Genomic DNA, 56,960 nt, shown 5'->3' with positions numbered 1-56,960 from the left:
GGCGCGCGCGATCGGCGCGGAAGTTCATGAAAATCAGCGCGTCGCCATCCTGCAGCGCGGCAGGGGCTTCACCGGTGGCCTGGAGCACGGTCGGTTTCACGAATTCGTCGTTTTCGCCACGCTCATAAGCGGCTTGCAGAGCGGCAACGGCGTTATCGGCCACGTAATCGCCCTGAGCCTGAGTCAGCAGATCATAAGCCAGTTGAACACGATCCCAGCGGTTATCGCGGTCCATGGCGTAATAGCGGCCAATCAGCGAGGCGATGCGTCCGGTGCCCAGTTTGGCAAAGGTGTCGCTAAAGCGCCGCAGCGAGTTTTCTGCGCTGCGTGGCGGGGTGTCGCGGCCATCCAGAAAGGCGTGCAGGTACAGGGCTTTAGCGCCGCGTTGAGCGGCCAGTTCAATCATGGCCAAAATATGGTCTTCGTGGCTGTGCACGCCACCCGGCGACAGCAGGCCCATGATATGCACCGCTTTGCCTGCCCGCACTGCCTTGTCGACCGCCGCCGTCAGCGTTGGGTTAGCGAAAAAGTCGCCGTCGTTGATTTCTTTGTCCAGTCGGGTCAAATCCTGATAAACGATGCGCCCGGCGCCCAGGTTGACGTGGCCGACCTCCGAGTTGCCCATCTGGCCGTCAGGCAAGCCCACATCCAGGCCTGAAGCGGCGATCAGGGTATGCGGCTGCCGTTGCCACAGGCGATCCATCACCGGCGTTTTGGCGTTCAGAATGGCATTGTCCTGCTGCTCCTCCCGGTGGCCGTAGCCGTCCAGAATCACCAGCACCATCGGCTTTTTGTTACTCGACATTGCATTAACCTCGTTATGAACTTTTAAGATGTGAATAGCCATCGGCCCGCAACCGGAATGATGGCTATTCACCCTAAAACCGCCTGATTTTACAACGCGTACGATTAAAAAGAGCCCCGAGAGATCAAAGTTGCGGTGAACAAGGCCGGCTTTTATGCTCTGACGCCGGCAATTTCTCAGCGTACCCCGCAGTTTCTGCAATAGCGTTTGCTTATTGGCTGTATTTGCCGCACTCGGCAGGTATACTCTGGAGCCTTGACTTATTTTTCCCTTAACTGACGGGAGTTGTTACACCCCATGCTGCAAGAAATTATGCAATTCGTTAGCAAGCATCCCATACTGAGCCTGGCTTGGATTGGCTTGCTCGTTGCCGTGATCGTCATGACGTTCAAAAGCCGTTTCTCCAAGGTGAAAGAGATCGCTCGTGGTGAAGCCACCCGCCTGATTAATAAAGAAGATGCGGTGGTGGTTGATACCCGCAGCCGCGATGATTTCCGTAAAGGCCACCTGGCCAATGCCATCAACCTGACGGCGAGTGAAATCAAAAGCGGCAGCCTGGGCGAACTGGAAAAGCACAAGGCTCAGCCGATCATCGTGGTTTGCGCCAACGGCACCGCGTCCCGCGAGCCGGCGGAAAACCTGAGCAAGGCCGGTTTTGAAAACGTGGCCATGCTGAAAGACGGTATTGCCGGCTGGAGCGGGGAAAACCTGCCGTTAGTGCGCGGTAAGTAATTATTTAACGTATTTGAGGTGGTAATCCATGGCTAACATTGATATCTACACCAAAGCGACCTGCCCGTTCTGCCATCGCGCCAAAGCGCTGCTGAACGGTAAGGGCGCGGCGTTTAACGAAATCGCCATTGATGGCGATAATGAAAAACGCGAAGCGATGATTGCGCGCAGTGGGCGCACCACCGTGCCTCAGATTTTCATCGATGGCCAACACATCGGCGGCTGCGATGATTTATATGAACTCGATGCTCGTGGTGGTCTGGATCCGTTGCTTTAAACGGGCCGCTGCCGGTTACTGAGTGTCAATAAGGACGTTTAACCAAGGGTATTACACACATGTCAGAACAAAACAGCACAGAGATGGCTTTCCAGATTCAGCGCATTTACACCAAGGATATCTCCTTCGAAGCGCCAAACGCTCCACAGGTTTTCCAGCAGGAATGGCAGCCAGAAGTTAAACTGGATCTAGATACCGCTTCCAGCCAGTTGGCTGACGAAGTGTATGAAGTTGTACTGCGCGTAACCGTGACTGCGTCTCTGGGCGAAGAAACTGCGTTCCTGTGTGAAGTGCAGCAGGCGGGCATCTTCTCTGTTGCAGGCATCGACGGCACGCAGCTGGCGCATTGCCTGGGCGCATACTGCCCGAACATTCTGTTCCCGTATGCGCGTGAGTGCATCACCAGCCTGGTTTCTCGCGGCACATTCCCGCAACTGAACCTGGCACCGGTTAACTTCGACGCGTTGTTCATGAACTATCTGCAACAGCAGTCGGAAGGCGAAGGTGCCGCACCACATCAGGATGCCTGATGAACACCGTCAATGCTTCAATGACTGTTATCGGTGCCGGCTCGTACGGCACCGCATTAGCCATTACGCTGGCGCGTAACGGCCACCCCGTGGTGCTGTGGGGGCATAACCCCGAGCAAATTCAAAAATTGCAGCATGACCGCTGCAACCAGGCGTTTCTTCCCGACGTTGCCTTCCCCGACACGCTGTTGCTCGAAGCCGATCTGGCGCGTGCGCTGGCTGCCAGCCGCGATGTGCTGGTGGTGGTGCCAAGCCATGTGTTCGGTGACGTATTGCACCAGCTGAAACCGCATCTGCGTCCGGATGCCCGCATCGTGTGGGCGACCAAAGGGCTGGAAGCGGAAACCGGCCGGCTGCTGCAGGACGTGGCGCGAGAAGTGCTGGGCGATGATATCCCGCTGGCGGTGGTCTCGGGGCCCACGTTCGCCAAAGAGCTGGCCGCTGGGTTGCCGACCGCGATTGCGCTGGCTTCCACCGATACTCAGTTCGCTGAAGATCTGCAACAGTTGCTGCACTGCGGCAAAAGCTTCCGCGTTTACAGCAATCCGGATTTTATCGGCGTGCAGTTGGGCGGGGCGGTGAAGAACGTGATTGCCATCGGTGCCGGGATGTCGGACGGCATTGGCTTTGGCGCTAATGCGCGTACAGCATTGATTACCCGTGGCCTGGCGGAAATGAGCCGCCTCGGTTCCGCGCTGGGTGCCGATCCGTCGACCTTCATGGGTATGGCCGGTTTGGGCGATCTGGTGCTGACCTGCACCGATAATCAATCGCGCAACCGCCGCTTCGGTATTATGCTGGGGCAGGGAAAAGGCGTGCAAGAAGCGCAAGACAGCATCGGTCAGGTGGTCGAAGGCTATCGTAATACCAAAGAGGTTTTGGCGCTGGCGCAACGGCACGGTGTGGAAATGCCGATTACCGAGCAGATTTATCAGGTGCTGTACTGCCATAAAAATGCCCGCGAAGCCGCGTTGAGCCTGTTGGGGCGTACCAAAAAAGACGAAAAGCACAGCGTCTGATCTCCATATCCTGGGGATTTCAGACTACAGCCGACAACGGCTGGGGCCTGAAAGGCGACAAGTATAAAACCGATATGCAGGGCAGCATGCTGACCCGGCAATTGATGTGGGCTGCCTGACCCTGATGCGGTGAGGCAGCCTGTTTTGCAAGGCGGAGAGGAACCTGATGTCGTCAGAAGAGTTAGAGCAGGTCTGGAAAAGCATCAAATCAGAGGCGAGAGAGCTGGCTGAGTGTGAACCGATGCTGGCTAGCTTTTTCCATGCGACGTTGCTCAAGCATGAAAACCTGGGCAGTGCGCTCAGCTATATTCTGGCAAACAAGCTGGCAAACCCGATTATGCCGGCCATTGCGGTGCGTGAAGTGGTGGAAGACGCCTACCTTGCCGATAAGCAGATGATTGTCTCGGCTGCGCGCGATATCCTTGCGGTGCGTCTGCGCGACCCGGCGGTAGATAAATACTCGACGCCGCTGCTGTATCTGAAAGGTTTCCATGCGCTACAGGCCTACCGTATCGGCCACTGGTTGTGGCTGCAGGGGCGTCAGGCATTGGCGATTTACCTGCAAAATCAAATTTCGGTCGCCTTTGGCGTGGATATCCACCCAGCGGCTACCATCGGCTGCGGCATTATGCTCGACCATGCCACCGGTATCGTTATTGGTGAAACCGCAGTAGTTGAAAACGACGTGTCTATCCTGCAGTCGGTCACTCTTGGCGGTACCGGCAAAACCAGCGGCGATCGTCATCCGAAGATCCGAGAAGGCGTAATGATTGGCGCCGGGGCTAAAATTCTCGGCAATATCGAGGTGGGCAAAGGCGCAAAAATCGGTGCCGGTTCGGTAGTGTTGCAATCGATACCACCGCACACCACTGCCGCCGGGGTGCCGGCGCGTATCGTGGGCCGGCCGGAAAGCGATACGCCTTCGATGGATATGGATCAGTACTTCAACGGCACTAATCAGGGTTTTGAATACGGCGACGGCATTTAAACCGGTTTGCTGATGCATAAAATCGGGGGAGCTTTTGCTCCCCCGATGTTTTCCGGCAGAGAATTAACCCTGTTTCGGGAATTTCACGATATCGGTAACCATGTCATCGATCGCCGCTTTGACCTCGTTCGCCGTCACCGGCGCGGAGTCATTGCTGACGGTCTTGCCATAGCCCTTACGCACCACTTCCATCACCGTTTTGCCGGTATCCTGATCGATCAGTTGCGCTTCGAGGAACAGCGTGGTGTTTTGCGTGCGGTGCCCGCTGACGGCCATGGTGCTGGCTATCACTGCGGTAACCGGGGTCACTTCATAGAACTTCATATCTTCATTTTCAGCCGATACGGCGGTGATCGCCACCTTGGCGAGCAACACGCGCTGTCCTGAAGGGCTTTGCAGCACGGTCATTCGCTCGTTCAGGGCGGCGTTGATTCGCAGATTGGCGTAGTCTTTGATTTTGTTCAGCGTATCCTGGCTGACGCGTGCCGTCGGTTTGGCCGCCGGGTAATAGGTCACAGGAGAAAAATAGACGCCCCGATAATTGGATTCTTTAAAGGTAGGATCGATCCAACGCAGCGTTTTATGGCCGGTGGCCGATTCGGTTTCCTGCAGCTTGCTGTAATCGCTCAGAAAGCCTGAATATTGCTGCGTATTTGCTACTTTAGACGAACAGCCCGCCAACAACAGGCCTGCTGCCAGTACTGCCATGGCAACGCTCAAGCGTTTTTTTTTCATACGATTTCCTATGATGAATGTCTATTACCCTTACAAAACATAGCTCATTATCCTCTGTCGCAGTGAATGTTTTGGGGCCAGACGTGCACTGCCTTTACAAAGTTTGTCAGGATCGTGATGCGTCGCGGGTTTTAGGCGTTAAGCGTCCGCAAAAGCAACAGCAATGCCGTTTCCGCTCTCTCCAGCGTCGTTTCCTGAGCTTTTTGCCATTCTGGCAGCAGTGGCCAGAGATCTTGCTGATTTTCGGCTTGCCGGCACCAGACAAAACGATCGTGCCAGTCGCCCAATGCGCTTTGCGCCGTTTTCAGGCAGGCGGCGGATTCCGGTGTGATAAGCGCGAATTGGGGATAGGTGTCGGCAGCATAGCGCACCCGTTTTATCAGCAGGCGCAGCCGGTGGCGATCGTAGTGCGTGTCGGCCAACGCCAGACGCAATTGTTTAACCTGCCGGGACAGGCGATGGGCAACGCGGCGTTTTGCATGCCGGCGTTTGGCCCGCCGGAAGCTTTTCGGCCAGCCATGCAGCAATTTGGGAAAGCGAAACAGCAAGGGATGTGATGTCAGAGCGAGGTTGCGGCTTTGCAGTTCGGTTTTGCGGACGTTGGTTTGCCACTCTAGTTGATGTCGCGCCAGCTCGGCAATCAGCACTTCCAAATCGCGTATCGGCGTGGTGAGTTTACCCAGGCTGGCGGCAGCGTTGTCGCGCTGTGCGACGCCGGGCATACCACGCAATGGCCTCAGCAGGCTTCTGATACGCCGCAGGTTGATGCGTACATCATGCAGAGCCTCGGTATCCGTCGGGTCCTGTAAACGCGATAACGCCTGACTCAGCGCGTTTTCGAGCGTACGGAATTGGGCGATGATACTCTCTGTGAAAGCCATGTAATGTCCCCGGAGAGGCGATCCGTTCAGATTATCCTCCCCGTAGAGCCGATTGTCACCGCTTAAGGTTTAATCAGTGCCCCGGCATAGCCCAACTGCCGCCAGGCTTCGTATACCACCACTGCGACGGCATTCGACAGGTTCATGCTGCGGCTTTGCGCCTGCATCGGAATGCGGATTTTCCGCTGTGCAGGCAAGGCCTCGAGGATCTCGGCAGGCAAACCGCGAGTTTCTGGTCCGAACAGCAGGTAGTCGCCGGCCTGATAGGTGACCGCGCTGTGCGCTGGAGTCCCCTTGGTGGTCAGGGCAAACAGCCGCTGTGGGTTTTCGCTGGCGATAAAAGCGTCGTAATCGGCGTGGCGCCGGATATTGGCGAATTCATGATAATCCAGCCCGGCGCGGCGCAGCCGTTTGTCATCCCATGGGAACCCCATCGGCTCTATCAGATGCAACTGAAAGCCGGTATTGGCGCACAGGCGGATAATATTGCCGGTATTGGGTGGAATTTCAGGTTCAAATAAAACGATATTCAGCATGTAAAAGGCCCCTCATGAAGAGGGGCGCAGAATAGCAAAATCTTGCTGACCTGTCTTAGCGATCAACGCTGGTGCAGCGGTAGCCACAGTACCAGCCGCAGGCCGCCAAGCGGGCTGTCTTCCGCTTTCACCCAGCCGCGATGTTGATTGACTGCCGCCTCTACAATCGCCAGGCCCAGACCGGTGCCGCCCGAAGCGCGATCGCGTGCTTCGTCAGTGCGATAGAACGGCCGGAAAATCTGCTCGCGATCTTCCTCGCTGACGCCAGGGCCGTCGTCGTCGACCACAATAGTGATGCCCTGATTGTCTGCGCTGAATGCCACGGCAATGCGCGTGTGTGAATAGCGCAGAGCATTACGCACGATGTTTTCCAGCGCGCTGTCTAAAGCGCCCGGGTTGCCGAACAGTGTCCAGGGCCCTGGAGGGGAGGTGACTTCCAGATGTTTACCCATTTGCTCGGCTTCGAACCCGGCGTCGTCCAGTACGTCGGCCCAGAGTTCATTGGCCAGAAGCCGCTCACGCGCCAACTCGCTTTTTTGCTGCCCGCGCGACAGCACCAGCAGATCGTTGATCATCGAGTCCAGACGTTGAGCCTCGGTTTCGATGCGTGCCAGCTCATGCCCTTCACCGTGACGACGGCGCATCAGCGCGGTAGCCAGTTGCAGGCGGGTGAGCGGTGTGCGCAGCTCATGCGAAATGTCGGAGATTAGCCGCTGCTGGGCGGTCATCATGCGTTCCAGCGCACTAACCATCTGGTTGAAACTGGCGCCCGTGGCCAAAAACTCTTGTGGCCCGGCTTCCAGCTCCGGATGCTGTTTCAGGTTGCCGCGCGCGACGTCATCGGCGGCGTTTTTCAACTTACGCGCCGGTTTTGCCAGGCTCCAGGCCAGCCACAGCAGCAAGGGAGCGCTGATCAGCATGGTGACGATCAGCAGCAGCAGCGGCCGGTCGAACATCAGATTGATAAAATCGGATTGCGGGCTGTTGGCGGGACGAATGAGATACAGCTGGTAGTTGTCCTCTCCATCGCGTACGGAGAACGGGCCGACCAGTTCGACGCGGCCGTATTTTTTCTTCTTCGGGTGATCAGAATTATCAGACTGGCCGATAAAGTTACGTACCAACTGCATTTCGTTGCGTTGCATGTTGCCAATCACGCGGCCTTCGCTGGTGACCAGAAGCAGGCGCTGCCCCGGCGGGGCCCATTTTTCGATGGCGCGGAATAAACGCCGCCACCACATCAGGTCGTTGGCAGGATCGTTTTGCAACTCGGCCTCGACGTGCTGCTCTACCATTAATCCCTGCCGCTGCTCGCTGTCCAGCAGCGAGGTCATTTGGCGGGAGTCGAGCTTGGGCACCATCAACACCAGCATCAGCACCAGGGCTAATGTGAACCAAAAAATGGCGAAGATGCGTGCCGTCAAACTGTTGATCATGTTGCTGATACCATTAAATAACCCCGGCCGCGCAGGGTCTTGAACCACGGATGGCCGTCTTTGCGGTTCGGCAATTTACGCCGCAGATTGGAGATATGCATATCGATGGCGCGATCGAATGGCGTCAGGCGTTTACCCAGCACTTCCTGGCTCAGCAGCTCGCGCGACACGACCTGGCCGAGGTGCTGCGCCAGCAGATACAGCAGCGTAAATTCGGTGCCGGTGAGATCCAGCGTTTGGCCGTCAAAGCTGGCTTCCTGGCGACCTGGATTGAGCTGCAGGCCGTCAACGTCCAGCGTCGGTGCACCGGTATCGACATTCTGCTGCTGTTCGCTCCAGTTGGAACGGCGCAGGATAGCGCGGATACGCGCCACCAGCTCGCGATCGTTAAAGGGCTTCGGCAGGTAGTCATCGGCCCCCAGTTCCAGGCCCAGCACGCGATCCAGTTCGCTGCCGCGTGCGGTCAACATAATGACCGGCGTCTGGTGATGCTGGCGCAGCTCTTTCAAGGTATCGATACCGTTTTTCTTCGGCATCATGATATCGAGCAGCAGCAGATCGATGGAGCTGTCGAGCAGCGACAACGCCTGTTCGCCATCGTAAGCAACGACGATAGTAAAACCTTCCATTTCAAGCAGTTCTTTTAACAGCGAGGTCAGCTCGCGGTCGTCGTCAACTAACAGAATTTTATTCATTATGTTTTACCTCCTGACGCAAAATACGTCATCAACTGTTGGCATTCCATGACTTTACGTAGTTTTACATGCACTGACGCATGTTTGCAGGTGCAGCAGTACACTGCTCCTCGTTGATTCGCAAAGTGAGAAAGAACGAGGAGTTAAAATGCGTAAGGTGACCGCATTAGTTATGGCATCAATGCTGGCAATAGGTTCTACCGCTGCGTTCGCTGCCGAGACTACATCGGAAACTGCACCGACTCCCGGAAATGATGCGATAACCAGAGCCCCTGGCCAGCACCACATGTTTGACGGTGTCAGCCTGACTGAGCAGCAGCGCCAGCAAATGCGCGATTTAATGCGCCAGGCGCGCCACGATCTGCCTGGTGTCAATGTAGCTGAAATGGAAGCCATGCATAAACTGGTGACCGCAGACAAATTTGATGAAGCCGCCGTATATAGCCAGGCGGAAAAGATGGCTCAGCAACAGGTTAGGCGCCAGGTCGAAATGGCCCGGGTCCGCAATCAAATGTATAACCTGCTGACACCACAGCAAAAAAATGTTTTAGACCAGAAGCATCAGCAGCGCATGCAGCAGATGGAGCAACAAATTTCTGGTTTGCAGCAAACTTCTGCCCAGAAGTTGAGTATGACTGAGTAATCCCCTGTTTTTCCTTGCCATAGACACCATCCCTGTCTTCCCCGCCATGATGGCGGGGCTTTTTTTGCCTGTCATTCCGTTATACTGGCCCTCTCACGTTTTACCCAGGGTAGGTTATGGAACCGCAATATGCGCGTCTGGTGAAGTCTGCCGCGTTAGCTGCCACCGTGTTGGCCTCCACGCTGTTACTGATTAAGATTGTCGCCTGGTACCGCACTGGTTCGGTGAGCCTGCTGGCTGCGCTGGTGGATTCCCTGGTGGACATTGCCGCATCGCTGACTAACCTGCTGGTGGTGCGCTACTCGCTGCAACCGGCCGATGAGGAACACACTTTCGGGCACGGCAAGGCGGAATCGCTGGCTGCGTTGGCGCAAAGCATGTTTATTTCCGGCTCGGCGCTTTTTCTGTTTCTGACCGGTTTTCAGCATCTGTATTCGCCGGAAACCTTGCGCGATCCCGGCATCGGTATTGCCGTGACGATCGTTGCGCTGTTCAGCACCCTGATCCTGGTCACATATCAGCGTTGGGTGGTAAGAAAAACTCGCAGTCAGGCAGTACGCGCAGATATGCTTCATTATCAGTCAGATGTCATGATGAATGGTGCTATTCTTATTGCGCTTGGGCTAAGCTGGTACGGTTTTCAGCGTGCAGATGCGCTGTTTGCATTGGGGATTGGCGTCTACATTCTCTATAGCGCGCTGCGGATGGGCTATGAAGCGGTACAATCGCTGCTGGACAGGGCACTGCCGGATGACGAGCGTCAGGCGATTATCGACGTAATTTCTTCCTGGCCGGGGGTGAAAGGCGCACACGATCTGCGTACCCGCCAGTCCGGCCCGACACGTTTTATCCAGTTGCACCTGGAGATGGACGATGCGCTGCCGCTGATGCAGGCGCATATTCTGGCCGAGCAGGTGGAGCAGGCGCTGCTGCATCGTTTTCCGGGGGCGGATGTCCTCATTCACCAGGACCCTTGTTCCGTGGTGCCAACGGGCCGGCAGGGGCGTTGGGAGCTATAATTAATGCAGAGCGGTCAGGATAAGTACGGCGGGCGAATAACGAGTTAGCTCAGCGTGCCATGTCGCTTTTTTACCGTAATATTGCGTGACTTGAATCAATTCAGCTGGGTGTTTTTGTTATAATATCCAGCAATAAAGCCGTAACGCTGGTTTTCTGCAGCCGGAGAGGTTCCAAGGCAATCGGCGAATACAGAATTCTTAAGAAATTGCATCTACAGTTCAGAGGTAGTCATGATCAAGAAAATCGGTGTACTGACGAGTGGCGGTGATTCGCCGGGTATGAATGCTGCGATCCGTGGTGTTGTGCGTGCCGCACTTTCGGAAGGTCTGGAAGTTTTTGGTATTTACGATGGCTACCTCGGTTTGTACGAAGATCGCATGGAACAGTTGGACCGCTATAGCGTGTCCGATATGATCAACCGCGGCGGTACCTTTCTCGGTTCAGCGCGTTTCCCGGAGTTCAGAGACGACAGCGTACGCGCCAAGGCGATTGAAAACCTGCAAAACCGCGGTATCGATGCGCTGGTAGTGATTGGGGGCGACGGTTCCTATATGGGCGCCAAGCGCCTGACGGAAGAAGGTTTCCCTTGTATCGGCCTGCCGGGTACCATCGATAATGACGTGGCCGGTACCGACTACACCATCGGCTTTTTCACCGCGCTTGAAACTGTGGTCGAAGCGATTGACCGCCTGCGCGATACATCATCCTCACATCAGCGTATTTCCATCGTTGAAGTGATGGGGCGTTATTGCGGCGATCTGACGCTGGCGGCGGCCATCGCCGGCGGCTGTGAATTTATCGTATTGCCTGAAACCGAATTCAACCGCGAAGACCTGGTCTGTGAAATCAAGGCCGGTATCGCCAAAGGCAAAAAACACGCGATTGTGGCGATCACCGAGCACATCTGCGATATCGATGAACTGGCGCGTCATATCGAACAAGAAACCAAGCGCGAAACCCGTGCTACCGTGCTGGGACATATTCAGCGCGGCGGTTCGCCGGTGGCTTATGACCGTATTCTGGCTTCCCGCATGGGCGCTTACGCCATCGAACTGCTGTTGCAGGGCTACGGTGGCCGTTGCGTCGGTATCCAGAACGAGAAGATGGTGCATCACGACATCATCGATGCGATCGAAAACATGAAGCGTCCGTTTAAGGGCGACTGGCTGGATACGGCGAAAAAACTGTACTGATCTCATTTCAGTCCGGCAGTAACGAGCCTCCGCATGCGGGGGCTTTTTTTTGCTTGTTGTGGTTATATTCCAGAATCGTCTAGCCCAAAATTTTTTATTCTTTAATTGGCGAGAGAGTTTCTGGCAGGCTCTGACGTTAAATCAACCGATTGAGGTTGCGCTTAATTTTCTGGGAGAGCCTGTCGATGCGTAAATGGGGTGTAGGTCTGACAATAATGCTGCTGGCGTCCGGCGCCATGGCGAAAGATATCCAACTGCTGAACGTTTCGTACGACCCGACGCGTGAGTTCTATCAGGAATACAACACCGCATTCGGTAAGTACTGGCAGCAGCAAACCGGCGATAAAGTGACTGTGCGTCAGTCGCATGGCGGTTCCGGCAAGCAGGCCACCTCGGTGATTAACGGTATTGAGGCCGACGTGGTCACACTGGCGCTGGCCTATGATGTGGATGCCATCGCCGAGCGTGGGCGCATCGACAAAGACTGGATCAAACGTCTGCCGGACAACTCCGCGCCTTATACCTCGACCATTGTGTTCCTGGTGCGCAAAGGCAACCCAAAACAAATTCACGACTGGGCTGATTTGATTAAACCGGGCGTGTCGGTGATTACACCGAACCCGAAAACCTCCGGCGGCGCTCGCTGGAACTATCTGGCTGCCTGGGGCTATGCGCTGCACCATAACAATAACGATAAAGCCAAGGCGCAGGAGTTCGTGAAAAACCTGTATAAAAACGTTGAAGTGCTGGATTCCGGTGCGCGTGGCTCAACCAATACTTTCGTCGAACGCGGTATCGGCGATGTGCTGATCGCCTGGGAAAACGAAGCGTTGCTAGCGGAAAAAGAGCTGGGTAAAGACAAGTTTGAGATTATCACTCCGAGCGAATCGATCTTGGCTGAACCAACCGTGTCAGTGGTGGATAAAGTGGTCGATAAGCGCGGGACCCGCGATGTGGCTACGGCTTACCTGAAGTACCTGTATACGCCGGAAGGGCAGACCATCGCGGCGAAAAACTACTATCGCCCGCGTGATGCGGCAGTGGCGGCCAAGTTTGCCGACCAGTTCCCGAAACTGAAACTGTTTACCGTGGATGATACCTTCGGCGGCTGGACCGAAGCGCAGAAGGTGCACTTTGCTACCGGCGGCGTGTTCGATGAGATCAGCAAACGCTGATCTCCGTACGCAGCAATAAAAAACCCCGGTATGCCGGGGTTTTTTATTTATGAGCCGAATGAAATCAGGCTTTTTTAGCGGCTGCAGCGGCTTTGACGATCACGGCGAAAGCGTCAGCTTTCAGCGATGCGCCGCCAACCAGCGCGCCGTCGATGTCCGGCTGGGTGAACAGCTCGGCAGCATTTTTATCGTTCACGGAGCCGCCGTACTGGATGATCACTTCCGCTGCGACTGCAGCATCCTGCTTGGCGATGTGATCGCGGATAAATTTGTGTACTGCCTGTGCCTGCGCAGGGGTAGCGGACTTGCCGGTACCGATGGCCCACACGGGTTCATAAGCGATAACGGTGCCTTTGAACGCTTCAGCACCCTGAGTTTTCAGCACGGCGTCGATCTGGCGTGCGCAAACTTCCTCGGTTTTACCCGCTTCGTTCTCTGCATCGGTTTCACCGATACACAGCACCGGGATCAGACCGGCCGCTTTCAGCACGGCAAATTTTTCGGCGATCGCCGCGTCGGTTTCTTTGTGGTAAGTGCGGCGTTCGGAGTGGCCGATAATGATGTATTGCGCGCCCACATCTTTCAGCATGTCAGCGGAAACTTCGCCGGTGAATGCACCGGACAGGTTCACGTCTACGTTTTGAGCGCCCAGAGCAATGCGGCTGCCGGCCAGAGCGTGCTTGGCCTGATCCAGGTACATTACCGGCGGTGCGATAGCGACGCCGCAACCGTCAACGCTGCTCAGTTCATTACGCAGAGCGGCAATGAGTTCGTTAACCATGTGAGTGCTGCCGTTAAGCTTCCAGTTACCCATAACCAATGGATGACGCATGTTTTTTCCTCCAACAAGGGAACGCGAGAGTCGAAATAACCACTGCCGGCTCGGCAGTTTACCTGGCCAACAGTATAGAGATGATTAAGCGCGAAGGCTTTGCTTTTCGTCATTAAATGCCGTGCTGTTAAGGCTCGGATAACGCCAGCTTAACCGGTTCAACCGCGAAAGTTATCCCTTTATCGCCGTTGTCCGATACCACGTAGCGGATCGCGCCGACCTGCTGTTGGTAGAAGCGTGAGCCTTTGCCCTTTTCCAGCAGGCTGGTCACTTTTGCCAGGCTTTGTTCCACCGTCAGCACAGGTTCAAATTGACGCATCAGCGCAGCCATGTAGTTGACGGCAACGCTGCGGGCAGTTTTCTCTTCGTTGCTTTGCTGCAGCGGCAGGTGAGTGATCTGCAGCGTTTTGATTTTACCGGTGCCTTTTTCCAGCGCGGTGGAGGCATAGAGGTTTTCATTCAGCTTGCTGGCGGCGCGCGTCAGCAGTGGCGAGTCATCTTCTGCGGTTGCGATGGCGCGAAATTCGCCGATCGGCAGCGTTGGATTATCGCGGTTGTATTTTTCGCGGAATTTTACCACCGTCAGATCAAACGTCGGCGCACCGGCCAGCAGATACGGTGCGGTGGGCGACGCACTGGCGGCGGCATCCGGCGGATCGGCCCAGGCGTTGCTGATACTTAGCAACAGGCAGGCGAAGGCGGTGGTTTTTCTCAGCATGGCATACATGGCATCAAGAACAAAGATGACTCCGATTAAAGCGATAACCAAGGGGGATTGTCAAAGATCCCGCGCCATTATCGCTTACTGACGGGAAAGCTGTGCGTTACTCCGCGTAATGCAGGGCGTAAATCTCTGCCCAGCGGGGCCTATGTTACACTGCGCGACAGAATATGGGCAGGCAAAGAGCACAGGAATCGATGACGTTACAACAGTGGTGTTTTTCTTTTAAGGGCCGCATCGGGCGGCGTGACTTCTGGATCTGGATGGGGGCCTGGCTGGTATTGATGGCCGTAGCCTTTACTTTGGCGAACTACCAACTGGTGGCTATCCAGTCGATCGCATTCTTCATTGTTGCGTTGCTGTGGCCAACGGCGGCGGTGCTGATCAAACGCCTGCACGATCGCAACAAGGCCGGCTGGTGGGCGCTGTTGTTGATTCTGGCGTGGATGCTGGCCGCGGGCAATTGGCAGATGCTGGCACCCATCTGGCAGTGGGGCGTCGGGCGCTTTATCCCGACGCTGATTATCGTAATGATGATGATTGATCTCGGCGCCTTTGTCGGCACCCCAGGGAACAACCGTTTCGGCCCGGAAGCTGAGCCGGTCAGGTTCCGCAGTAAATGATCCTGTGGGGTTACCAGTAGTGCTCGCTAGTCATATGGCCCGGCTTGCGGCGCAGGTGTTTGCGCATCTGCCGCTGATCCTTCAACGTCTGCTGGGTATCTCGCACCATCTGCGGGTTACCGCACAACATGACGTGACAGGTTTCGGCATCAAGGGGCAACCCCACCGCCGCTTCCAGCCGGCCGTCTTCGATCAGCGCAGGCACGCGCCCGGTCAGTGAACCCGCGGCGTCTTCACGGCTGACGACGGTCTGAATGCGCAGTTTACCGTTATAGCGCTGCTGCAATTGCTGCATCAGCGGCAGGTAGCTGAGATCGCGCGCAAAGCGGGCTGCATGCACCAGCACCAAATTTTTGAAGCGCTCCAGGTCTTTGCCTTCCTGCAGGATGGACAGGTAAGGGCCGATGGCGGTGCCGGTCGCCAACATCCACAAGGTGTCGCATTCCGGCACTTCTTCCAGCACGAAAAAACCGGCGGCCTCTTTGGTCACCATCACTTCCGAGCCCGGCCGCAGCTGATTGAGCCGCGGGCTCAGTTTGCCTTCCGGCACGGTAACCAGGTAAAACTCCAGATTCGGATCGCTGGGTGCGTTGACGTAGGAATAGGCACGTTGCACGCGCTCACCGTCAACTTCCAGCGCCAGTTTGGCAAATTGCCCGGCGGTAAAGGTATCAATAGGGGCATCGACGGTAATGCTGAACAGCCCGTCGGTCCATTGCTCTACCTGCGTAACCTTGCCAGTAACCCAGTCAGCCATACTCTAAAGCTCCAATGGTCGAATCAAATAAGCGCAATGTCGTGAGCCGGAAATGGCATGCGCAGCGCGTTCTATCCGGTAGCCGTGGCCAAACAGGCGGTGAAACAGGCGCAGTTCCGAATTGCACAGGCTGCTGCAGGCGGTGGCCGCCACGCCGATCGGGCAGTGGTTTTCCACCAGCAGCATGCCCTGCGGATGTTCGAACAGCTCGGCCATGTAACCATCGTGCTGCCGCAGGCGCACCAGCCGGGCGAGTCTGCCCTGATGGCTGGTTTCTTCCGACAGCTCTTCGGCATAGCGCTGATAAAGCTTTTCTTCACGTTCGCTAATCAGCTGTTCCACTCCGTCGTCGCCAAACAGCGGATGGGCGGACTCCAACAATGCCGTGGCAAGCGTATCGTGGCAATCGGCGAACTCGGCGTGGCCCTGATGGGTCAGCGACCAGTAACGCGTGGGGCGGCCCACTTTGGTACGCGCCTCTTCGTAGCAAACCAGCTCACGTTTTCCCAGGGATTGCAGATGCTGACGGATACCCATTGGGGTGATGTCCAGACGCTCAGCCAGCATTTTGGCGGAATGCGGCCCCAAGGTTTTCAACTGCAACAAAATCAGCTCTGGTGTTTTCATGAACCAAATCCCTATGGTGTTATTTTATTTCAATATGATGAAAATAATTATCGATTAAATGCTAAAGCCAAATTACGGCGAGTTCGCCATTTTTACCCCTTAAGCGTTATACGTACAGTTTAATTTACGAGGCTGGTTGCCTTTGCTGCCAGTGTGACCGGGATCAATATCTGTCTGAAACTCGCTAAAAAAATCAGATTTGTTAGCTTATGCCGCCATAGAGGGCTGCTCGCCGTTCTGGCTCAATCCGGAGCCATACCGAGACGCTGTGACGAGTTAATACATTAACGAAGATAATGAGAAAAATAGACAACTTTCACCTGCTGGTGATGCTTACCCTGTTGGTGGCCGTCGGTCAGATGGCGCAAACCATTTATGTTCCCGTCATTGCTGACATTGCCCGAGATTTGTCGGTGCGCACCGGTGCGGTGCAGCGCGTGATGGCGGCATATCTGATGACCTACGGTTTTTCACAGCTGATTTACGGGCCGCTGTCGGACCGCATTGGCCGCCGCCCGGTGATCCTCGCCGGGATGATGATTTTCCTGATTGGCGCTTTGGGCGCGCTATTGTCCAATAGCCTGACGATGCTGGTCGCCGCCAGCGCCATTCAGGGCATGGGCACTGGCGTGGCGGGGGTGATGGCGCGAACCATGCCGCGAGATCTGTATGCCGGGACCTCATTGCGCTATGCCAACAGCCTGCTCAATATGGGCATCCTGGTGAGCCCGCTGTTGGCACCGATCATCGGTGGAGCGTTGGCGATGATATTTGGCTGGCGTGCTTGTTACGCCTTCCTGTTGGCGCTTTGCGCCGGCGTTGCCTTCGCCATGTTCCGCTGGTTGCCGGAAACCCGGCCGCAACAGACAGAAAAACGGCGCATGCTGGCGAGTTTCGGCAAGCTGCTGGCAGACGGCACTTTCAGCTGTTATCTGGTGATGCTGATCGGTGCACTGGCGGGGATCGCGGTGTTTGAGGCCAGTTGCGGCGTGCTGATGGGCGGCGTGTTGGGCCTGAGCGGGCTGACCGTCAGTATCCTGTTTATCCTGCCGATCCCTGCGGCGTTTTTCGGTGCCTGGTACGCCGGCCGTGACGGAAAAACCTTCCACAGCCTGATGTGGCATTCGGTCATCAGCTGTCTGCTGGCAGGCCTGATGATGTGGATCCCGGGTTGGTTTGGCGTGATGAACATCTGGACGCTGATCGTGCCGGCGGCGCTGTTCTTTTTCGGCGCCGGGATGTTGTTCCCGCTGGCTACCACCGGTGCGATGGAGCCTTTCCCCTATCTGGCGGGCGCAGCGGGCGCCTTGGTGGGCGGTATGCAAAATATGGGATCGGGTTTGGCGACCTGGCTCTCCGCCATGCTGCCGCAGACCGGGCAGTTCAGCCTCGGCCTGCTGATGTTTGCGATGGCGCTGCTGATTTTGCTGTGCTGGTGGCCGTTGTCAAATCGTCTCCAACATCAGGGACATACCGCATAAAATCAACAGGGCGCCAATGGCGCCCTGTTTAATTACAGCAGGAACTCGTGCAACGCCGGATCTTTACGGTCCAGATAATGGGTTGAGCGAATGCGCCGGATAGTGCGGGACTTGCCGCGGATCAGCAAGGTTTCCGTGGTGGCCATATTGCCCTGGCGGCTAATGCCTTCCAGCAGGTCGCCCTTGGTGATGCCGGTGGCGGAGAAAATGACGTTGTCGTTGCGCGCCATTTGGTCCAATACCAACACCTTACCGGCCTCAATCCCCATCTCTTTGCACCGCGCCAGTTCTTCTTCGCCGATGCGGCGGTTCTCGGCGCTGTCGCCTTTCACCTGATGGCGCGGCAGCAGTCGCGCCTGCATATCCCCGTCAAGCGCACGGATCACCGCAGCGGAAATCACCCCTTCCGGCGCGCCGCCGACGCCGTACATCACGTCGACTTCACTTTCCGGCATGCAGGTGAGGATGGAGGCGGCTACGTCGCCGTCCGGGATGGCGAACACCCGCACGCCGAGCTGCTGCATCTGCGCAATCACGCCGTCATGACGCGGTTTGGCCAGTATTATCACCGTCAACTGAGTCAGCGGTTTGCCCAGGCGCGTCGCGACGTTCTTCAGGTTCTCCGCCAGCGGCAGGTTGAGATCGATAGCGCCGCGCGCCGCCGGGCCGACCACCAGCTTTTCCATATACATGTCCGGGGCGTGCAGGAAGGTGCCGCGATCGCCCACCGCCAGCACCGCCAGCGCGTTCGGTTGACCCATGGCGGTCATGCGGGTGCCTTCGATCGGATCGACTGCGATATCCACCGCATCGCCCTGACCGCTGCCGACCTGCTCGCCGATATACAGCATCGGCGCTTCGTCTATTTCACCTTCGCCGATCACGATGCGGCCATCGATATCCACTTTATTGAGCATGATGCGCATGGCATGGACCGCGGCGCCGTCGGCGGCGTTCTTGTCGCCGCGCCCCAGCCATTTGTAGCCCGCCAGCGCGGCGGCTTCGGTAACGCGGGAAAATTCGATGGCTAATTCACGTTTCATGGCAAAACCTGTCTGTGCGAAAGGGAAGAAAATATCGGCAAAGTTTATCACAGCACGGCGGCGGCGGACGGGGCAAAAAAAAGCGCCGCCCGGGGGGCAGCGCGAGATTCGGTCAACAAAGCAAAAGGGTGTTAGTCGTGATCTTCCCATGCCTGGGCGCGGGCAACCGCTTTTTTCCAGCCGCTGTAACGGAAGTTACGCTCGGTGGTTTCAATGCTAGGGCGGAACTCACGCTCGATAACGGCTTTGCTCTTCACCTCGTCCAGATCGTTCCAGTAGCCAATGGCCAGGCCCGCCAGGAAAGCTGCGCCCAGTGCCGTCGATTCGCGTACTTCAGGACGCTCTACGCGAGTGCCGAGGATGTCGGACTGGAACTGCATCAGGAAGTTGTTGGCAACTGCGCCACCATCCACACGCAGCGATTGCAGGCGGGTGTTGGAGTCAGCCTGCATGGCATCCAGCACGTCGCGGGTCTGGTAGGCAATGGATTCCAGCGTGGCGCGGATAATGTGGTTACTGTTCGCGCCGCGGGTCAGGCCGAAGATGGCGCCACGGGCATACGGGTCCCAGTAAGGGGCGCCCAGACCGGTGAAGGCCGGTACTACGTAGACGCCGTTGCTGTCCTTCACCTTGGTGGCGAAGTATTCGGAGTCGGCCGCATCGCTGATCAGTTTCAGCTCATCGCGCAGCCACTGGATAGAGGCGCCGCCGATAAATACCGCGCCCTCAAGCGCATAGTTCACTTCACCGCGCGGGCCGCAGGCGATGGTGGTCAGCAGGCCGTGGCTGGAGCGCACCGCTTCTTTGCCGGTATTCATCAGCAGGAAGCAACCGGTGCCGTAGGTATTTTTCGCCATGCCCGGTTGAACGCACAGTTGGCCGTACAGTGCCGCTTGCTGGTCACCGGCGATACCGGCGATAGGAATACGCGTGCCGCCTTTACCGCCGATATTGGTCTGGCCGTACACCTCAGAGGATGGGCGGACTTTCGGCAGCATGATGCGCGGAATATCCAGCGCTTCCAGCATGCGATCGTCCCAGTCCAGCTCATGGATGTTAAACATCATGGTGCGCGAGGCGTTGGTGTAATCGGTCACATGCACCCGCCCCTGGGTCATTTTCCACACCAGCCAGGTATCGACGGTGCCGAACAGCAGCTCGCCGCGCTTGGCACGTTCGCGGGCACCTTCAACGTTATCGAGGATCCATTTCACCTTGGTGCCGGAGAAGTACGGGTCAACCACCAGGCCGGTGTTGTGACGAATATACTCTTCCAGACCGTCGCGCTTGAGCTTTTCGCAGATGTCGGCGGTGCGGCGGCACTGCCAGACGATGGCGTTGTAAATCGGCTTGCCGGTCTCTTTTTCCCAGACGATGGTGGTTTCACGCTGGTTGGTGATGCCGATGCCGGCAATCTGATCGGAGTTGATGTCGGCTTTTGCCAGCACTTCTACCAGCGTGGAGCTTTGCGATGACCAGATCTCCATCGGATCGTGCTCAACCCAGCCGGCTTTCGGGTAAATCTGCGTGAACTCGCGCTGAGATACCGCAACAATGTTGGCATCGTGATCGAGCACTACGGCGCGTGAACTGGTGGTTCCCTGGTCGAGAGCGACAATGTATTTTTTTTCTACTGTCATGATCTTAATCCTGCTGTTGTTAACCGTTTTAAAACTGTGTCAATCACGCTTTGCGTTGCTGGGCCTTGGTAGCGGGTTCTTCTTCCTCTACGCAGACGTCGCACGGCAGATGGCGGCCAATCAGTGCGCGGTAGCCGAAGGCACCCAGGCCGGCACCGAGGATTGGGCCAAAGATTGGCACCAGGAAGTACGGGATGTCACGCGCGCCGGTGAAGGCCACTTTGCCCCAGCCTGCCAGATAGGCGAACAGTTTCGGGCCGAAATCACGCGCCGGGTTCAATGCAAAGCCGGTCAATGGTCCCATGGAGGCGCCGATAACGGCAATCAGAATACCGATCAACAGTGGTGCCAGTGGACCACGAGGAATGCCGTTACCGTCGTCGGTCAGCGCCAGAATCAGGCACATCAGAATCGCGGTAATCACCGTTTCCACCAGGAAAGCCTGGCCGACGGAGATGTGCGCGTTGGGATAGGTGGAGAAGATACCGGCCAGAGCGAGGCTCTCGTCGCTGCCGCGCACCATGTGGTTGGCCGCTTCGAAATCGAAGAACAGGTTGTAATACAACCCGTAGACCAGGGCTGCTGCGCAGAAGGCTCCGGCGATCTGCGCGACAATGTAAGGAAGTACTTTGCGTCCGTCAAAGCAGGCGAACAACCACAGCGCGATAGTGACGGCCGGGTTAAGGTGCGCACCGGAGATGGCAGCGGTCAGATAGATGGCCATGGCAACGCCCAGGCCCCAAATGATACTGATTTCCCACTGACCGAAACTGGCGCCTGCCAGCTTCAGCGCGGCAACGCAGCCTACGCCAAAAAAGATCAACAAACCGGTGCCGAGGAACTCGGCAATACACTGGCCTTTTAGGGTCGGACTGGTGGTTTGGCTCATAATGTTGTTGTCCTGCAAAACGGCGGTTATAGGTTTATAGGCTCACTGGGCTAATCTACCCGGCCTATGGGTACAGTTTTTTTCATCTCGTCCAATTATCAATTGAGGACGTGATGTAAATTTATCGTTAACGAACATAAACGAGAAATAGCGAAATCAAAATGTGTGTGCTTCGTCATAAAATTGAGCGAATTCGCGTCGTCTGGTGTTCTTTCTGCGCCATGAAAGTGTGATCTGACCAGTGGTTTGCCCACCAATTGTTAACAAACCACTTTTTGTCCGGCGAGCATTTTCAGTTTTTGCTGATGGTGAGGGCAGGAAAATTGCAACAGACTGCGCGATGAGCCGGTATGTTGCTAGACAGTCGGGGACAGGCTACTTACAATCGTTTTTATCGAAAGAAACGTTTTATCGAGACAGGCGCGTTTTTTCAATAAAAGCGCGTGTCACTTGGCGCGATGCATATTCGCAGCAGTTGCAACCGAGTTGCGGCCGCTAGCTATAGATGTACGCCTTGCTATCATGAGGGGACTGAAGAATGTCATTTGAAGTATTTGAGAAATTGGAAGCAAAAGTTCAGCAGGCGATCGATACCATCACCCTGCTGCAGATGGAAATTGAAGAGCTGAAAGACAAAAACAACACGCTGTCTCACGAAGTTCAGGCTGCCTCAGGCAACCACGAATCCTTGGTGCGTGAAAACCAGCAGCTGAAAGAAGAGCAGCACGTATGGCAAGATCGCCTGCGCGCGCTGTTGGGCAAAATGGAAGAAGTCTGATTCCCGGATGTCAGGATCGAAAAGGGCGCCTCAGGCGCCCTTTTTCATATCTGCAGGTTACTCGATATCGAGCGGGTCCTCAGACAGAATGATCCCGGTATTGTCGGCATACAGATGATCGCCGGAGAAGAAGGTGACACCACCGAAGTTAACGCGGATATCGCTTTCGCCGACGCCTTCACTGATGGCGCCCGCCGGAATGGCCGCCATCGCCTGAATGCCGATGTCCAGCTCTTCCAGATCGTCAACCTGGCGCACCGCCCCGTAAACCACGATGCCTTCCCATTCGTTCTGGGTTGCCAGACGCGCCAGCTCTGCGTTGATCAATGCGCGACGCACCGAGCCGCCACCGTCGATCAGCAGGACGCGGCCACGGCCGTTCTCGTCGAGCAGATCGAATAACAGGCCGTTATCCTCAAAGCATTTCACCGTAGTGATTTGCCCGCCAAATGAAGTACGCCCGCCAAAATTGGAGAATAGAGGTTCAACAACGTTCACCTCTTCATGATAGATGTCGCAAAGTTCGGAAGTATCGTATTTCATAGGATTTTACGTCTGTTTGCCGCTGGAATAACCAGTATATCCCTTTATTCGCCCTGTTGGCAAAATCATCAGTTTTTAACTGAGTGCCACGCCAATGGCGAACAGTACGTTGGCCAGCAGCGCCGCCTTGACCATATGCTCCAGCATCGGTCGCATGCCGGCCGGGGTCGGATCGCGCAGTACGCGCAGACCATGACGCACCAACAACGGGATGGCCAGCACAAACAGCCAGCCCCAAAGGCTATGCAGATTAAGCAACGTGAACAGAGCAAAGCACACCACCGCGCCGATCAGCAGCAGTGCGTGGTAATAGCGTGCCTTCTGCGGCCCAAGCCGTACCACCAGGGTATTTTTGCCGTTGGCACGGTCGCTTTCGATATCACGCAAGTTATTGATATTGAGTACTGCGGTTGCCAGCAGGCCACAGGCGGTGGCCGGCAACATCACGATGCTGTCGAAAGCGTGGGTTTGCAGATAGTAGGTGCCCGCCACGCTCAGCCAGCCAAAGAACACCAGCACCGAAATATCGCCCAATCCCAGATAACCGTAGGGTTTATTGCCTACGGTATAGGTAATGGCGGCGACGATAGAAAGCCCGCCCAGCACCAGGAAACCTACAACATCGCTGGGCTGCTCACAGCCGACAGCGATCAGCGAACAACCCGCGATAGCAATCAACACCACCGTTACGACCAGCGCGCGTTTCATCTGCGCCTGGGTGATCATGCCTTTCTGCATGCCGCGCAACGGCCCAATACGATCTTCCTTGTCGCTGCCTTTTACCGCATCGCCATAGTCGTTCGCCAGATTGGAGAGAATTTGCAGCAAGCCGGCCGTCAGCAGTGCCAGCAGCGCTACGCCGGGTTTCAGGCTGTCATGCCAGGCGGCAATGGCGGAACCGACGACGATCGAGGCAAAGGCCAGCGGCAGGGTGCGTGGTCGTAAACTTTCAAGCCAGGCTCTGGCCGGGGAGATGGAGGTTGATGAGCTCATTTTTCGCTTCAGAGTAAGTGGCTGTGTCCGTTAGAAATAATTGTGGGAGGCAATGCCTCCCACACAGATGACCGACAGGACATGATTGAGCGATTATAGGATAAAACGACTCAAATCTTCATCCGCTACCAGTTCATCCAGATGATTACGCACGTAATCCGCATCAATTGTAATGGATTGGCCGTTAATTTCACTCGCATCGTAGGAAATATCTTCCATCAGACGCTCAAGCACGGTGTGCAGACGGCGTGCACCAATGTTTTCGGTGCTTTCGTTAACCTGCCACGCAGCTTCGGCGATACGACGGATACCTTCGGCGGTGAACTCGATATTGACGCCTTCGGTGCCCATCAACGCTTTGTACTGCTCGGTCAGCGAGGCGCTTGGCTCGGTCAGGATGCGCTCGAAATCTTCGGTGGTCAGCGCCTGCAACTCAACGCGGATCGGCAGGCGGCCCTGCAGTTCCGGAATCAAATCCGACGGGCTGGCGGTCTGGAACGCGCCGGAGGCGATAAACAGAATGTGATCGGTTTTCACCATGCCGTGTTTGGTGGAAACGGTACAACCTTCCACCAGCGGCAGCAAGTCGCGCTGCACGCCTTCGCGGGACACGTCCGGGCCGGAGCTTTGACCACCGCGCTTACAGATTTTGTCGATCTCGTCGATAAACACGATACCGTGTTGCTCAACCGCTTCGATCGCCTGCTCTTTCAGCTCTTCCGGGTTCACCAGCTTGGCGGCTTCTTCTTCGATCAACAGCTTGAAGGCTTCTTTGATCTTCAGCTTGCGCGGTTTGTGCTTCTGGCCGCCCAGATTCTGGAACATCGACTGCAGCTGATTGGTCATCTCTTCCATGCCCGGAGGCGCCATGATTTCGACGCCCATTGGTGCAGAAGCCAGATCGATTTCAATCTCTTTGTCGTCCAGTTGGCCCTCACGCAATTTCTTGCGGAATGCCTGACGCGCGGCCGACGGCTCTTGATGCTCTTCCGGCTGGCCCCAGTTGTTTTTGGCCGGTGGGATCAGTACGTCGAGAATGCGTTCTTCCGCCATTTCTTCTGCGCGGGTACGGTTTTTCTCGATCGATTGCAAGCGCACCATTTTGATCGCGGCATCGGTCAGATCGCGGATGATGGAATCCACTTCTTTGCCGACATAGCCCACTTCGGTGAACTTGGTGGCTTCTACCTTAATGAACGGCGCGTTGGCCAGCTTCGCCAGACGACGGGCGATTTCAGTTTTACCGACGCCGGTCGGGCCGATCATCAGAATATTTTTTGGCGTGACTTCATGACGCAGCATCTCGTCGAGCTGCATCCGGCGCCAGCGGTTACGCAGGGCGATCGCAACGGCACGTTTGGCCTTGTTCTGGCCGATAATGTAGCTGTCCAGCTCGCTGACGATCTCGCGCGGGGTCATTTCAGACATAGTATTCGATCCTTACGCTTTGGAAGGCAATTCTTCGATGGTGTGGAAATGGTTGGTGTAAATACAGATGTCACCGGCGATGTTGAGAGATTTATCAACGATTTCGCGGGCGCTCAGCTCGGTATTTTCCAACATCGCACGAGCGGCTGCCTGGGCGTATGGCCCGCCGGAACCGATCGCAATCAAATCATTTTCAGGCTGGATCACGTCACCGTTGCCGGTGATGATCAGCGAAGAGTGTTCATCTGCCACGGCCAGCAGCGCTTCAAGCTTGCGCAGCATGCGGTCGGTACGCCAGTCTTTAGCCAACTCAACGGCCGCTTTGACCAAATGGCCCTGGTGCATTTCCAACTTGCGCTCGAACAGCTCAAACAGCGTGAAGGCATCCGCGGTGCCACCGGCGAAACCGGCAATCACTTTGTCGTTATACAGGCGACGCACTTTTTTGACGTTGCCCTTCATTACCGTATTGCCCAAGGTGGCCTGGCCATCGCCACCGATCACTACCTGGCCGTTGCGGCGTACGCTTACAATTGTTGTCACGAGCAGACCCTCGTTGAAGACGGAAAGAAGCCCTCGCAGCGTCTGCTTGCACAGACACTGCGAGGCATATTGAGAGTATAGATGGGGGGGGATTGACGCTTTTCAACCCCCAACGGAGAGGGGAATGCAACTTGACATGCCAACGCCCTTCAGGCGCGATAGGGTTTTGTCCGCCGTCGCACGGCTGCTGTATGGGCCGAGCACCACGCGATTCCAGCCGCCACCGGCGGTGATGCGGCTTTCTATACCTTCAAACGCCAGGCGCGCACGGACGGATTCAGCCTGATCGGTGGCGCGGAACGAACCGCATTGCACCATCCACTTCTGTTTCTGCTCAGGTTTGGTTTCCTGCTTGGCCGTTTCCTGCTTCACTTCCGGCTTGGTTTCCGGTTTTACCTCAGGTTTTGGCTGCGGTTTAGGCTCAGGCTGCTTAACCTGGACCGGCGGCTGCGTGACCGGTTTCGGCGTGACTGGTTTCGGGGTAGCCGGCTTCGGCTGGGCCGCAGGCTGGTGCTGTTGCACCGGCGCCGTGGCTGCACCGTTGTTGAACGGATTACGCGGCTGGGTAACCTGCGGTTGCTGCACCTGCTGCTGAACCTGCTGCTGTATCGGTTGTTGTTGCATCTGCTGTTGACGGCCGTTGCCGCGCGCTGCAGCTTGAGAAGGGTCGTTATACGGCACTTCATTCAGCTGCGTTGGGCGCTGTTGCATATCTGCCTGCATCTGTTCCAGCAGTTGGCGCTGTTCAGCGGTCAGTTGAGTCTTGGAATTGACCTCGCCGCCGGCCGTTGGCTCGGTCGGTGTTTGCACGCCAATCTGGCGGTTCTCCAGCTCTTTGATATAGCGCCAGCGCTCTTCCGGCTTCGGCGGCAGGCCATTGCCAGGGCGATTGCTGTGTGCAGGCAACAGCGGCACATCGTCCGGTTTGTTGTGCGTAATGAAATAGAGGCCACCGATAAAGATCACCACCAATGCGACGGCTAACGCCAGCACGGTTTTGGATACTTTCGGAGAACTGCTTTTTTTACGGCTGGGGGTTTTGCGCCGCGCTCCTGTGCGCCCACGGCCTACATAGTCTTTTTGTGCCACTATTATTCCGCTGTGTCCTGATGAGGAGATAAGTCCTGCATGTTACTGAACCCTAAAATATTTGACTAGCGTTTAGGGGCAGCGGTGCTGCCTCTGATAATTAACTCACTGTCCAATAGCCGGGAGCCACTTGGTACTGCCTGTCCGTGCAGTTGTTCCAACAACAGCAGCATCGCTTGCCGGCCGATCTCATAGCGCGGTTGAGCCACCGTGGTTAACGGCGGATCGCAATACTGCGTCAGCTTGATGTCGTCAAAGCCAACGATGGAAAGGTCCTGCGGTATCCGCAGCCCCATTTTTTTCGCCTGCGACAGCACGCCGATCGCCATTACGTCACTGTGGCAGAAGATCGCCGTCGGGGGTTTTGGTTGTGCCATCAGCGCTGTCAGCGCCTGTGCACCGGCTTCGTAAGTGAAATCACCCCGGGTAATATAGCTGCTTTCGACGTTAATGCCATTACGACGTAGCGCCTGAATGTAACCTTGCAGCCGATAATGGCTGAGTGGCATCTGTTCCGGCCCGGCGACACAGGCGATTTGCTTGTGTCCGAGCTGGTGCAAATAATGTACGGCCTCGAAGGCGGCGGTCAGGTTATCGATGTGTACCGTCGGCAGTTCCAGCTCCGGGGCAAACTCGTTGGCCATCACCATCGGCGGCAGATTACGCTGCTCCTCCTTGCTGGCGTCGAAGGGCAGATTGGAGCCGAGCAGCAGCATGCCATCGATTTGCTTGGTGATAATCAGATTGACGAAGGTGCGCTCCTGCTGGTTTTGCTGAGCGCAGTCGCCAATCAGCACCAGATAACCTTGCTGCGCGGCGGTTTGCTCGATCCCCTGGATTACGTCGGCGAAGAACGGATCGCAAATGTCGGGGACGATAACCAGAATGGTACGGGATTCATTACGCTTGATATTGCGCGAGAGGGCATGAGGAGAGTAGCCCACGGCCAAAACGGCCTGCTCCACTTTCTGACGCGTCGGCGTTGACACCTTCTCCGGGTTCATCAGTGCGCGCGACACGGTTGCCGTTGAAACGCCAGCCATCTCGGCAACGTCTTTCATGGTTGCCATGGGTAATTCTTTCTTGTGTTCCAACGCCTTTCTCCTTGCGTTAGCCCCATGCCAACGCGACTACTGCAGTTTGCTCACAAATTCTGGCGTACGGTGGTGTTGTTATCATTTAGCGCCATCCGCATTCGAACATTCTGTCACGGCGCTACTTTTAGGTGACAAAATTGCCTTGGCAGACATTCTAAACAGAATATGTCCCGCTTTTGTTACCTAATTTGCATAAAAAGTGTGACCTGGGAAGGTTTTTTAGCGTTCGCTCGCAATTTCAAGGGTAAACGTTTGCCTTGCCTGAACTGAATCAGACTTTTCCGGGTTCAGCTGTCTATCGGATCGACGTCCAGCGTCCATTTAACCTTACGTGCCTGCGGCAGCGTGCCGATCAGCGGCAAAGAGCTTTTCATCAACTGTTGCAGCACGCGTCGCGAAGGATGTTGCAACAGCAGTTGCCAACGGAAGCGGCCGCCGCGTTTTGACTGCAATGCCGGGACTGGTCCCATGACCCACAAAGCGTCGTCTTTCAGCGGGCTGGCCTCCAGCAGGTTGCGCAGCTGCTGCAAGAACAGCGGCGCCTGTTGGTTATCGTGATCTTCCGAACGCACGATAATATGGCTGGTGTAGGGCGGCAGGAAGACGCTGTTGCGCTCCGCCAGCGTCTGTTTGGCGAAGGCGTCGTAGCCTTGTTGCAGCAGAATTTGCAGCAACGGGTGTTCCGGGTGGTGAGTCTGCAGGAGCACCTCTCCCTGTTTGCCGGCACGGCCGGCACGACCGGAAACCTGGGTATACAGCTGGGCAAAGCGTTCGGCGGAACGAAAATCAGCCGAAAACAGCGCGCCGTCAACGTCCAGCAGGGCGACCAGCGTCACGTCCGGGAAATGGTGACCTTTTGCCAACATCTGGGTGCCGATCAAAATGCGCGAGCCGCCACGGTGAATATCCGCCAGATGCTGCTCAAGCGAGCCTTTGCGGCTGGTGGTGTCTCGGTCAATACGGGTGATCGGCGTTTCCGGGAACAGCGGCGCCAGTTCGTTTTCCAATTGCTCGGTGCCGACGCCGACCGAGACCAGATGCGTTGAACCGCACTGCGGGCACTGGTGCGGCACCGGGCGCTGGCTGTCGCAGTGGTGGCAACGTAGCTGGCGCTGGTTCTGATGAAAGGTGTAGTAATGATCGCAGCGCTGGCATTCTGCAATCCAACCGCACTCGTGGCACAACAACGCCGGCGCGTAGCCGCGGCGGTTAAGGAATAGCATCACCTGATTGCCGGCTTTCAGGTGGTGCTGCATGCTTTTTAGCAGTGGCTGCGACAGGCCGACCTTCAGCGGCAGGCCCTTCAGATCGATCAGGTGCTGCGCCGCCGGTTTGGCGTTGCCCGCGCGCTGGGTGAGCTTGAGTTGACGATATTTACCGAGTTGCACGTTGTGCAGCGTTTCCAGCGCCGGCGTGGCGGAACCCATGACCATCGGGATGTTCTCTTCACGGGCGCGAAACACCGCCAGGTCGCGCGCGTGGTAACGCCAGCCTTCCTGCTGCTTATAGGAACTGTCGTGCTCTTCATCGATAATGATCACGCCCAGGCGTGAGAACGGGGTAAACAGCGCCGAGCGGGTACCGATGACGATCGCCGCCTCGCCGCTACGGGCGCGTAGCCATACCGCCAGCCGTTCGCTGTCGTTGAGGCCGGAGTGCAGCACGTCCACCGGCGCATTGAAGCGTTCGCGAAAGCGGGCGATGGTTTGCGGCGTCAGGCCGATTTCCGGTACCAGCACCAGCGCCTGTTTGCCCATGGCCAGAATGTTTTCCAGCACGCTGAGATAGACTTCGGTCTTGCCGGAGCCGGTGACCCCGGCCAGCAGCCATGCGGCGAACTGATCGTCTTCGCTGCGGATTGCACCCACGGCGGTGGCTTGTTCGGTATTCAGCCGCAGCCGTTCGCCGAGCACTTCAAAGCCCGGCCGCCAGTCCTGCGTCGCCAACGCCTGAGCCCGTAAGTCGATCAGCCCTTTGGCGCGCAATGCCTGCAGGGCGCTCTCGGTCAGTTCAAGCTCGCTGACCTGGTGGCGATACACCGGACGCTGCAGCAGCGCGGCCAGCGCCTGCTGTTGTTTGGGGGCGCGTTTCAGACTTTCCGGCGGCGTGGCGCGGCCTTGTTCAGTGGCGAACCATTGCCATAACGGCGCCGCTTCCGCCGGTTTCCCTTGCCTTAGCAGGATAGGTAACGCGTGGAACAGCACTTCGCCGATCGGGTAATGATAATAGTCGCTGGCCCAGCGAAGAATGCGCCACAGGCTGGGGGAGAACAGGGAGGCGTTGTCGATGATGCTGTCGATGGGCTTAAGCTTATCCAGCGGCAGTTCGCTGGTGTCGCTGCTGCCGGTGACGATGCCGATCGCCCGTTGCTTACCCCAGGGTACACAAACGCGCGCGCCGGCTACCGGTTGCAGGCCTTGCGGCAGCAGATAGTCGAAGGTGCGGGCGAGGGGAACCGGTAAAGCAACGTGTACAACGGGCATGTGGCGGCCATCCAGATGGAAAAAGTGTCGGGTAGTTTACACTGCGGGCCGCAAAATGTACGGATCCAATTGCGCGCTACATTGAATTTCTGTATAATTTGCCGCCTTTGGTATAATCCGATACCAAAATATATTATCAACCACGTGTGGTGTCTGGCGAAACAGGGCTGGATAGCGACACGGCCTTAACTGAGGTTTCCCATGAAACAAGGTATCCACCCAAAATACGAAGAAGTTACTGCTAACTGTTCTTGCGGTAACGTGATCAAAATCCGCTCTACCGTGGGTCACGATCTGAACCTGGACGTTTGTGGTCAATGCCACCCGTTCTACACTGGCAAGCAGCGTGATGTTGCTACCGGTGGCCGCGTTGACCGCTTCAACAAGCGCTTCAGCGTACCAGGCGCTAAGAAATAATATTTCTTATCGTCAGATGAAAAAGGCGCCTTCGGCGCCTTTTTTCGTTTCTGCCGCCTGCTATTGCAGGCCGACTAGTCAGTATTCCCAGGTATCGGGATCCACACCCAACTCACGCATCAGCACTTTTGCGGCTTCCGGGATTTCATCGCTGCGTTCTTTGCGCAGGTCTTCATCGTTCGGCAGCGGCTGGCCGGTAAAAGCATGCAGGAATGCTTCGCACAGCAATTCGCTGTTGGTGGCGTGGCGCAGGTTATTGACCTGGCGACGCGTCCGTTCATCGGTGAGGATTTTCAGGACCTTCAGCGGAATGGATACCGTGATTTTTTTTACTTGCTCGCTTTTTTTACCGTGTTCAGCGTAAGGGCTGACATACTCGCCGTTCCACTCAGCCATGGGACACCTTAAATTTGTCAGAAAAATTACAAAATTCTAAAAACCGGCCAATTATGCCCGATCTTCACTGTTCTCACTAAATAAATGTCAATTTTACGCGACCAGGGTCACTGTATGCTCAGGATCAATAGGTGTCGCCTATGCATTTCGCGTTAACATCGTATCGTCATGTCAAACTGGCATAATTTTAGCGGGTATTATCGCTTTGCTCAATCTATACGCAAAGAAGTTTAGATGTCCAGATGTATTGACGTCCATCTCTGCTGCGATTAATCTTTAGCCCTCATTCATCCGAATCCTGAGAGCCGAGCGACCCTATGACGCGTAAACCAGCCACGATTGCCGTACGTAGCGGCCTGAACGATGACGAACAGTACGGCTGCGTTGTCCCGCCGATCCATCTTTCCAGCACCTATAATTTCACCGATTTCAACCAGCCTCGCGCGCATGACTACTCACGCCGCGGCAACCCTACGCGTGATGTGGTGCAACGTGCGCTGGCCGAACTGGAAGGCGGCGCCGGCGCAGTAATGACCAGCAGCGGCATGTCGGCGATCCATCTGGTGACCACTGTGTTCCTGAAACCCGGCGATCTGCTGGTGGCACCGCACGATTGCTATGGTGGCAGCTATCGTCTTTTCGACAGCCTGAGCACGCGCGGCGCTTACCGAGTGTTGTTTGTCGATCAGAGTAATGAAGAGGCGTTAGCGCAGGCGTTGGCGCAAAAACCAAAACTGGTGCTGATTGAAAGCCCAAGCAACCCGCTGCTGCGCGTGGTGGACATAGCGGCGATTTGCGAGGCGGCACACGCGGCAGGCGCGCTGACGGTGGTGGATAACACCTTCCTCAGCCCGGCGCTGCAGCAGCCGATTGGGTTGGGCGCCGATCTGGTGGTTCACTCCTGCACCAAATATCTCAACGGCCATTCCGATGTGGTGGCCGGCGCGGTGATCGCCAAAGACAAAGATCTGGCGGTAGAACTGGCATGGTGGGCCAATAATATCGGCGTCACCGGCGGCGCGTTCGACAGCTATTTACTGCTGCGCGGCATGCGTACCCTGTCGCCACGCATCAAGGCGGCGCAACAAAACGCCGAAGCGATTGTCAGTTATTTACAGCAGCAACCCTTGGTGAAAAAGCTGTATCATCCTTCTCTGCCACAGAACCCAGGGCACGAGATTGCACGCCGCCAGCAACGCGGCTTTGGCGCAATGCTCAGTTTTGAACTGGATGGTGATGAGGCGCTTCTTCGCCGTTTCCTCTCTGCCCTTGAGCTATTTACTCTGGCAGAATCCCTGGGGGGCGTAGAAAGCCTGATTTCGCATGCAGCGACCATGACCCATGCCGGTATGGCAGCGGAGGCACGTGCGGCGGCCGGTATCTCCGAGAGCCTGCTGCGTATTTCCGTGGGTATTGAAGACAGTGAAGATTTGATTGCCGATCTGGAACGTGCTTTCCAGGCGGCGGCAACGAGGTAAGCATGAATGCAATTGCGGTAGCAGGGCCGGTGAGTGGGCGTCAACTGCACAAGTTTGGCGGCAGCAGCCTGGCGGACGTGAAGTGTTATCTGCGGGTGGCCGGGATCATGGCCGAATACAGCCAGCCGGGCGATATGATGGTGGTGTCGGCTGCCGGCAGCACCACTAACCAACTGATTAGCTGGCTGAAGCTCAGCCAGAGCGATCGCCTTTCTGCGCATCAGGTTCAACAGGCGCTGCGCCGTTATCACAGCGAACTGATCGGCGGTTTATTGCCGCCGGAAACCGCCGAACCGCTGATCGCCGAATTTATTCAGGATCTGGAGCGTCTGGCGGTACTGCTGGATGACAAGATTGACGACGTGACCTATGCCGAGGTTGTCGGACACGGCGAAATCTGGTCGGCGCGGCTGATGGCAGCGGTGCTGAACAAGCTGGATATGCAGGCGGCCTGGCTGGATGCGCGCGATTTCCTGCGTACGGAACGCTCTGCCCAGCCGCAGGTTGATGAAGGCCGCTCTTACCCGCTGCTGCAACAGTTGCTGGCTCAGCACCCAGGCAAACGCTTGGTGGTGACCGGCTTTATTTCACGCAACGACGCCGGTGAAACCGTGCTGTTGGGGCGTAACGGCAGTGACTATTCCGCTACCCAGGTCGGCGCTTTGGCCGGTGTGGAGCGAGTGACCATCTGGAGCGACGTGGCCGGGGTGTACAGTGCCGACCCACGTAAAGTGAAAGATGCCTGTCTGCTGCCGCTGCTGCGGTTGGACGAGGCCAGCGAACTGGCGCGTCTGGCGGCACCGGTGCTGCATACCCGCACCTTGCAGCCGGTTTCCGGCAGCGATATCGATCTGCAACTGCGATGCAGCTACCAGCCGGAACAGGGATCTACGCGCATCGAGCGTGTGCTGGCTTCCGGTACTGGCGCCAAGATTGTCACCAGCCATGATGACGTGTGCCTGATTGAGCTGAGCGTCGCCAGCCAGCATGACTTCAAGCTGGCGCAGAAAGAGCTGGATTTGGTGCTGAAGCGCGCGCAGATCAAACCGCTGGCCGTGGGTATTCATCCGGACCGCAATCTGGTTCAGCTGTGCTACACCTCGGAAGTGGTGAACAGCGTGCTGCGTACTCTGCAGGACGCGGGGTTACCGGGTGAGTTGAAACAGCGCGACGGGCTGGCGTTGGTGGCGCTGGTGGGTGCGGGGGTTTGCAAAAATCCGTTGCACAGCCATCGTTTCTATCAACAGTTGAAAGACCAGCCGGTTGAGTTTATCTGGCAGGCAGAAGACGGTATCAGCCTGGTGGCGGTGCTGCGTCAGGGGCCGACCGCCTTGCTGATTCAGGGTTTGCATCAGTCATTGTTCCGTGCTGAAAAACGCATTGGCCTGGTGCTGTTCGGCAAAGGCAATATTGGCGCACGCTGGCTGGAACTGTTTGCCCGCGAGCAGAAAAATATTTCCGCCCGCAGCGGTTTTGAATTCACTCTGGCCGGGGTGGTGGACAGCCGTCGCAGCCTGCTGAATTACGACGGGCTGGACGCCAGCCGCGCGCTGGCATTCTTCGAGGACGAGGCGCAGGAACTGGACGAAGAGTCTCTGTTCCTGTGGATGCGTGCGCACCCGTTCGATGATCTGGTAGTGCTTGACGTTACCGCCAGTGAAAATCTGGCCGAGCAGTATCTGGACTTTGCCAGCTACGGCTTCCATGTGATTAGCGCCAACAAGTTGGCGGGTGCATCGTGCAGTGATAACTACCGCCAAATCCGCGATGCCTTCGCCAAAACCGGCCGCCACTGGTTATATAACGCGACCGTTGGCGCGGGCCTTCCCGTCAACCATACGGTGCGTGACTTGCGCGACAGCGGCGACAGCATTTTGGCGATCAGCGGTATTTTCTCCGGTACGCTTTCCTGGCTGTTCCTCCAGTTCGACGGCACGGTGCCGTTCACCGAACTGGTGGATCAGGCCTGGCAGCAGGGGCTGACAGAACCGGATCCGCGGGTTGATCTCTCCGGCCAGGACGTAATGCGCAAGCTGGTCATTCTGGCGCGCGAAGCAGGCTATGACATTGAACCGAATCAGGTGCGGGTGGAATCGCTGGTGCCTGCCGGCGCCGAGCAGGGTTCTATCGATCAGTTCTTCGAGAACGGCGATGCGCTGAACCAACAGATGCTGCAGCGCTTTGAGGCTGCCAGCGAAATGGGACTGGTGCTGCGGCACGTGGCGCGCTTCGATGCCAACGGCAAGGCGCGTGTCGGGGTTGAGGCGGTGCGGCCTGAACATCCGCTGGCAGCACTGTTGCCGTGCGACAACGTGTTTGCTATCGAAAGCCGCTGGTACCGTGATAACCCCCTGGTGATCCGCGGGCCGGGTGCCGGCCGCGATGTCACCGCCGGGGCGATCCAGTCAGACCTTAACCGTTTGGCGCAACTGCTTTAATTTTCTTGCGGGCGCGGGTTCACCGCGCCCCTCGTTTTTCCTGCCATAATTCATCTTGTTTCGAACATGAAATTCTTTCTCTTTGCGGGTGAGGATTAATCATCTTATTCCACCAGTTTCCTGTTGACTCTTTAGCCAACATACGGCATTTTCTATTTAGACGTCTAAACGTATAGACGCTTATTAAAATAAAGCAAAATGCAAAACAGTGATCGATAAGAGGCGGACAGGGTATGAGTTTTTTTCACGCAAACCAGCGGGAAGCGCTGAATCAGAGTCTGGCAGAATTAAGTGGTCAGATTAACGTATCGTTCGAGTTTTTCCCGCCGCGCACCAGCGAGATGGAAGATACCCTGTGGCAGTCCATTGATCGTCTGAGCAGCCTGAAACCTAAATTTGTCTCTGTGACCTATGGCGCCAACTCCGGCGAGCGCGATCGCACCCACAGCATCATCAAAGGCATTAAAGATCGTACCGGTCTGGATGCGGCTCCACACCTGACCTGCATCGACGCCAGCCCGGCACAGCTGCGTGAAATCGCTACCGATTATTGGAACAGCGGCATCCGTCATATCGTGGCGCTGCGCGGCGACCTGCCACCGGGTGGCGGCAAACCGGACATGTATGCGACCGATCTGGTTCGGTTGCTGAAAGAGGTCGGTGATTTCGATATCTCCGTCGCCGCCTACCCTGAAGTGCATCCGGAGGCGAAAAGCCCGCAGGCGGATCTGATTAACCTGAAGCGTAAAATCGATGCCGGCGCCAACCGCGCGATCACCCAGTTTTTCTTTGACGTGGAAAGCTATCTGCGTTTCCGCGACCGTTGCGTCGCCACTGGTATTGATGTGGAAATCGTGCCGGGCATTCTGCCTGTATCCAACTTCAAGCAGCTGCAACGTTTTGCCACCATGACCAATGTGCGCGTACCGAGCTGGATGACCAGCATGTTTGAAGGGCTGGACGACGACGCCGAAACCCGCAAAATGGTCGGCGCCAATATCGCGATGGACATGGTGAAGATCCTCAGCCGCGAAGGGGTGAAAGATTTCCACTTCTATACGCTGAACCGCGCCGAATTGAGCTATGCCATCTGCCACACGCTGGGTGTGCGCCCGGTCGCTGCATAATCCATTCGCTATCGGGAGGGGGCGCTGCGTAAAAACAGCGCCCTTTTTGTTGGGCGCAATTTCTTCCAATACCTCTGTTTAACGGCATGATGAGATGACGCATCGTCTCAATGAAAAGAGCTCGTCGCTATGATGCCGTTTTCCAATGGTTTTTTACTCAGCCTGTCGCTTTGTCTGGATATTGGCATCGCCAATATCGCCATGATCATGCTGGCGATGCAGCGCGGCTATTTTCACGGTTTCTGGCTTGGGATCGGCACCTGTGTGGGGGACCTGATTTATGCGGTGCTGGCGCTGGCTGGCATGGCGGTGCTGTTGCAATACTCAGGTGTCCGCTGGGTACTGTGGATAGGCGGTTCAATGATGCTGCTGTGGTTCGCTTACAAGATGCTGCGTGCGGCCTTCGCCCAGGCGACCGAGCTGGCGGTGGCTGAGCCGGAGAGGCCGCGCTCGGTGCCGCGCAGCTTCCTGCGTGGCGTGGTACTGGCGATGTCTTCTCCAACGGCGATTCTGTGGTTTGCGGCGGTGGGGGGCGCACTGATTTCACGTATGGGTCAGGGTGGGCCGACGGCAACGTCGTGGTTCCTCTGCGGTTTTTTTATTGCGGGCGTGGTGTGGACGGCGGTGCTTTGTTCCGTGGGTAGCCTGGGCGGTAAAATGCTGGGGGCCCACCTGCTGAAATATTCTTACTTCGCCTCGGCGGTTATTTTTGGCTACTTCGCGCTGTACGTGGTGGTGTCGGGCTACCGCGAGTTTATTTAGCGGGTGAAGGATTGCAGATAATGATGCGGCGTTATGCCCATCGTTTTGCGAAAAGCGTTAATAAAATGGCTTTGATCGTAAAAACCCAAGGCCAGCGCCACGTCCAGCGTGTGTTGATTCTGCCGCAGCAGGTTACGCGCCTCCAGCAGCCGCAGTTGCATGTGGTATTGCAGCGGCGGCATGCCGACGCGTTGTCGGAACAGCCGGACAAAATGATATTTACTCATGCCGCTGACCTGGGCCAGCATGTCCAGACTGATTTTCAGCGTCAGGTTGTCGCGCATGAACTCCAGCGCCCGGCCGACGGTTTCCGTCGGTTGCGGGTGATCCGCTGTGCGATCGTCCAGCAGGGTACCCAGCAGCCACAGCAGATTTTGCTCTTGTTCAACGGCGTCGTGCGCAGTGCAGGCGTAGCGGCAAATGGCGTCGAACAGCGCCGGGTTGCGCAACACACCTTCGGTCAGCACCGGCGCCTGGCGATCGGAACTCAGGTTATGGTTGCTAGCCAGGCTGCGCAGCAGTGATTGCGGTAAATGCACGCTGCAGAATTCGACTTTCTCACTGCCAAATAGCGAGGACTGAATGCTGGCCGGGTTGTAAACGGTGATCTCGCCACCGCGCACCAGAGAGGTTTTGCCGTCCAGCCAAATCTGTTCGGTACCGCTCAAATTGGCGCTGATCACGTATTCATCGTGGGTGTGACGGGGGAAGGTGGCATTGATCGCCGTCAGGCGCGAGCACTCGATATCGTTGGCAACAAACCAGTCCGAGAGGGATAACGCCATCGCGCACCTCCGCGCCCGTCAGCGACAAATAGAAAAACGGCTCCTGTGAACAGGAGCCGTGCTTTGGCGCGCAACCTAGCCGGTATTGCGCATGCCGGCGGCGACGCCGGCAATGGTGACCATCAATGCCTGTTCAACGCGGGTATCCGGATGTTCCTGTTGGCGCGAGCGGTGCAGCAGTTCTGCCTGCAGCACGTTCAGCGGATCGGTATACACGTTGCGCAGCGCGATGGATTCGGCGATCCACGGCAGATCTTCCATCAGGTGAGCGTCATTGGCGATGGTCAACACGACCTTGATGTCGCTTTCGAGCTGATCGCGCAACTGCTGGCCGAGCGGCCACAGCGATTTGTCGACCAGGCGCTGATCGTAGTATTCCGCCAGCCACAGGTCGGCCTTGGCGAATACCATTTCCAGCATGGCGATGCGGGTGGAGAAGAACGGCCAGTCGCGGCACATGGCCTCCAACTGATTCTGCTTGCCGGCTTTCACCGCTTCCTGCAAACCTGCACCGGCGCCCAGCCAGGCCGGCAGCATCAGGCGGTTTTGCGTCCAGGCAAAGATCCACGGAATGGCGCGCAGGCTCTCTACGCCGCCGTTTGGCTTGCGCTTGGCCGGGCGTGAACCCAGCGGCAGTTTACCCAGCTCCAGCTCCGGCGTTGCGGCGCGGAAGTAAGGCACGAAGTCCGGGTTCTCACGCACGTAGCCGCGGTACATTTTGCATGATGTCTCTGACAGGTCGTCCATCAGCGAACGCCACTCCTTCTTCGGCTCCGGCGGCGGCAGCAGGTTGGCTTCCAGCACCGCGCCGGCATACAGCGCCAGGCTGCTGATGGCCACTTCCGGCAGGCCAAACTTGAAGCGGATCATCTCACCCTGCTCGGTCACGCGCAGGCCACCTTTCAGGCTACCCGGCGGCTGCGACAGCAGCGCCGCATGCGCAGGGGCGCCGCCACGGCCAATCGAACCGCCACGGCCGTGGAACAGCGTTAACGCCACGCCGGCCTTTTCACAGGTTTTGATCAACGCGTCTTGCGCGCGGTATTGCGCCCAGGAGGCGGCCATCACCCCGGCGTCTTTCGCCGAGTCGGAATAGCCGATCATCACCATCTGCTTGCCCTGGATAAAGCCGCGATACCAGTCGATATTCAGCAACTGGGTCATAACGTCGTCGGCGTTGTTCAGGTCGTCGAGGGTTTCGAACAGCGGCGCTACCGGCAGCGCAAACGGGCAACCGGCTTCTTTCAGCAGCAGGTGAACCGCCAGCACGTCAGAAGGGGTGCGCGCCATGGAGATCACGTAGGCGGCGATGGAGCCTTGCGGCGCTTCGGCGATCACACGGCAGGTTTCCAGCACTTCCTGGGTGTCGGCGCTCGGTTCCCACTTCAGTGGCACCAGCGGGCGTTTGGAGTTCAGTTCGCGGATCAGGAATGCCTGTTTGTCGGCTTCTGACCAGCTTTCGTAGTCGCCAAGGCCCAGGTAGCGAGTCAGTTCGGCGATGGCTTCGGTATGGCGGTTGCTTTCCTGACGGACGTCGATACGCACCAACGGTACGCCAAAGCAGCGGACGCGTCGTAAGGTATCCAGCAACTGGCCGTTGGCAATGATGCTCATGCCGCAGGCTTGCAGCGACTGGTAACAGGCGAACAAAGGGGCCCACAGTTGATCGTTGCTCACCAGCAGATCCTGTGGCTTAAGCACGCGTTCGCCTTTCAGGCGGCCTTCCAGATAGGCCTGAGATCTCATCAACTGGCCGCGCAGCTGTTTCATGATCTCGCGATACGGTTCCTGCACTTCGTCGCCACCGGCGAGCGCGCGCAGTTCCGGGGTGCACTCGGTCATCGACAATTCGGACACCAACACCTGAATATCGCGGGTGAACAGGTCGCAAGCTTTCCAGCGGCTGAGCAGCAGCACGTGACGGGTGATTTCGGCGGTCACGTTCGGGTTGCCGTCGCGGTCACCGCCCATCCAGGAGGTGAAGCGCACCGGCACGGCTTCCGCCGGCAGGCTGTAATCGATGGAGTTTTCCAACTGCTCGTTGAATTCGCGCAGGAAGGCGGGCACCCCTTCCCACAGGCTGTTTTCCACCACCGCGAAGCCCCATTTAGCCTCATCGATAGGCGAAGGGCGGTTTTTACGGATCTCATCGGTATGCCATGACTGGGCAACCAACTGGCGCAGGCGACGCATGATCTTGTTGCGCTCGTAATCGGCCAGATCGTTATGATCGAGTTGGCTCAGGCAGGTATTCACCTCAACCAGCTTGTGGATCAGGGTGCGGCGGGTGATTTCCGTCGGGTGTGCCGTCAGCACCAGCTCGATGGAGAGTTGAGAAACCGCATTTTGCAGCTCTTTGGTGCTGAGCTTTTTGTCTTTCAGCCGGGTGAACAGTTGGGCCAGCGCTTCCGGATTGCTGGCGGCTTCGCCATTGGGCGAAATGCTGTGGTACTGCTCGGCGACGTTGGTCAGATTAAGGAACTGGCTGAAGGCGCGCGCGACCGGCAGCAACTCGTCGTTGGACAGGTTCTGCAAGGTGGAAAGCAGCTCCTGGCGGTGCGCCTCGTTGCCGGCACGTGAAGATTTGGAAAGCTTACGGATAGTTTCAACGCGATCGAGAATATGCTCGCCCAGCGCATCTTTGATGGTATCGCCGAGCAATTTGCCGAGCATACTGACATTACTTCGCATTGCCGAATATTGTTCGTTCATATAACCCCTGACCCAGTTCTGTATGATTTTTTATCTTGTAAGTAAATTTCACGTGTCAGGCGAAGAGCGCCTGTTTCATCTCGCCACGTTCCTGTCCAATCGTCAATTGACACTATTTTTAGCAAAAAAACATCAAAATCGGCGCATTTTCTGAAATTTAATTACGGCGCGCCGGTTATCAGTCTGGCTTATTTCATTGTCTTGATACGTCTTAAGAGGTAGGAGGAATGATAAATCATTACCCCTACCTTGTATCAGGTTTATTGATGGCAGAAGTGTTCGACCAGCTGGCCCAGCAGCTTGCGCGTCGGCTCGATAAACGCCGTATCAATGTATTCGTCCGGTTGGTGCGCCTGGTTGATTGACCCTGGGCCAAGCACCAGCGTCGGGCACACCTGCTGGACGAACGGCGCTTCGGTGCAGTAGTTGACCACCTGAGTACGGGTGCCCAGCAGTTTCTCAATCACCGCCACCATATGGTGATCGGTCGGGCACTCGTAGCCCGGGACCGAGGCATGCAGTTCCTCAATGTTCAGGCGGCCCGGCCAGCGCTGGCTGACCGGCTCCAGCGTCTGGTGCATCAGCTCGTTGATATTGTCGAGCGTCATGCCCGGCAGCGGACGAATATCCAGGTGCAATTCACAACAGGCGCAAATGCGGTTGGCCGCGTCGCCGCCGCTGATATGGCCGAAGTTCATCGTCGGATAAGGCACGGCGAATGCCGGATTGTTGTAGCGCTCCTGCAGCGTTTTGCGCAGTTCCATCAGGCGGCCAATGGTGTCGTGCATCAAATCGATGGCGTTGACGCCACGCGCCGGGTCGCTCGAGTGCCCGGATTGGCCGACAATGCGGATGGCGTTGGCCATATGCCCTTTGTGTGCGCGCACCGGTTGCAGTGAGGTGGGTTCGCCGATAATGGCGAAATCCGGGCGGATGGCGGTCGAGGCAGCGAAATAACGTGCGCCGGCCATCGTCGTTTCTTCATCTGCGGTTGCCAGAATGTACAGCGGCTTGGTCAGCTTGCCGGCATCGATGTCGCGCACGGCATCCAGAATAAAGGCAAAGAAGCCTTTCATATCCGCCGTGCCCAGACCGTACAGCTTATTGTCGTGTTCGGTCAGAGTGAAGGGATCGCGCGTCCAGCGGCCTTCGTCATAAGGTACGGTGTCGGTATGGCCCGCCAAAAGCAGGCCGCCGCTGCCTTCGCCAATGCTGGCGAGCAGGTTGAATTTGTTGCGGGTATCGGGCACCGGCTGTACGTCGACGCGGAAGCCCAAATCGGCAAACCATCCGGCCAGCAAGTTGATTAACGCTTCATTACTCTGATCGAGGGCGCCATCGGTGGCGCTGATCGACGGAGTGGCGATCAACGCCCGGTACAGCTCAATAAATGGAGGTAATTTCATCTTCACTGTTGACAGCCTTTGGTTAGGGTAGTATCAATATTCATGCATTTATTTTGAATAAAAATACAGTAAGCTAGAGCGTAAGGGAACCCGATTCCCGGATGATTATAAAAACATCAACGCTCGACCACGTGGGTGAACGGCGAAACAACGCTGGTGAGCCCGGTTACCTGAGTCGAATACGACCACTCGTAAGCCAAGAAGGTGAAAGGCCACATGTTGAATACGCTGATCGTTGGTGCCAGCGGTTACGCCGGAGCGGAGCTCACGGCTTACCTGAATCGTCACCCACATATGAACATAACCGCATTAGCGGTTTCAGCGCAAAGTGCAGATGCAGGAAAATTGCTTTCTGATTTGCATCCCCAGTTAAAAGGCATCGTCGATCTGCCGTTGCAACCGCTGGTTGACGTGGCTGCCGCCGCCGATGGCATCGACGTGGTGTTCCTGGCCACGGCGCACGAGGTCAGCCACGACATCGCGCCTTTGTTCCTGGCGGCGGGTTGCGTGGTGTTCGATCTGTCCGGTGCGTTCCGCGTGAAAGACGCCGGTTTCTATACCCAGTACTACGGTTTCGAGCATCAGCATCCTGAACTGCTGGATCAGGCGGTGTATGGCCTGGCGGAGTGGCAGAGCGAAAAAATCAAACAGGCGCAACTGATCGCCGTACCGGGCTGCTACCCGACGGCGGCCCAGCTGGCGCTGAAGCCCCTGATCGATCAACAGCTGTTGAACCTTGACCAATGGCCGGTCATCAACGCGACCAGCGGCGTCAGCGGCGCGGGGCGCAAAGCCAGCGTGACCACCAGCTTCTGCGAAGTGAGCTTGCAGCCGTACGGCATCTTCAACCACCGTCATCACCCGGAAATCGTTGCGCATCTGGGCACGCCGGTCATCTTCACGCCACATTTGGGTAACTTCCCGCGTGGTATTCTCGAAACCATCACCTGCCGCCTGAAAGCCGGCGTAACCGCGCAGGACGTGGCTGCAGCCTATCACGCCGCCTATGACGACAAACCGCTGGTGCGGCTGTACGACAAAGGCGTGCCGGCATTGAAAGCGGTGGTGGGCCTGCCGTTCTGCGATATTGGTTTTGCCGTTCAGGGTGAACACCTGATCGCCGTAGCTGCGGAAGACAACCTGTTGAAAGGCGCGGCCGCTCAGGCGGTGCAATGCCTGAATATCCGTTTTGGGTTCCCGGAAACCCAGTCATTACTTTAATGAATAACCAGCGTGGGATGTAAACAGCGATGAATCCGTTAATTATCAAGTTAGGTGGCGTGTTATTAGACAGTGAAGAAGCGCTGGAGCGTTTATTCACCGCCCTGGACAGCTACCGTCAGCAGCATCAGCGCCCGCTGGTTATCGTTCACGGCGGCGGTTGCCTGGTGGATGAGCTGATGAAACAACTTTCTCTGCCGGTGGTGAAGAAAAACGGCCTGCGGGTGACCCCGGCTGACCAGATCGACATCATTACCGGCGCGCTGGCCGGTACTGCCAACAAGACCCTGCTGGCGTGGGCCATCAAGCACCGGATCAATGCGGTGGGCCTGAGCCTGGCGGACGGCGGCAGCGTTTCCGTGACCCAACTCGACCCGGCGCTGGGCCATGTAGGCAACGCGCAGCCGGGTTCACCGGTATTGCTCAATACCCTGCTGGGTGCCGGCTACCTGCCGGTGATCAGCTCTATCGGCATCACCGCCGAAGGGGAATTAATGAATGTGAACGCCGATCAGGCGGCGACGGCCCTGGCCGCCACGCTGGGTGCGGATTTGATCCTGCTGTCGGATGTCAGTGGCATTCTCGATGGGAAAGGGCAACGCATTGCAGAAATGACGGCACAAAAAGCGGAACAACTGATTGCCCAAGGCATCATCACCGATGGTATGGTGGTGAAGGTGAATGCGGCGCTCGACGCGGCCCGCACCCTTGGCCGGCCGGTGGATATCGCCAGCTGGCGCCATGCCGATCAGCTTCCAGCTCTGTTTAACGGCGTGTCGATTGGCACCCGGATCCTCGCTTAAATTTAGAATTAAAAAGGAAAAGAACATGCAAAACCAAGGCATCAAAAAAATCGTTCTGGCGTACTCTGGCGGCCTGGATACTTCGGCCATCATTCCCTGGCTGAAAGAAAACTACGGCGGCTGCGAAGTGGTAGCGTTCGTGGCGGATATCGGCCAGGAGCGCAGCGATCTGGAAGGCGTGGAGCAAAAAGCCCTGCAATCCGGTGCCTCTGAGTGTCACGTGGTTGATCTGCGTGAAGAATTCATCCGCGATTACGTTTATCCGGTTCTGCAGACCGGTGCGTTGTATGAAGGCAGCTATCTGCTGGGCACTTCAATGGCGCGCCCGATTATCGCTAAAGCGCAGGTTGAGCTGGCGTTGAAAGTCGGCGCTGATGCGCTGTGCCACGGTGCAACCGGCAAAGGCAATGACCAGGTGCGTTTCGAAACCACCTACACTGCGCTGGCACCGCACCTGAAAGTGGTTGCGCCTTGGCGTGAGTGGAACCTGCGTTCCCGTGAAGCGCTGTTGGATTACCTGAAAGAGCGCAATATCCCGACGACTGCGTCGCTGGAAAAAATCTACAGCCGTGACGAGAATGCCTGGCACATTTCTACCGAAGGCGGCGTGCTGGAAAGCCCATGGAATGCACCGAACAAAGACTGCTGGGTCTGGACCGTGGATCCGCAGGAAGCGCCGGACCAGCCTGAGCAAGTGACCATCACCGTAGAAAAAGGCCGCGTTGTGGCGGTTAACGGTGAAGCGTTGAGCCCATACAAATGTCTGGAAACCCTGAACGTGCTGGGCGCCAAACATGGCGTGGGCCGGATCGACATCGTGGAAAACCGTCTGGTAGGCATCAAATCCCGCGGTTGCTACGAAACCCCGGGCGGCACCATCATGGTGGCGGCACTGCGCGGCGTCGAACAACTGGTTCTGGATCGCGACAGCTTCAAATGGCGTGAGCAGTTGGGCCTGGAAATGTCCTACGTGGTGTACGACGGCCGCTGGTTTGCTCCGCTGCGTCGTTCGCTGCAGGCCTCTGCAGAAGCGCTGGCCGAAGAAGTGAACGGCGAAGTGGTGCTGCAGCTGTACAAAGGCCAGGTGACGGCGATTCAGAAGAAATCCGCCAACAGCCTGTACTCCGAAGAGTTTGCTACCTTTGGCGAAGACGAAGTTTACGATCACAGCCACGCGGGCGGCTTTATCCGCCTGTTCTCGCTCTCTTCACGCATTCGCGCGTTGAACGAGAAAAAGAACAAGTAATTTCATTATTCGGCGTGACTTGTTAAGGGCGCAGCGTGCTGCGCCCTTTCGTATAAAATTTATACCCTAAATAATTCGAGTTGCAGGAAGGCGGCAAGAGCGAGAGTCACGATGAGCTTACACCGGTAAGTGATTCGGGTGGGCACTCGCAGCCAACACACCAGCAACTCGAGGTATGACGGGTACAGGAGTAAAAGTATGGCACTTTGGGGTGGACGGTTCAGTCAGGCGGCAGATCAGCGGTTCAAACAGTTAAACGACTCTCTGCGCTTTGATTATCGCCTGGCGGAACAGGATATTGTTGGCTCTGTGGCCTGGTCGAAAGCGCTGGTCACCGTCAACGTGCTGACGGCAACCGAGCAGCAACAGCTTGAGCAGGCTTTGAACGTGTTGTTGGAAGAGGTGCAGGCCGACCCGCAGGCGATTGTCAGCAGCGATGCGGAAGATATTCACAGCTGGGTGGAGCAGAAACTGATCGACAAAGTCGGCGATCTGGGCAAGAAGCTGCATACCGGCCGTAGCCGTAACGATCAGGTCGCGACCGATCTGAAACTGTGGTGCAAACAGCAAATCGGCGAACTGCATCAGGCCATCGTGCAACTGCAGCAGGCGCTGGTGGAAACTGCCGAAGCCAATCAGGATGCGGTGATGCCGGGTTATACCCACTTGCAGCGCGCGCAACCGGTCACTTTCGCCCACTGGTGTTTGGCCTATGTGGAAATGCTGGCCCGCGATGAAAGCCGCCTGCAAGATACGCTCAAGCGCCTGGACGTCAGCCCGCTGGGTAGCGGCGCGTTGGCCGGTACCGCTTATCCGATCGATCGTGAACAGCTTGCCGGCTGGTTGGGCTTTGCCTCGGCCACCCGCAACAGCCTGGACAGCGTTTCCGACCGCGATCACGTGCTGGAGCTGCTGTCCAATGCTTCCATCAGCATGGTGCACCTGTCGCGCTTTGCCGAAGACCTGATCTTCTTCAACAGCGGCGAAGCGGCGTTTGTCGACTTGTCCGACCGCGTAACTTCCGGCTCTTCGTTGATGCCGCAGAAGAAAAACCCGGATGCGCTGGAACTGATCCGCGGCAAATGTGGCCGTGTACAGGGTGCATTGACCGGCATGATGATGACGCTGAAAGGCTTACCGCTGGCGTATAACAAAGACATGCAGGAAGACAAGGAAGGGCTGTTCGACGCGCTCGATACCTGGATGGATTGCCTGCAGATGGCGGCGCTGGTGCTGGACGGCATTCAGGTGAAACGTCCACGCTGCAAAGAGGCGGCTGAGCAGGGTTACGCCAACTCGACCGAACTGGCGGATTATCTGGTCGCCAAAGGCGTGCCGTTCCGTGAGGCGCACCATATCGTCGGTGAAGCGGTGGTAGAAGCCATCCAACAGGGCAAGGCGCTTGAGGCGCTGACGCTGACCGAGTTGCAGAAGTTCAGTGCGGTGATTGGCGACGACGTGTACCCGGTTTTGGCGCTGCAATCTTGCCTGGACAAGCGTTCGGCCAAGGGCGGCGTTTCTCCTCAGCAGGTCGCCAGCGCGATTGCTGAAGCGAAACAGCGGTTGTTTTAAGTTAAGTCAGTCCGTTCATAAGGGCGCGGTTCACAGTGTGAGCCGCGCTTTTTTTATGGTGATTTACTCACCCGGGCAGCGCTGGCAGCGTTCCGTCTCGGCCTCACCCAGTTTGAGCTTGGTCTGCAGGTCGCGCAGTGCGGTACGCAGGCCTTCTTCGATCACCGGGTGGTAGAACGGCATATCCAGCATCTGGTTGATGGTCATCTGCTGTTGATGCGCCCAGGCCAGCAGGTGAGCGATATGCTCAACGTCCGGCCCCATCATTTCCGCGCCCAGGAAACGCCCGGTGCCTTGCTCGCCGTAGACGTGCAAGAGGCCTTTATTACGCAGCATCACGCGAGAGCGCCCCTGATTCTCGAACGAAACCTCGCCGACGTCGAAGCAGCCGCAAACGCTGAATTTCTCGCTCAGTTCGCGGAAGGTCGAACCGACCATGGCTATCTGCGGATCGGAGAATACGACCGAAATCGCGCTGCGGCGCAGGCCTGGGTTGATTTCCGGGAAGCTGCCGGCGTTGGCCCCGGCAATGCGTGCCTGATCGCTGGCCTCATGCAGCAGCGGCAGCTGATTGCTGGCGTCGCCGGCGATGAAAATATGCGGCACGCTGGTTTGCATGGTCGAACGATCGGCCTGCGGCACGCCTCGGGCGTCGAGTGTGAGACGGGTGTTTTCCAGGCCCAGCTTATCGACGTTCGGCCTGCGGCCGGTGGCGGCCAGTACGTAATCCACCATGATTTCCTGTGGCCGACCCTGCAGATCCTGATAGCGGATAAACACCTTGTCGCCTTCGCGCTGCATCATCTCTACCTTCACGTCGGCATCAAGATAAAACTCTTCGCCCAGGGCTTTGGCGGCATAGCTGCGTACCGCACTGTCGGTTAATGGGCCGACGGCGCCGCCGACGCCAAACACCTTGGTCTCCACGCCCAGGCGGTGCAATGCCTGGCCCAGTTCCAGACCGATCACGCCGGGGCCGAACACGGCGACGGACTGCGGTAAATCGTCCCAGTCGAAGACCTCATCGTTGACGATCAGGCGATCGCCCAGATCGTTCCACGCCGCCGGCCAGCTTGGGCGGGAACCGGTGGCGATAACGATCCGCTGCGCCACGATGCGGGTGTGTTCATCGACCTGAAGGGTATTGTCATCGATAAAGCGGGCGTAGCCGTGAATTTTGTCGGCGGCCGGGATCTCGTCGACGCCTTCCAGCACAAAGCCGACAAAGCGGTCACGTTCGCGTTTAACGCGGTCCATCACTTCACGGCCGTTAATGGTGGTTTTACCGGCGGGATACACGCCAAAGCCGGGTGCGCGCTCGATTTGATGCACCGCCTCGGCGGCGGCGATCAGCAGTTTGGATGGCATGCAACCAACGCGCGCACAGGTGGTGCCATAAGGCCCGCCCTCGATCATCACCACGCTGGGGGTAGAAAGTTTGGCTGCGCGATAGGCACCCAGACCGGCGGTGCCGCCGCCGATAACCGCAACGTCAACATTCAACTGTTTCATGCCTACTCCTGAAAGGTAAAAAAAAGGCGGGCCATAGCCCGCCAAAGGTTCACGTTGGTTTCGTTATTATTTATCGATCAGGCTGACAGGAAGGTTTCCAGGTCATCGCTGCCGCCGATGTGACGGCCACCGATGAACACTTGCGGTACGGTGGCACGGCCGCTGACGGCGCGCAGGCTGACGGTGGTGGCGTCTTTGCCCAGCACAATCTCTTCATACTGGATACCGCGTTCTTGCAGCATTTGTTTGGCTTTGGCGCAGAATGGGCAGCCGGGCTTGGTGAACAGCGAAACCGATTCCTGCACTTTGAATTCCGGTGCCAGGTATTTCAGCATGGTGTCGGCATCAGAGACTTCAAACGGGTCGCCCGGCTTGTTCGGCTCGACGAACATTTTTTCCACCACGCCGTTGCGCACCAGCATCGAGTAACGCCATGAACGCGGACCGAAGCCCAGATCGGCTTTCTCGACCAGCATGTTCATGCCTTTGGTGAACTCACCGTTGCCGTCTGGCACGAAGGTGATGTTCTCGGCGTGCTGATCGGCTTTCCAGGCGTTCATCACGAAGGTGTCGTTCACCGAGACGCACAAGATGCTGTCAACGCCGTGCTGTTTGAACACGCTGGACAGCTCGTTGTAGCGTGGCAAATGGCTGGAAGAGCAGGTTGGGGTAAACGCGCCCGGCAGAGAAAATACGATGACGGTTTTATCTTTGAACAGGTCATTGGTGGTGACATCAATCCATTGGTCGCCCTGACGGGTGTGGAAAGTAACCTGAGGAACTTTTTTGCCTTCTTGGCTGGTAAACATGGATTAACCCCTTAATTAGGAAAATAATTTTTGGCTATTAGCGCTGTATCGCTTCGTTGGGACACATTATTGACGTCGGGGCTTGATAGATCTAATCGCTCATTGCTATCTTATCTATCGCCATGAGCTATCATGGTCTGGAGGGAAAAAATGAATATTCGTGATTTAGAGTACCTGGTCGCCTTGGCCGAGCATCGGCATTTCCGCCGTGCCGCCGATTCATGCCATGTTAGCCAACCCACTCTCAGTGGGCAGATCCGCAAGCTGGAAGACGAACTGGGCGTGATGTTGCTCGAACGAACCAGCCGCAAGGTGTTATTCACCCAGGCGGGCTTGTTGCTGGTGGAGCAGGCGCGTACCGTGCTGCGCGAAGTCAAAGTCCTGAAAGAAATGGCCAGCCAGCAAGGGGAAGCTATGTCAGGGCCGCTGCATATCGGCTTGATCCCGACCGTTGGGCCTTATTTGCTGCCGCAGATCATCCCTACACTGCATAAAACCTTTCCCAAGCTGGAAATGTACCTGCATGAAGCGCAGACCCATCAACTGCTGGCGCAACTCGACAGCGGCAAGTTGGACTGCGCCATTCTGGCGCTGGTGAAGGAAACGGAAGCCTTTATCGAAGTGCCGCTATTTGATGAGCCGATGAAACTGGCGGTGTATTCCGATCACCCATGGGCACAGCGCGATCGCGTAGCGATGCCGGATTTGGCAGGGGAAAAACTGCTGATGCTGGAAGACGGTCACTGTCTGCGCGATCAGGCAATGGGTTTTTGCTTCCAGGCGGGGGCGGACGAGGATACTCACTTCCGCGCGACCAGTCTGGAAACGCTGCGCAATATGGTAGCGGCGGGCAGCGGCATTACCCTGCTGCCAACGCTTGCGGTACCGCCGCAGCGTGAGCGAGACGGCGTCTGCTACCTTGACTGTTATAAACCGGAACCGAAGCGCACCATTGCGCTGGTGTACCGCCCCGGCTCCCCACTGCGCAGTCGTTATGAGCAATTGGCCGAGGCGATCCGCGAGCACATGCAGAACTACTTCAGTACCACGTTAAAACAGGCGGTTTAAGCCGTTTAGCGCTGCCACCCGGTAGGCTTCGGCCATAGTCGGATAGTTGAAGGTCGTATTAACGAAATATTCGATAGTATTGCCTTCACCTTTCTGTTCCATGATCGCCTGACCGATGTGGATGATCTCCGCCGCACGCTCGCCGAAGCAGTGGATCCCGAGGATCTGCAGGGTGTCGCGATGGAACAGGATCTTCAGGCTACCGACGTTCATCCCGGCAATCTGCGCACGTGCGAGATGCTTGAACTGGGCGCGGCCCACTTCATACGGCACTTTCATCGCCGTCAGTTCCTGCTCGGTTTTGCCGACGGAACTGATTTCCGGAATGGTGTAGATACCGGTCGGGATATCTTCGATCAGATGCCCGCTGGCTTCGCCGGAGGCGATCGCCTGTGCGGCGATGCGGCCCTGATCGTAAGCGGCGGATGCCAGGCTCGGATAACCAATCACATCGCCCACGGCGTAAATGTGTGACAGCGCGGTCTGGTACATGCTGTTCACTTTTAGCAGGCCTCGGCTGTCTGACTCGAGACCGACATTCTCCAGGCCGAGTGAATCGGTGTTACCGGTACGCCCGTTGGCGTACAGCAGGCAATCCGCTTTCACTTTCTTGCCGGATTTCAGGTGAACAATCACGCCGTCTTCGGTGCCTTCGATCTTCTCAAACTCCTCGTTGTGACGGATTACCACGCCGTTGTTCCAGAAGTGGTATGACAGCGAGTCCGACATTTCCTGATCGAGGAATGCCAACAGGCGATCACGGGTGTTGATCAGATCCACCTTCACGTTCAAGCCACGGAAAATCGAGGCATATTCACAACCGATCACACCGGCGCCGTAAATGATCACGTGGCGCGGTTCGTGGCTCAGTTCGAGAATGGAATCGCTGTCATAGATGCGCGGATGGTTAAAGTCGACGCTGGCCGGGTGATAGGGGCGCGAGCCGCAGGCGATCACGATATGATCGGCGCGGATGGTGTCCTGGGTGCCATCCATGTAGCTGACGCTGACGGTGTTGGCGTCGATAAAGCGTGCATCGCCAGCGAACAGTTTGCACTGGTTGCGTTCATAGAAACCCTGGCGCATTCGGGTTTGTTGATTAATGACGTTATCGGCGTGGCGTAAAATGTCAGGGAAGGTTGCACTGAGCGTGCGTGAATTATTGTAAAGCGGGTTCTGGTTGAATTCGATAATGCGGCTGACGGCGTGGCGGAGGGCTTTGGACGGAATGGTACCCCAATGAGTACATCCGCCGCCCACATTATTGTACCGTTCGATAACGGCCACGCGAGCGCCCTGTTTCACCAGCCCCATAGCGGCACCTTCACCACCAGGGCCCGAGCCAATTACAATGGCATCAAATTGATAGTGCTGTTGCATGTAGGAGAGACCTGTTTTTATACAAAATTACAACGGTATCTTAACATCATAGCGCTGAGCGCCCAATCACCATTAGGCTTTTTGAGGCAAAGCACAAATGGTACAGGCTGAAACTGTGACAGGACGCGTTTGTATAAATGCTGTTGCAATAAAATTTGCTATATTGCCCACTCAGCGGCGTTAGACTCAATGAATGGATCTTATCTGGATATGCATATGGGCGTCAGAGCACAACAAAAAGAACGGACTCGTCGTTCCCTCATTGAGGCGGCATTCAGCCAGCTAAGCGCCGAACGCAGCTTTGCCAGCCTGAGTTTACGCGAAGTCTCACGCGAGGCGGGTATCGCGCCCACGTCATTTTACCGCCACTTCCGTGACGTGGACGAGCTTGGGCTAACCATGGTCGATGAGAGTGGCCTGATGCTGCGCCAACTGATGCGGCAGGCGCGCCAGCGTATCGCCAAGGGCGGCAGCGTAATCCGTACCTCGGTCTCCACCTTTATGGAGTTTATCGGCAATAATCCCAACGCCTTCCGCCTGTTGTTGCGTGAGCGTTCCGGTACTTCGGCCGCTTTCCGTGCGGCGGTGGCACGCGAGATCCAACATTTTATCGCCGAACTGGCAGATTACCTCGAGCTGGAAAACCATATGCCGCGCAGCTTCACCGAAGCGCAGGCGGAAGCCATGGTGACTATCGTGTTCAGCGCCGGCGCCGAAGCGTTGGACATTGACATCGACCAACGGCGTCGGCTTGAGGAACGTTTAGTGTTGCAACTGCGGATGATTTCCAAGGGCGCTTATTACTGGTATCGCCGCGAGCAAGAAAAAGCTTCCGTGTCCCACGTATAAAAAGGTAGAAAGTGATGGAAAAATCAGGCCGTGAGAATGGCACTTTACTGCTGGCGTTGATTGCCGGTCTTTCAATCAACGGTTCGTTTGCCGTGTTGTTCAGCTCGGTAGTGCCGTTTTCTATTTTCCCGATAATCGCTTTGGTTCTGGCGGTGTACTGCCTGCATCAGCGCTATCTGCATCGCGCAATGCCGGACGGCATGCCAAAGCTGGCCGCCGCCTGTTTCCTGTTGGGGGTGCTGTTATACAGTGCGATCGTGCGTGCCGAATACCCGCAGATTGGCTCTAACTTCTTGCCGGCGATTGTCGCTGTGGCGCTGGTGCTCTGGATTGGCGTGAAGCTGAAGGCGCGCAAGGCGCTGGAAGGGAATACGCAGGTATAAAGACGACCGGGCAGGGGCGCAGCAACGGCGCCCCTGTCGGGTTAAACGCGTTTTTCCAACAGCACGCCGCATTCCATATGATGGGTATACGGGAACTGATCAAACAGCGCCAGGCGACTGATCCGGTGCGTCTCCTGCAGCGTTTCCAGATTGGCGCACAGCGTTTCCGGGTTGCATGAGATATACAGAATTCTCGGATAGGCTTGCACCATTTTCACCGTTTCATCGTCCAGCCCGCTGCGCGGTGGATCGACAAAAATGGTTTCGCAGTTATAGCTGCTCAGATCGATACCTTTCAGCCGGTTAAACTCCCGCACCCCGTTCATCGCCTGGGTAAAATCTTCCGCCGCCATGCGAATAATCTGTACGTTATCGATATGGTTGGCCGCAATGTTGTACTGCGCCGCCGCGACCGAAGGTTTGGCTATTTCAGTGGCCAACACCCGCTCGAAGTTACGCGCCAGCGCCAGCGAGAAGTTACCGTTGCCGCAATAGAGTTCCAGCAAATCGCCTTTAGAGCCTGCCGTTACGTCCAGCGCCCATTCCAGCATCTGTATATTCATCGCTGCGTTCGGCTGGGTGAAGCTGTTTTCCACCTGGCGATAGATCATGTCGCGGCCGGCGACCGGCAGGACTTCGTCTACGTAATCCTGATCCAGCATGATTTTCATTTTCGATGCGCGGCCAATCAGCTGCAAATCAAAACCCTGCGCGCGCAGGCTGTCACGCAGCTTTTCCGCTTGTTGTTGCCAGTCCTCGTCCAGCTTGCGGTGATACAGCAACGAAGCAATGATTTTGCCGCTGCGGGTCGACAGATAGTCAATCTGGAACAGCTTGCGGCGCAGGATGGGCTCCGGCTTGATGGCGGCGAGCAGTGCGCTCATCAGACGGTTAATCAATTCGCTGGCGGCCGGGAACCGATCGACGCGGATGCGTTGCTTGGTCTGCTGGTCAAACATGATGTGATACATCTCATCTTCATCATGCCAGATGCGGAACTCGGCGCGCATACGGTAATGCTCGACTTGCGAGCGGAACACTTCCGGCTCGGGTGCCGTGAACGGTGACATCAGCGTCTTCAGCCGGGCAGTTTTCTCCGCCAGTTGGTCATCGTAACGTTCAATAGGCAAATTCTCGGGCGTCATGTTTCTTCTCGTCAGGCAAATTTGATCAGCGGGGATTGTAGGGAATCAGCCCGTGAAGTCCAGTTTTGTCGTGTTTATTATTTGTAACATTAGTGGAAGTCTAGACATCTATTTACATTGATCGTAGCATTGCCGTCCGGCCTCAAGCAGCGAGTGAAAAGGGAATCCGGTGTGAATCCGGAGCTGACGCGCAGCGGTAAGGGGAAGTCACGGCGATAGCGTTTTTACGCAGACACTGTCCACTGCAGGATGGGAAGTCATCGCCTGGTGCAGGTTGCCTACGCAGCTTGTAACTCCCAAGCCCGAAGACCTGCCGGTATTACGTCGCAATGTCCGTGGCCGTCGCGAATTACCGGCCATGATCCTGCGGCATCCGCCAATTAAGTTTGGATGCTTTTTCATGACAATTACAAAAAATACGCTGCTGATGGTGGTTTCCTCCGTCACGGCTTTTTCTGGATGGGCGCAAGACAACACCACAGCCAATAACAGCGATAATCTGGTGGTTACCGCCAACCGCTTCCCGCAGCCGGTTTCTTCCGTGCTGGCACCAACCTCTGTTGTTACCCGTGATGATATCGATCGCTGGCAGGCCAAAAGCCTGACTGACGTGATGCGTCGTTTGCCGGGGGTGGATGTCGGGCAAAATGGTGGCCTGGGGCAAAAAAGCTCGCTGTTTATCCGTGGCACCAATTCCAGTCATGTGCTGGTGTTGATTGACGGCATTCGCCTTAATCAGGCCGGTATCAGCGGCTCTTCCGACCTCAGCCAGATCCCGATCTCGCTGGTGCAAAAAGTCGAATATATCCGCGGGCCGCGTTCGGCAGCGTACGGATCCGATGCCATCGGCGGGGTGGTCAACATTATTACTACCCGCGAGAAGAATGGCACCACACTTTCCGCCGGTGCAGGTTCAAACGGCTATCAAGCCTATGACGCGTCTACTCAGCAACAATTGGGCGACAGTACGGTTGCAACGGTCGCCGGTAATTATACCTATACCAAAGGCTATGATGTGGTGGCCTACGGCAGCACTGGCATGCAAAGCCAGCAGGATCGCGACGGCTTTATGAGCAAGTCGCTGTACGGTGCCGTTGATCATCAGTTCAGCGAGGCTATCAGCGGTTTTGTTCGTGGTTATGGTTATGACAACCGCACGGCTTACGACGCTTACTACTCCTCGCCAACCAGCCCGCTGGTCGATACCCGCAAGTTGTACAGCCAAACCTGGGATACCGGCCTGCGTTATAAGGAAGGTATCTACGCAACGCAGTTGATCGGCAGCTACAGTCACAGCAAGGATTACGATTACGATCCACGTCTGGGCATGCATGACAGCTCGGTAAGTTTGGTCGACTCCGAGCAATACAATCTGCAGTGGGGGAACACGCTTCAGGTAGGTCAGGGGACGGTCAGTTCAGGGATTGACTGGCAACACCAGCAAATCAAGCCAGACTCCACTACGGTTAACGGTGAAAAAACCCAACGCAACGCCGGTGTTTACCTAACTGCGCAGCAGTTGGTCGGGCCGGTAACTCTGGAAGGGGCGGTTCGCGGCGACGATCACTCCGAATTTGGTTGGCATGGCACTTGGCAAACCAGCGCGGGCTGGGAGTTTATTGAAGGGTACCGTTTCATCGCCTCCTACGGCACGGCATTCAAAGCCCCTAATATGGGTCAGCTGTATGGCAACTTCGGCAATAATACCAATCTGAAGCCGGAAGAAAGCAAACAGTGGGAAGGCGGTTTTGAAGGTTTGACTGGGCCGGTAACCTGGCGGGTGTCCGGCTACCGCAACGATATTGATAACCTGATTGATTCTACCGGAGAGACCAATTACGTTTATTACAATATCGGTAAGGCCACTATTAAAGGTATTGAGGCTACGGCTTCATTCGACACCGGTCCTTTAACTCATCACATTGGCTACGACTATGTCGATCCACGCAATGCCAAAACCAATGAGGTTCTGCTGCGTCGCGCCAAACAGCAGGTGAAGTATGAGCTGGATTGGCAGGTCTATGATTTTGACTGGGCAGTCACCTATCAATACCTGGGTGAACGTTATGACAAAGACTACAGCACCTATCCAGAGCAAAGCGTTAAACTCGGCGGCGTTAGCCTGTGGGATCTCGCAGTTTCATATCCGGTCACATCTCATCTGACAGTTCGTGGTAGAATTGCCAACCTGTTTGATAAAGATTATGAGACGGCTTATGGCTACGCTACTCCAGGAAGAGAATACTACCTCACTGGAAGCTATACCTTCTAACACCACCGCGACGCCCCGCCCTACGGTGCTGGTATTTGATTCCGGCGTCGGCGGGCTGTCGGTGTATCAGGAGGTTCGGCAATTGCTGCCGGACCTCCACTATATCTATGCCTTCGACAACGTGGCGTTCCCCTACGGCGAGAAATCCGAAGAGTTTATTGTCGAGCGCGTGCTGGAAATTGTCAGCGCGGTGCAGCAACGCCATCCTCTGGCGATTGTCGTTATTGCCTGTAATACCGCCAGTACCGTATCTCTGCCGGCGCTGCGCGAGCGCTTTACCTTTCCGGTAGTGGGCGTTGTGCCCGCGATTAAACCTGCTGCCCGCTTGACCGCCAATGGCATCGTGGGCCTGTTGGCTACCCGTGGCACGGTGCAACGCACCTATACTCATGAGCTGATTGCCCGCTTCGCCACCGACTGCAAAATCGAGTTGCTGGGTTCTTCAGAGCTGGTGGAATTGGCGGAAGCCAAGCTGCATGGCGAAGCCGTGCCGCTGTCCACGCTGAAGAAAATTCTTCACCCATGGCTGAGCATGCGTGAGCCGCCGGACACGGTCGTGTTGGGTTGCACCCACTTTCCTCTATTAGCAGAAGAGTTAATGCAGGTGTTGCCTGAGGGAACCCGACTGGTAGATTCCGGCGCGGCTATTGCCCGTCGCACCGCTTGGCTTATCTCTTCGCAGGAAAATCTGGTGTCGACCCAGGAAGATAATCTGGCGTATTGCATGGCGTTGAATGAAGACACCGATGCTTTATTGCCCGTTTTGCAGGGGTATGGCTTTAAATCGTTGAAAAAACTGCCTCTTTAATAGGGTTTTGGTTAAACATTCAACGGTTGGAAAAAATATTGAAATTAGGGGTTGCGGCCTTCTGAGAACTCCCTATAATGCGCCTCCACTGACCGGGAACAACGACTCCTCTAACGAGAACCAGTCGCCCAGCCAGGAA

54 protein-coding genes and 1 riboswitch (1 of these 55 running past the window's edge) are annotated in these 56,960 nt (G+C 56.6%); of the genes, 26 read left to right on the top strand and 28 right to left on the bottom strand.

The window, feature by feature from the left end:
- On the bottom strand, positions 1-805 hold the 5' portion of the coding sequence (gene gpmM / locus QZQ97_RS23650; protein ID WP_311995413.1) for a 2,3-bisphosphoglycerate-independent phosphoglycerate mutase. It extends 740 nt beyond the left edge of the window; only the first 805 of its 1,545 coding nucleotides appear in the window; the start codon lies at positions 803-805; its stop codon lies beyond the left edge, outside the window.
- A 297-nt stretch (positions 806-1,102) separates the two neighbouring features.
- Between gpmM and QZQ97_RS23645 the strand changes: the two genes are divergently transcribed.
- The 5 genes from QZQ97_RS23645 (at position 1,103) to cysE (ending at position 4,351) form a co-directional block, all read left to right on the top strand.
- Entirely contained in the window at positions 1,103-1,537 is a 435-nt protein-coding gene (locus tag QZQ97_RS23645; protein WP_004953261.1) for a rhodanese-like domain-containing protein, read from the top strand.
- A gap of 28 nt (positions 1,538-1,565) precedes the next feature.
- Positions 1,566-1,814, top strand: a complete 249-nt coding sequence (grxC, locus tag QZQ97_RS23640) for a glutaredoxin 3 (protein ID WP_126486055.1) — start codon at positions 1,566-1,568, stop codon at positions 1,812-1,814.
- A 59-nt stretch (positions 1,815-1,873) separates the two neighbouring features.
- A complete protein-coding gene (secB, locus tag QZQ97_RS23635; protein ID WP_006317729.1) occupies positions 1,874-2,344 on the top strand; it encodes a protein-export chaperone SecB in 471 nt (156 codons plus the stop codon).
- Positions 2,344-3,363 carry an NAD(P)H-dependent glycerol-3-phosphate dehydrogenase gene (gene gpsA / locus QZQ97_RS23630; RefSeq protein WP_311995412.1) on the top strand — a complete coding sequence of 340 codons (1,020 nt, stop codon included), beginning with the start codon at positions 2,344-2,346 and terminating at the stop codon, positions 3,361-3,363. Before secB ends, gpsA begins: the two co-directional genes overlap by 1 nt.
- Positions 3,364-3,529: 166 nt before the next feature.
- Positions 3,530-4,351, top strand: coding sequence for a serine O-acetyltransferase (gene cysE, locus QZQ97_RS23625; RefSeq protein ID WP_311995411.1), 822 nt, complete (start codon positions 3,530-3,532; stop codon positions 4,349-4,351).
- A gap of 63 nt (positions 4,352-4,414) precedes the next feature.
- Here cysE and QZQ97_RS23620 read toward each other — a convergent pair whose 3' ends face one another.
- From QZQ97_RS23620 to cpxR, 5 genes are all read right to left on the bottom strand, one after another.
- Positions 4,415-5,086, bottom strand: coding sequence for a DUF3313 domain-containing protein (locus tag QZQ97_RS23620; protein ID WP_311995410.1), 672 nt, complete (start codon positions 5,084-5,086; stop codon positions 4,415-4,417).
- 131 nt (positions 5,087-5,217) lie between these two features.
- The gene (locus tag QZQ97_RS23615) at positions 5,218-5,967 is read right to left on the bottom strand and encodes a CHAD domain-containing protein (protein WP_311995409.1); all 750 of its coding nucleotides are present in this window, start codon (positions 5,965-5,967) and stop codon (positions 5,218-5,220) included.
- Between the two features lie 62 nt (positions 5,968-6,029).
- Positions 6,030-6,503 (bottom strand): tRNA (uridine(34)/cytosine(34)/5-carboxymethylaminomethyluridine(34)-2'-O)-methyltransferase TrmL, encoded by a 474-nt coding sequence (gene trmL / locus QZQ97_RS23610; RefSeq protein ID WP_311995408.1) that lies wholly within the window; start codon positions 6,501-6,503, stop codon positions 6,030-6,032.
- Positions 6,504-6,565: 62 nt separating this feature from the next.
- Positions 6,566-7,939: an envelope stress sensor histidine kinase CpxA gene (gene cpxA / locus QZQ97_RS23605; protein ID WP_311995407.1), complete on the bottom strand. Its 1,374-nt coding sequence runs from the start codon at positions 7,937-7,939 to the stop codon at positions 6,566-6,568.
- Positions 7,936-8,634 (bottom strand): envelope stress response regulator transcription factor CpxR, encoded by a 699-nt coding sequence (gene cpxR / locus QZQ97_RS23600; protein ID WP_004953234.1) that lies wholly within the window; start codon positions 8,632-8,634, stop codon positions 7,936-7,938. The genes cpxA and cpxR overlap by 4 nt, the downstream gene beginning before the upstream one ends.
- 148 nt (positions 8,635-8,782) lie before the next feature.
- On the opposite strand from cpxR, the gene cpxP reads away from it, so the two are divergent.
- The 4 genes from cpxP (at position 8,783) to QZQ97_RS23580 (ending at position 12,665) form a co-directional block, all read left to right on the top strand.
- Entirely contained in the window at positions 8,783-9,277 is a 495-nt protein-coding gene (cpxP, locus tag QZQ97_RS23595) for a cell-envelope stress modulator CpxP (protein ID WP_311995406.1), read from the top strand.
- A gap of 116 nt (positions 9,278-9,393) precedes the next feature.
- On the top strand, positions 9,394-10,296 hold the full coding sequence (gene fieF / locus QZQ97_RS23590; protein ID WP_311995405.1) for a CDF family cation-efflux transporter FieF: 903 nt from the start codon (positions 9,394-9,396) through the stop codon (positions 10,294-10,296).
- A gap of 231 nt (positions 10,297-10,527) precedes the next feature.
- Positions 10,528-11,490, top strand: a complete 963-nt coding sequence (gene pfkA, locus QZQ97_RS23585) for a 6-phosphofructokinase (RefSeq protein ID WP_037425599.1) — start codon at positions 10,528-10,530, stop codon at positions 11,488-11,490.
- A 185-nt stretch (positions 11,491-11,675) separates the two neighbouring features.
- Positions 11,676-12,665 (top strand): sulfate ABC transporter substrate-binding protein, encoded by a 990-nt coding sequence (locus tag QZQ97_RS23580; protein WP_004953224.1) that lies wholly within the window; start codon positions 11,676-11,678, stop codon positions 12,663-12,665.
- A gap of 64 nt (positions 12,666-12,729) precedes the next feature.
- On the opposite strand, the gene tpiA is transcribed toward QZQ97_RS23580, so the two are convergent.
- Both tpiA and QZQ97_RS23570 read right to left on the bottom strand, forming a co-directional pair.
- Positions 12,730-13,497, bottom strand: a complete 768-nt coding sequence (gene tpiA / locus QZQ97_RS23575) for a triose-phosphate isomerase (RefSeq protein ID WP_004953219.1) — start codon at positions 13,495-13,497, stop codon at positions 12,730-12,732.
- A gap of 127 nt (positions 13,498-13,624) precedes the next feature.
- On the bottom strand, positions 13,625-14,215 hold the full coding sequence (locus tag QZQ97_RS23570) for a DUF1454 family protein (protein WP_311995404.1): 591 nt from the start codon (positions 14,213-14,215) through the stop codon (positions 13,625-13,627).
- 200 nt (positions 14,216-14,415) lie between these two features.
- Between QZQ97_RS23570 and QZQ97_RS23565 the strand changes: the two genes are divergently transcribed.
- Positions 14,416-14,841 (top strand): DUF805 domain-containing protein, encoded by a 426-nt coding sequence (locus tag QZQ97_RS23565; RefSeq protein ID WP_311995403.1) that lies wholly within the window; start codon positions 14,416-14,418, stop codon positions 14,839-14,841.
- Between the two features lie 10 nt (positions 14,842-14,851).
- On the opposite strand, the gene fpr is transcribed toward QZQ97_RS23565, so the two are convergent.
- Together fpr and QZQ97_RS23555 are read right to left on the bottom strand one after the other, a co-directional pair.
- Positions 14,852-15,598, bottom strand: coding sequence for a ferredoxin--NADP(+) reductase (gene fpr, locus QZQ97_RS23560; RefSeq protein ID WP_311995402.1), 747 nt, complete (start codon positions 15,596-15,598; stop codon positions 14,852-14,854).
- 3 nt (positions 15,599-15,601) lie between these two features.
- Entirely contained in the window at positions 15,602-16,225 is a 624-nt protein-coding gene (locus QZQ97_RS23555; RefSeq protein WP_311995401.1) for a helix-turn-helix transcriptional regulator, read from the bottom strand.
- Between the two features lie 296 nt (positions 16,226-16,521).
- On the opposite strand from QZQ97_RS23555, the gene emrD reads away from it, so the two are divergent.
- A complete protein-coding gene (gene emrD, locus QZQ97_RS23550; RefSeq protein ID WP_311995400.1) occupies positions 16,522-17,706 on the top strand; it encodes a multidrug efflux MFS transporter EmrD in 1,185 nt (394 codons plus the stop codon).
- Between the two features lie 32 nt (positions 17,707-17,738).
- On the opposite strand, the gene glpX is transcribed toward emrD, so the two are convergent.
- The 3 genes from glpX to QZQ97_RS23535 all read right to left on the bottom strand — a co-directional run bounded on the left by glpX (position 17,739) and on the right by QZQ97_RS23535 (position 21,278).
- Positions 17,739-18,749 carry a class II fructose-bisphosphatase gene (gene glpX, locus QZQ97_RS23545; RefSeq protein ID WP_311995399.1) on the bottom strand — a complete coding sequence of 337 codons (1,011 nt, stop codon included), beginning with the start codon at positions 18,747-18,749 and terminating at the stop codon, positions 17,739-17,741.
- A gap of 131 nt (positions 18,750-18,880) precedes the next feature.
- On the bottom strand, positions 18,881-20,389 hold the full coding sequence (gene glpK, locus QZQ97_RS23540) for a glycerol kinase GlpK (protein ID WP_311995398.1): 1,509 nt from the start codon (positions 20,387-20,389) through the stop codon (positions 18,881-18,883).
- A 43-nt stretch (positions 20,390-20,432) separates the two neighbouring features.
- Positions 20,433-21,278, bottom strand: coding sequence for an MIP/aquaporin family protein (locus QZQ97_RS23535; RefSeq protein WP_004953195.1), 846 nt, complete (start codon positions 21,276-21,278; stop codon positions 20,433-20,435).
- Between the two features lie 538 nt (positions 21,279-21,816).
- On the opposite strand from QZQ97_RS23535, the gene zapB reads away from it, so the two are divergent.
- Positions 21,817-22,056 carry a septal ring assembly protein ZapB gene (gene zapB, locus QZQ97_RS23530; protein WP_004953193.1) on the top strand — a complete coding sequence of 80 codons (240 nt, stop codon included), beginning with the start codon at positions 21,817-21,819 and terminating at the stop codon, positions 22,054-22,056.
- A 57-nt stretch (positions 22,057-22,113) separates the two neighbouring features.
- Here zapB and rraA read toward each other — a convergent pair whose 3' ends face one another.
- From rraA to priA, 7 genes are all read right to left on the bottom strand, one after another.
- A complete protein-coding gene (gene rraA / locus QZQ97_RS23525; RefSeq protein WP_126486031.1) occupies positions 22,114-22,599 on the bottom strand; it encodes a ribonuclease E activity regulator RraA in 486 nt (161 codons plus the stop codon).
- A 75-nt stretch (positions 22,600-22,674) separates the two neighbouring features.
- A complete protein-coding gene (locus QZQ97_RS23520) occupies positions 22,675-23,592 on the bottom strand; it encodes a 1,4-dihydroxy-2-naphthoate polyprenyltransferase (protein ID WP_311995397.1) in 918 nt (305 codons plus the stop codon).
- A 93-nt stretch (positions 23,593-23,685) separates the two neighbouring features.
- A complete protein-coding gene (hslU, locus tag QZQ97_RS23515; protein ID WP_004953188.1) occupies positions 23,686-25,020 on the bottom strand; it encodes an HslU--HslV peptidase ATPase subunit in 1,335 nt (444 codons plus the stop codon).
- 12 nt (positions 25,021-25,032) lie between these two features.
- Positions 25,033-25,563 (bottom strand): ATP-dependent protease subunit HslV, encoded by a 531-nt coding sequence (gene hslV / locus QZQ97_RS23510; RefSeq protein WP_004953184.1) that lies wholly within the window; start codon positions 25,561-25,563, stop codon positions 25,033-25,035.
- 102 nt (positions 25,564-25,665) lie between these two features.
- Positions 25,666-26,652 (bottom strand): cell division protein FtsN, encoded by a 987-nt coding sequence (gene ftsN, locus QZQ97_RS23505; RefSeq protein ID WP_311995396.1) that lies wholly within the window; start codon positions 26,650-26,652, stop codon positions 25,666-25,668.
- 65 nt (positions 26,653-26,717) lie between these two features.
- A complete protein-coding gene (gene cytR / locus QZQ97_RS23500) occupies positions 26,718-27,746 on the bottom strand; it encodes a DNA-binding transcriptional regulator CytR (protein ID WP_006317754.1) in 1,029 nt (342 codons plus the stop codon).
- Positions 27,747-28,036: 290 nt separating this feature from the next.
- The gene (priA, locus tag QZQ97_RS23495) at positions 28,037-30,232 is read right to left on the bottom strand and encodes a primosomal protein N' (RefSeq protein WP_311995395.1); all 2,196 of its coding nucleotides are present in this window, start codon (positions 30,230-30,232) and stop codon (positions 28,037-28,039) included.
- 201 nt (positions 30,233-30,433) lie between these two features.
- On the opposite strand from priA, the gene rpmE reads away from it, so the two are divergent.
- Entirely contained in the window at positions 30,434-30,649 is a 216-nt protein-coding gene (gene rpmE / locus QZQ97_RS23490) for a 50S ribosomal protein L31 (protein ID WP_004953176.1), read from the top strand.
- 78 nt (positions 30,650-30,727) lie between these two features.
- Here rpmE and metJ read toward each other — a convergent pair whose 3' ends face one another.
- Complete coding sequence (metJ, locus tag QZQ97_RS23485; protein ID WP_006317756.1) at positions 30,728-31,045, bottom strand: met regulon transcriptional regulator MetJ; 318 nt, start codon at positions 31,043-31,045, stop codon at positions 30,728-30,730.
- Between the two features lie 317 nt (positions 31,046-31,362).
- Here metJ and metB point away from each other — a divergent pair, with 317 nt between their 5' ends.
- The 4 genes from metB to QZQ97_RS23465 all read left to right on the top strand — a co-directional run bounded on the left by metB (position 31,363) and on the right by QZQ97_RS23465 (position 36,850).
- Positions 31,363-32,523 carry a cystathionine gamma-synthase gene (gene metB, locus QZQ97_RS23480; protein ID WP_311995394.1) on the top strand — a complete coding sequence of 387 codons (1,161 nt, stop codon included), beginning with the start codon at positions 31,363-31,365 and terminating at the stop codon, positions 32,521-32,523.
- A 2-nt stretch (positions 32,524-32,525) separates the two neighbouring features.
- Positions 32,526-34,961: a bifunctional aspartate kinase/homoserine dehydrogenase II gene (locus QZQ97_RS23475; protein ID WP_311995393.1), complete on the top strand. Its 2,436-nt coding sequence runs from the start codon at positions 32,526-32,528 to the stop codon at positions 34,959-34,961.
- Between the two features lie 233 nt (positions 34,962-35,194).
- Positions 35,195-36,088 (top strand): methylenetetrahydrofolate reductase, encoded by an 894-nt coding sequence (gene metF / locus QZQ97_RS23470; protein WP_311995392.1) that lies wholly within the window; start codon positions 35,195-35,197, stop codon positions 36,086-36,088.
- Positions 36,089-36,217: 129 nt separating this feature from the next.
- On the top strand, positions 36,218-36,850 hold the full coding sequence (locus QZQ97_RS23465; protein ID WP_311995391.1) for a LysE family translocator: 633 nt from the start codon (positions 36,218-36,220) through the stop codon (positions 36,848-36,850).
- Here the strand turns inward: QZQ97_RS23465 and QZQ97_RS23460 are convergent.
- The 3 genes from QZQ97_RS23460 to argE form a co-directional block, all read right to left on the bottom strand.
- Positions 36,847-37,635 (bottom strand): AraC family transcriptional regulator, encoded by a 789-nt coding sequence (locus QZQ97_RS23460; RefSeq protein ID WP_311995390.1) that lies wholly within the window; start codon positions 37,633-37,635, stop codon positions 36,847-36,849. The two genes, QZQ97_RS23465 and QZQ97_RS23460, sit on opposite strands and share 4 nt — an antisense overlap.
- Before the next feature lie 75 nt (positions 37,636-37,710).
- Positions 37,711-40,347 (bottom strand): phosphoenolpyruvate carboxylase, encoded by a 2,637-nt coding sequence (gene ppc, locus QZQ97_RS23455; protein WP_311995389.1) that lies wholly within the window; start codon positions 40,345-40,347, stop codon positions 37,711-37,713.
- Positions 40,348-40,607: 260 nt separating this feature from the next.
- The gene (gene argE, locus QZQ97_RS23450) at positions 40,608-41,753 is read right to left on the bottom strand and encodes an acetylornithine deacetylase (RefSeq protein ID WP_197929186.1); all 1,146 of its coding nucleotides are present in this window, start codon (positions 41,751-41,753) and stop codon (positions 40,608-40,610) included.
- A 216-nt stretch (positions 41,754-41,969) separates the two neighbouring features.
- Between argE and argC the strand changes: the two genes are divergently transcribed.
- The 4 genes from argC to argH all read left to right on the top strand — a co-directional run bounded on the left by argC (position 41,970) and on the right by argH (position 46,595).
- The gene (argC, locus tag QZQ97_RS23445) at positions 41,970-42,974 is read left to right on the top strand and encodes an N-acetyl-gamma-glutamyl-phosphate reductase (RefSeq protein WP_126528927.1); all 1,005 of its coding nucleotides are present in this window, start codon (positions 41,970-41,972) and stop codon (positions 42,972-42,974) included.
- Between the two features lie 29 nt (positions 42,975-43,003).
- Entirely contained in the window at positions 43,004-43,777 is a 774-nt protein-coding gene (argB, locus tag QZQ97_RS23440) for an acetylglutamate kinase (protein ID WP_004953149.1), read from the top strand.
- A 25-nt stretch (positions 43,778-43,802) separates the two neighbouring features.
- The gene (locus QZQ97_RS23435; protein ID WP_004953146.1) at positions 43,803-45,023 is read left to right on the top strand and encodes an argininosuccinate synthase; all 1,221 of its coding nucleotides are present in this window, start codon (positions 43,803-43,805) and stop codon (positions 45,021-45,023) included.
- Positions 45,024-45,221: 198 nt separating this feature from the next.
- The gene (gene argH, locus QZQ97_RS23430; protein ID WP_311995388.1) at positions 45,222-46,595 is read left to right on the top strand and encodes an argininosuccinate lyase; all 1,374 of its coding nucleotides are present in this window, start codon (positions 45,222-45,224) and stop codon (positions 46,593-46,595) included.
- 63 nt (positions 46,596-46,658) lie between these two features.
- Here the strand turns inward: argH and QZQ97_RS23425 are convergent, their stop codons facing one another.
- Together QZQ97_RS23425 and QZQ97_RS23420 are read right to left on the bottom strand one after the other, a co-directional pair.
- Positions 46,659-48,107 (bottom strand): dihydrolipoyl dehydrogenase, encoded by a 1,449-nt coding sequence (locus QZQ97_RS23425; RefSeq protein ID WP_311995387.1) that lies wholly within the window; start codon positions 48,105-48,107, stop codon positions 46,659-46,661.
- 77 nt (positions 48,108-48,184) lie between these two features.
- Entirely contained in the window at positions 48,185-48,916 is a 732-nt protein-coding gene (locus QZQ97_RS23420; RefSeq protein ID WP_311995386.1) for a glutathione peroxidase, read from the bottom strand.
- 150 nt (positions 48,917-49,066) lie between these two features.
- Here QZQ97_RS23420 and oxyR point away from each other — a divergent pair, with 150 nt between their 5' ends.
- On the top strand, positions 49,067-49,984 hold the full coding sequence (oxyR, locus tag QZQ97_RS23415) for a DNA-binding transcriptional regulator OxyR (RefSeq protein ID WP_013814983.1): 918 nt from the start codon (positions 49,067-49,069) through the stop codon (positions 49,982-49,984).
- On the opposite strand, the gene sthA is transcribed toward oxyR, so the two are convergent.
- Positions 49,967-51,364 (bottom strand): Si-specific NAD(P)(+) transhydrogenase, encoded by a 1,398-nt coding sequence (gene sthA / locus QZQ97_RS23410; protein WP_311995385.1) that lies wholly within the window; start codon positions 51,362-51,364, stop codon positions 49,967-49,969. The genes oxyR and sthA overlap by 18 nt on opposite strands.
- 216 nt (positions 51,365-51,580) lie before the next feature.
- On the opposite strand from sthA, the gene fabR reads away from it, so the two are divergent.
- Together fabR and QZQ97_RS23400 are read left to right on the top strand one after the other, a co-directional pair.
- Positions 51,581-52,213, top strand: coding sequence for an HTH-type transcriptional repressor FabR (gene fabR, locus QZQ97_RS23405; RefSeq protein ID WP_006317771.1), 633 nt, complete (start codon positions 51,581-51,583; stop codon positions 52,211-52,213).
- A gap of 14 nt (positions 52,214-52,227) precedes the next feature.
- On the top strand, positions 52,228-52,596 hold the full coding sequence (locus QZQ97_RS23400) for a YijD family membrane protein (RefSeq protein WP_311995384.1): 369 nt from the start codon (positions 52,228-52,230) through the stop codon (positions 52,594-52,596).
- 41 nt (positions 52,597-52,637) lie between these two features.
- Here QZQ97_RS23400 and trmA read toward each other — a convergent pair whose 3' ends face one another.
- A complete protein-coding gene (gene trmA / locus QZQ97_RS23395; RefSeq protein WP_311995383.1) occupies positions 52,638-53,741 on the bottom strand; it encodes a tRNA (uridine(54)-C5)-methyltransferase TrmA in 1,104 nt (367 codons plus the stop codon).
- A 120-nt stretch (positions 53,742-53,861) separates the two neighbouring features.
- Positions 53,862-54,073, top strand: a riboswitch (cobalamin riboswitch).
- 68 nt (positions 54,074-54,141) lie between these two features.
- Here trmA and btuB point away from each other — a divergent pair.
- Together btuB and murI are read left to right on the top strand one after the other, a co-directional pair.
- Positions 54,142-56,013 (top strand): TonB-dependent vitamin B12 receptor BtuB, encoded by a 1,872-nt coding sequence (gene btuB, locus QZQ97_RS23390; protein ID WP_311995382.1) that lies wholly within the window; start codon positions 54,142-54,144, stop codon positions 56,011-56,013.
- The gene (gene murI, locus QZQ97_RS23385) at positions 55,958-56,821 is read left to right on the top strand and encodes a glutamate racemase (protein WP_043912139.1); all 864 of its coding nucleotides are present in this window, start codon (positions 55,958-55,960) and stop codon (positions 56,819-56,821) included. Before btuB ends, murI begins: the two co-directional genes overlap by 56 nt.
- The last annotated feature ends 139 nt before the right edge of the window (positions 56,822-56,960 follow it).

It is taken from the genome of Serratia sp. root2 (assembly GCF_031931805.1).
Taxonomy (GTDB): domain Bacteria; phylum Pseudomonadota; class Gammaproteobacteria; order Enterobacterales; family Enterobacteriaceae; genus Serratia; species Serratia inhibens.
Note: the sequence above shows the minus strand (reverse complement) of the source record. Positions and strands in the feature narration are given on the sequence as shown.

Coding starts and splice junctions, on each gene's coding strand:
- murI (WP_043912139.1), top strand. CDS start 55,958: ATGGCTACGCTACTCCAGGAAGAGAATACTACCTCACTGGAAGCTATA.
- zapB (WP_004953193.1), top strand. CDS start 21,817: ATGTCATTTGAAGTATTTGAGAAATTGGAAGCAAAAGTTCAGCAGGCG.
- QZQ97_RS23565 (WP_311995403.1), top strand. CDS start 14,416: ATGACGTTACAACAGTGGTGTTTTTCTTTTAAGGGCCGCATCGGGCGG.
- fieF (WP_311995405.1), top strand. CDS start 9,394: ATGGAACCGCAATATGCGCGTCTGGTGAAGTCTGCCGCGTTAGCTGCC.
- QZQ97_RS23420 (WP_311995386.1), bottom strand. CDS start 48,916: ATGTTTACCAGCCAAGAAGGCAAAAAAGTTCCTCAGGTTACTTTCCAC.
- grxC (WP_126486055.1), top strand. CDS start 1,566: ATGGCTAACATTGATATCTACACCAAAGCGACCTGCCCGTTCTGCCAT.
- QZQ97_RS23400 (WP_311995384.1), top strand. CDS start 52,228: ATGGAAAAATCAGGCCGTGAGAATGGCACTTTACTGCTGGCGTTGATT.
- QZQ97_RS23520 (WP_311995397.1), bottom strand. CDS start 23,592: ATGAGCTCATCAACCTCCATCTCCCCGGCCAGAGCCTGGCTTGAAAGT.
- QZQ97_RS23580 (WP_004953224.1), top strand. CDS start 11,676: ATGCGTAAATGGGGTGTAGGTCTGACAATAATGCTGCTGGCGTCCGGC.
- tpiA (WP_004953219.1), bottom strand. CDS start 13,497: ATGCGTCATCCATTGGTTATGGGTAACTGGAAGCTTAACGGCAGCACT.
- glpK (WP_311995398.1), bottom strand. CDS start 20,389: ATGACAGTAGAAAAAAAATACATTGTCGCTCTCGACCAGGGAACCACC.
- argC (WP_126528927.1), top strand. CDS start 41,970: ATGTTGAATACGCTGATCGTTGGTGCCAGCGGTTACGCCGGAGCGGAG.
- QZQ97_RS23465 (WP_311995391.1), top strand. CDS start 36,218: ATGATGCCGTTTTCCAATGGTTTTTTACTCAGCCTGTCGCTTTGTCTG.
- cpxR (WP_004953234.1), bottom strand. CDS start 8,634: ATGAATAAAATTCTGTTAGTTGACGACGACCGCGAGCTGACCTCGCTG.
- metB (WP_311995394.1), top strand. CDS start 31,363: ATGACGCGTAAACCAGCCACGATTGCCGTACGTAGCGGCCTGAACGAT.
- rraA (WP_126486031.1), bottom strand. CDS start 22,599: ATGAAATACGATACTTCCGAACTTTGCGACATCTATCATGAAGAGGTG.
- metF (WP_311995392.1), top strand. CDS start 35,195: ATGAGTTTTTTTCACGCAAACCAGCGGGAAGCGCTGAATCAGAGTCTG.
- argE (WP_197929186.1), bottom strand. CDS start 41,753: ATGAAATTACCTCCATTTATTGAGCTGTACCGGGCGTTGATCGCCACT.
- QZQ97_RS23620 (WP_311995410.1), bottom strand. CDS start 5,086: ATGAAAAAAAAACGCTTGAGCGTTGCCATGGCAGTACTGGCAGCAGGC.
- QZQ97_RS23425 (WP_311995387.1), bottom strand. CDS start 48,107: ATGAAACAGTTGAATGTTGACGTTGCGGTTATCGGCGGCGGCACCGCC.
- QZQ97_RS23615 (WP_311995409.1), bottom strand. CDS start 5,967: ATGGCTTTCACAGAGAGTATCATCGCCCAATTCCGTACGCTCGAAAAC.
- oxyR (WP_013814983.1), top strand. CDS start 49,067: ATGAATATTCGTGATTTAGAGTACCTGGTCGCCTTGGCCGAGCATCGG.
- secB (WP_006317729.1), top strand. CDS start 1,874: ATGTCAGAACAAAACAGCACAGAGATGGCTTTCCAGATTCAGCGCATT.
- QZQ97_RS23555 (WP_311995401.1), bottom strand. CDS start 16,225: ATGAAAACACCAGAGCTGATTTTGTTGCAGTTGAAAACCTTGGGGCCG.
- rpmE (WP_004953176.1), top strand. CDS start 30,434: ATGAAACAAGGTATCCACCCAAAATACGAAGAAGTTACTGCTAACTGT.
- glpX (WP_311995399.1), bottom strand. CDS start 18,749: ATGAAACGTGAATTAGCCATCGAATTTTCCCGCGTTACCGAAGCCGCC.
- sthA (WP_311995385.1), bottom strand. CDS start 51,364: ATGCAACAGCACTATCAATTTGATGCCATTGTAATTGGCTCGGGCCCT.
- QZQ97_RS23570 (WP_311995404.1), bottom strand. CDS start 14,215: ATGCTGAGAAAAACCACCGCCTTCGCCTGCCTGTTGCTAAGTATCAGC.
- priA (WP_311995395.1), bottom strand. CDS start 30,232: ATGCCCGTTGTACACGTTGCTTTACCGGTTCCCCTCGCCCGCACCTTC.
- QZQ97_RS23475 (WP_311995393.1), top strand. CDS start 32,526: ATGAATGCAATTGCGGTAGCAGGGCCGGTGAGTGGGCGTCAACTGCAC.
- emrD (WP_311995400.1), top strand. CDS start 16,522: ATGAGAAAAATAGACAACTTTCACCTGCTGGTGATGCTTACCCTGTTG.
- hslU (WP_004953188.1), bottom strand. CDS start 25,020: ATGTCTGAAATGACCCCGCGCGAGATCGTCAGCGAGCTGGACAGCTAC.
- argB (WP_004953149.1), top strand. CDS start 43,004: ATGAATCCGTTAATTATCAAGTTAGGTGGCGTGTTATTAGACAGTGAA.
- QZQ97_RS23460 (WP_311995390.1), bottom strand. CDS start 37,635: ATGGCGTTATCCCTCTCGGACTGGTTTGTTGCCAACGATATCGAGTGC.
- cpxA (WP_311995407.1), bottom strand. CDS start 7,939: ATGATCAACAGTTTGACGGCACGCATCTTCGCCATTTTTTGGTTCACA.
- QZQ97_RS23645 (WP_004953261.1), top strand. CDS start 1,103: ATGCTGCAAGAAATTATGCAATTCGTTAGCAAGCATCCCATACTGAGC.
- pfkA (WP_037425599.1), top strand. CDS start 10,528: ATGATCAAGAAAATCGGTGTACTGACGAGTGGCGGTGATTCGCCGGGT.
- metJ (WP_006317756.1), bottom strand. CDS start 31,045: ATGGCTGAGTGGAACGGCGAGTATGTCAGCCCTTACGCTGAACACGGT.
- fpr (WP_311995402.1), bottom strand. CDS start 15,598: ATGGCTGACTGGGTTACTGGCAAGGTTACGCAGGTAGAGCAATGGACC.
- cpxP (WP_311995406.1), top strand. CDS start 8,783: ATGCGTAAGGTGACCGCATTAGTTATGGCATCAATGCTGGCAATAGGT.
- trmA (WP_311995383.1), bottom strand. CDS start 53,741: ATGACGCCCGAGAATTTGCCTATTGAACGTTACGATGACCAACTGGCG.
- QZQ97_RS23435 (WP_004953146.1), top strand. CDS start 43,803: ATGCAAAACCAAGGCATCAAAAAAATCGTTCTGGCGTACTCTGGCGGC.
- cysE (WP_311995411.1), top strand. CDS start 3,530: ATGTCGTCAGAAGAGTTAGAGCAGGTCTGGAAAAGCATCAAATCAGAG.
- QZQ97_RS23535 (WP_004953195.1), bottom strand. CDS start 21,278: ATGAGCCAAACCACCAGTCCGACCCTAAAAGGCCAGTGTATTGCCGAG.
- argH (WP_311995388.1), top strand. CDS start 45,222: ATGGCACTTTGGGGTGGACGGTTCAGTCAGGCGGCAGATCAGCGGTTC.
- gpsA (WP_311995412.1), top strand. CDS start 2,344: ATGAACACCGTCAATGCTTCAATGACTGTTATCGGTGCCGGCTCGTAC.
- ppc (WP_311995389.1), bottom strand. CDS start 40,347: ATGAACGAACAATATTCGGCAATGCGAAGTAATGTCAGTATGCTCGGC.
- fabR (WP_006317771.1), top strand. CDS start 51,581: ATGGGCGTCAGAGCACAACAAAAAGAACGGACTCGTCGTTCCCTCATT.
- trmL (WP_311995408.1), bottom strand. CDS start 6,503: ATGCTGAATATCGTTTTATTTGAACCTGAAATTCCACCCAATACCGGC.
- btuB (WP_311995382.1), top strand. CDS start 54,142: ATGACAATTACAAAAAATACGCTGCTGATGGTGGTTTCCTCCGTCACG.